Annotated in this window: 71 protein-coding genes, 1 tRNA gene and 1 rRNA gene (1 of these 73 running past the window's edge); 63 read left to right on the top strand and 10 right to left on the bottom strand. The window is 69.7% G+C overall.

What is annotated here, in order from left to right:
• Positions 1 to 82 (top strand): 5S ribosomal RNA (rrf, locus tag ACWGQ1_RS15855); the annotation flags it as partial.
• Positions 83 to 91: 9 nt separating this feature from the next.
• On the opposite strand, the gene ACWGQ1_RS15860 is transcribed toward rrf, so the two are convergent.
• Entirely contained in the window at positions 92 to 1219 is a 1128-nt protein-coding gene (locus ACWGQ1_RS15860) for a hypothetical protein (protein WP_452313287.1), read from the bottom strand.
• A gap of 69 nt (positions 1220 to 1288) precedes the next feature.
• Between ACWGQ1_RS15860 and ACWGQ1_RS15865 the strand changes: the two genes are divergently transcribed.
• The 17 genes from ACWGQ1_RS15865 to ACWGQ1_RS15945 all read left to right on the top strand — a co-directional run bounded on the left by ACWGQ1_RS15865 (position 1289) and on the right by ACWGQ1_RS15945 (position 17812).
• Positions 1289 to 2332: a tetratricopeptide repeat protein gene (locus tag ACWGQ1_RS15865; protein ID WP_452313288.1), complete on the top strand. Its 1044-nt coding sequence runs from the start codon at positions 1289 to 1291 to the stop codon at positions 2330 to 2332.
• Complete coding sequence (locus ACWGQ1_RS15870; protein WP_452313289.1) at positions 2332 to 3372, top strand: HAD-IIA family hydrolase; 1041 nt, start codon at positions 2332 to 2334, stop codon at positions 3370 to 3372. Before ACWGQ1_RS15865 ends, ACWGQ1_RS15870 begins: the two co-directional genes overlap by 1 nt.
• Positions 3373 to 3423: 51 nt before the next feature.
• Positions 3424 to 3600 carry a hypothetical protein gene (locus ACWGQ1_RS15875; RefSeq protein ID WP_168387201.1) on the top strand — a complete coding sequence of 59 codons (177 nt, stop codon included), beginning with the start codon at positions 3424 to 3426 and terminating at the stop codon, positions 3598 to 3600.
• Complete coding sequence (locus ACWGQ1_RS15880; RefSeq protein WP_452313290.1) at positions 3597 to 4394, top strand: TlyA family rRNA (cytidine-2'-O)-methyltransferase; 798 nt, start codon at positions 3597 to 3599, stop codon at positions 4392 to 4394. The genes ACWGQ1_RS15875 and ACWGQ1_RS15880 overlap by 4 nt, the downstream gene beginning before the upstream one ends.
• Positions 4391 to 5311 (top strand): NAD kinase, encoded by a 921-nt coding sequence (locus ACWGQ1_RS15885; RefSeq protein ID WP_136031201.1) that lies wholly within the window; start codon positions 4391 to 4393, stop codon positions 5309 to 5311. The genes ACWGQ1_RS15880 and ACWGQ1_RS15885 overlap by 4 nt, the downstream gene beginning before the upstream one ends.
• Positions 5308 to 6990, top strand: a complete 1683-nt coding sequence (gene recN / locus ACWGQ1_RS15890; protein WP_452313291.1) for a DNA repair protein RecN — start codon at positions 5308 to 5310, stop codon at positions 6988 to 6990. Before ACWGQ1_RS15885 ends, recN begins: the two co-directional genes overlap by 4 nt.
• 26 nt (positions 6991 to 7016) lie before the next feature.
• Entirely contained in the window at positions 7017 to 8711 is a 1695-nt protein-coding gene (locus ACWGQ1_RS15895) for a CTP synthase (protein ID WP_136035358.1), read from the top strand.
• Positions 8704 to 9300, top strand: coding sequence for an NUDIX domain-containing protein (locus tag ACWGQ1_RS15900; protein ID WP_452313292.1), 597 nt, complete (start codon positions 8704 to 8706; stop codon positions 9298 to 9300). Before ACWGQ1_RS15895 ends, ACWGQ1_RS15900 begins: the two co-directional genes overlap by 8 nt.
• A 1-nt stretch (position 9301) precedes the next feature.
• The gene (xerD, locus tag ACWGQ1_RS15905; RefSeq protein ID WP_136035356.1) at positions 9302 to 10204 is read left to right on the top strand and encodes a site-specific tyrosine recombinase XerD; all 903 of its coding nucleotides are present in this window, start codon (positions 9302 to 9304) and stop codon (positions 10202 to 10204) included.
• A gap of 153 nt (positions 10205 to 10357) precedes the next feature.
• Positions 10358 to 11191 (top strand): ParA family protein, encoded by an 834-nt coding sequence (locus tag ACWGQ1_RS15910; protein WP_136031369.1) that lies wholly within the window; start codon positions 10358 to 10360, stop codon positions 11189 to 11191.
• Positions 11175 to 12023, top strand: coding sequence for a segregation and condensation protein A (locus ACWGQ1_RS15915; RefSeq protein ID WP_136031211.1), 849 nt, complete (start codon positions 11175 to 11177; stop codon positions 12021 to 12023). Before ACWGQ1_RS15910 ends, ACWGQ1_RS15915 begins: the two co-directional genes overlap by 17 nt.
• Complete coding sequence (gene scpB, locus ACWGQ1_RS15920) at positions 12013 to 12687, top strand: SMC-Scp complex subunit ScpB (protein WP_240744560.1); 675 nt, start codon at positions 12013 to 12015, stop codon at positions 12685 to 12687. The genes ACWGQ1_RS15915 and scpB overlap by 11 nt, the downstream gene beginning before the upstream one ends.
• On the top strand, positions 12684 to 13481 hold the full coding sequence (locus ACWGQ1_RS15925) for a pseudouridine synthase (protein ID WP_136031213.1): 798 nt from the start codon (positions 12684 to 12686) through the stop codon (positions 13479 to 13481). Before scpB ends, ACWGQ1_RS15925 begins: the two co-directional genes overlap by 4 nt.
• Positions 13478 to 14614, top strand: coding sequence for a prephenate dehydrogenase (locus tag ACWGQ1_RS15930; RefSeq protein WP_452313293.1), 1137 nt, complete (start codon positions 13478 to 13480; stop codon positions 14612 to 14614). Before ACWGQ1_RS15925 ends, ACWGQ1_RS15930 begins: the two co-directional genes overlap by 4 nt.
• On the top strand, positions 14607 to 15305 hold the full coding sequence (gene cmk, locus ACWGQ1_RS15935) for a (d)CMP kinase (protein WP_136031217.1): 699 nt from the start codon (positions 14607 to 14609) through the stop codon (positions 15303 to 15305). The genes ACWGQ1_RS15930 and cmk overlap by 8 nt, the downstream gene beginning before the upstream one ends.
• Positions 15306 to 15345: 40 nt before the next feature.
• Positions 15346 to 16818, top strand: coding sequence for a ribosome biogenesis GTPase Der (gene der / locus ACWGQ1_RS15940; RefSeq protein WP_206253550.1), 1473 nt, complete (start codon positions 15346 to 15348; stop codon positions 16816 to 16818).
• Between the two features lie 61 nt (positions 16819 to 16879).
• Positions 16880 to 17812 carry an NUDIX domain-containing protein gene (locus tag ACWGQ1_RS15945; protein WP_452313294.1) on the top strand — a complete coding sequence of 311 codons (933 nt, stop codon included), beginning with the start codon at positions 16880 to 16882 and terminating at the stop codon, positions 17810 to 17812.
• A gap of 37 nt (positions 17813 to 17849) precedes the next feature.
• Here ACWGQ1_RS15945 and ACWGQ1_RS15950 read toward each other — a convergent pair whose 3' ends face one another.
• The 3 genes from ACWGQ1_RS15950 to ACWGQ1_RS15960 form a co-directional block, all read right to left on the bottom strand.
• Positions 17850 to 18221: a S4 domain-containing protein gene (locus ACWGQ1_RS15950; RefSeq protein WP_452313295.1), complete on the bottom strand. Its 372-nt coding sequence runs from the start codon at positions 18219 to 18221 to the stop codon at positions 17850 to 17852.
• Positions 18221 to 18889, bottom strand: a complete 669-nt coding sequence (locus tag ACWGQ1_RS15955; protein ID WP_452313296.1) for a lysoplasmalogenase family protein — start codon at positions 18887 to 18889, stop codon at positions 18221 to 18223. The genes ACWGQ1_RS15950 and ACWGQ1_RS15955 overlap by 1 nt, the downstream gene beginning before the upstream one ends.
• An 83-nt stretch (positions 18890 to 18972) precedes the next feature.
• A complete protein-coding gene (locus tag ACWGQ1_RS15960; protein ID WP_452313297.1) occupies positions 18973 to 19569 on the bottom strand; it encodes a GNAT family N-acetyltransferase in 597 nt (198 codons plus the stop codon).
• Between the two features lie 108 nt (positions 19570 to 19677).
• Here ACWGQ1_RS15960 and ACWGQ1_RS15965 point away from each other — a divergent pair.
• Positions 19678 to 19754, top strand: a tRNA-Pro gene (locus ACWGQ1_RS15965).
• Between the two features lie 114 nt (positions 19755 to 19868).
• Here the strand turns inward: ACWGQ1_RS15965 and ACWGQ1_RS15970 are convergent.
• The 3 genes from ACWGQ1_RS15970 to ACWGQ1_RS15980 form a co-directional block, all read right to left on the bottom strand.
• Positions 19869 to 21128, bottom strand: a complete 1260-nt coding sequence (locus ACWGQ1_RS15970) for a tyrosine-type recombinase/integrase (protein WP_452313358.1) — start codon at positions 21126 to 21128, stop codon at positions 19869 to 19871.
• A gap of 50 nt (positions 21129 to 21178) precedes the next feature.
• Positions 21179 to 21616: an ImmA/IrrE family metallo-endopeptidase gene (locus ACWGQ1_RS15975; protein ID WP_452313298.1), complete on the bottom strand. Its 438-nt coding sequence runs from the start codon at positions 21614 to 21616 to the stop codon at positions 21179 to 21181.
• Between the two features lie 67 nt (positions 21617 to 21683).
• Entirely contained in the window at positions 21684 to 22007 is a 324-nt protein-coding gene (locus ACWGQ1_RS15980) for a hypothetical protein (protein ID WP_452313299.1), read from the bottom strand.
• Positions 22008 to 22084: 77 nt separating this feature from the next.
• Here ACWGQ1_RS15980 and ACWGQ1_RS15985 point away from each other — a divergent pair, with 77 nt between their 5' ends.
• Both ACWGQ1_RS15985 and ACWGQ1_RS15990 read left to right on the top strand, forming a co-directional pair.
• Positions 22085 to 22357, top strand: coding sequence for a helix-turn-helix domain-containing protein (locus ACWGQ1_RS15985; RefSeq protein WP_452313300.1), 273 nt, complete (start codon positions 22085 to 22087; stop codon positions 22355 to 22357).
• Entirely contained in the window at positions 22354 to 22629 is a 276-nt protein-coding gene (locus ACWGQ1_RS15990; protein WP_452313301.1) for a hypothetical protein, read from the top strand. The genes ACWGQ1_RS15985 and ACWGQ1_RS15990 overlap by 4 nt, the downstream gene beginning before the upstream one ends.
• A gap of 77 nt (positions 22630 to 22706) precedes the next feature.
• Here ACWGQ1_RS15990 and ACWGQ1_RS15995 read toward each other — a convergent pair whose 3' ends face one another.
• Complete coding sequence (locus ACWGQ1_RS15995) at positions 22707 to 23057, bottom strand: hypothetical protein (protein ID WP_452313302.1); 351 nt, start codon at positions 23055 to 23057, stop codon at positions 22707 to 22709.
• 207 nt (positions 23058 to 23264) lie between these two features.
• Here ACWGQ1_RS15995 and ACWGQ1_RS16000 point away from each other — a divergent pair, with 207 nt between their 5' ends.
• The 6 genes from ACWGQ1_RS16000 to ACWGQ1_RS16025 all read left to right on the top strand — a co-directional run bounded on the left by ACWGQ1_RS16000 (position 23265) and on the right by ACWGQ1_RS16025 (position 26748).
• On the top strand, positions 23265 to 23489 hold the full coding sequence (locus ACWGQ1_RS16000; RefSeq protein WP_452313303.1) for a hypothetical protein: 225 nt from the start codon (positions 23265 to 23267) through the stop codon (positions 23487 to 23489).
• The gene (locus ACWGQ1_RS16005; RefSeq protein ID WP_452313304.1) at positions 23486 to 24232 is read left to right on the top strand and encodes a phage antirepressor KilAC domain-containing protein; all 747 of its coding nucleotides are present in this window, start codon (positions 23486 to 23488) and stop codon (positions 24230 to 24232) included. Before ACWGQ1_RS16000 ends, ACWGQ1_RS16005 begins: the two co-directional genes overlap by 4 nt.
• A gap of 66 nt (positions 24233 to 24298) precedes the next feature.
• Positions 24299 to 24625: a hypothetical protein gene (locus ACWGQ1_RS16010; RefSeq protein WP_452313305.1), complete on the top strand. Its 327-nt coding sequence runs from the start codon at positions 24299 to 24301 to the stop codon at positions 24623 to 24625.
• The gene (locus tag ACWGQ1_RS16015; protein ID WP_452313306.1) at positions 24622 to 25602 is read left to right on the top strand and encodes a hypothetical protein; all 981 of its coding nucleotides are present in this window, start codon (positions 24622 to 24624) and stop codon (positions 25600 to 25602) included. Before ACWGQ1_RS16010 ends, ACWGQ1_RS16015 begins: the two co-directional genes overlap by 4 nt.
• Positions 25589 to 26317 carry a hypothetical protein gene (locus ACWGQ1_RS16020; RefSeq protein WP_452313307.1) on the top strand — a complete coding sequence of 243 codons (729 nt, stop codon included), beginning with the start codon at positions 25589 to 25591 and terminating at the stop codon, positions 26315 to 26317. Before ACWGQ1_RS16015 ends, ACWGQ1_RS16020 begins: the two co-directional genes overlap by 14 nt.
• Positions 26314 to 26748, top strand: coding sequence for a hypothetical protein (locus ACWGQ1_RS16025; RefSeq protein WP_452313308.1), 435 nt, complete (start codon positions 26314 to 26316; stop codon positions 26746 to 26748). The genes ACWGQ1_RS16020 and ACWGQ1_RS16025 overlap by 4 nt, the downstream gene beginning before the upstream one ends.
• A gap of 11 nt (positions 26749 to 26759) precedes the next feature.
• On the opposite strand, the gene ACWGQ1_RS16030 is transcribed toward ACWGQ1_RS16025, so the two are convergent.
• The gene (locus tag ACWGQ1_RS16030) at positions 26760 to 27353 is read right to left on the bottom strand and encodes a hypothetical protein (protein ID WP_452313309.1); all 594 of its coding nucleotides are present in this window, start codon (positions 27351 to 27353) and stop codon (positions 26760 to 26762) included.
• A gap of 26 nt (positions 27354 to 27379) precedes the next feature.
• Between ACWGQ1_RS16030 and ACWGQ1_RS16035 the strand changes: the two genes are divergently transcribed.
• The 15 genes from ACWGQ1_RS16035 (at position 27380) to ACWGQ1_RS16105 (ending at position 34679) form a co-directional block, all read left to right on the top strand.
• A complete protein-coding gene (locus ACWGQ1_RS16035; protein WP_452313310.1) occupies positions 27380 to 27778 on the top strand; it encodes a hypothetical protein in 399 nt (132 codons plus the stop codon).
• Entirely contained in the window at positions 27775 to 28452 is a 678-nt protein-coding gene (locus tag ACWGQ1_RS16040; RefSeq protein WP_452313311.1) for a DNA cytosine methyltransferase, read from the top strand. The genes ACWGQ1_RS16035 and ACWGQ1_RS16040 overlap by 4 nt, the downstream gene beginning before the upstream one ends.
• On the top strand, positions 28449 to 28751 hold the full coding sequence (locus ACWGQ1_RS16045; RefSeq protein WP_452313312.1) for a hypothetical protein: 303 nt from the start codon (positions 28449 to 28451) through the stop codon (positions 28749 to 28751). Before ACWGQ1_RS16040 ends, ACWGQ1_RS16045 begins: the two co-directional genes overlap by 4 nt.
• The gene (locus ACWGQ1_RS16050) at positions 28748 to 29008 is read left to right on the top strand and encodes a hypothetical protein (RefSeq protein ID WP_452313313.1); all 261 of its coding nucleotides are present in this window, start codon (positions 28748 to 28750) and stop codon (positions 29006 to 29008) included. The genes ACWGQ1_RS16045 and ACWGQ1_RS16050 overlap by 4 nt, the downstream gene beginning before the upstream one ends.
• Positions 29005 to 29307, top strand: coding sequence for a hypothetical protein (locus ACWGQ1_RS16055; RefSeq protein ID WP_452313314.1), 303 nt, complete (start codon positions 29005 to 29007; stop codon positions 29305 to 29307). Before ACWGQ1_RS16050 ends, ACWGQ1_RS16055 begins: the two co-directional genes overlap by 4 nt.
• Positions 29308 to 29640: 333 nt before the next feature.
• The gene (locus ACWGQ1_RS16060; RefSeq protein WP_452313315.1) at positions 29641 to 30324 is read left to right on the top strand and encodes a hypothetical protein; all 684 of its coding nucleotides are present in this window, start codon (positions 29641 to 29643) and stop codon (positions 30322 to 30324) included.
• Entirely contained in the window at positions 30311 to 30541 is a 231-nt protein-coding gene (locus ACWGQ1_RS16065) for a hypothetical protein (protein WP_452313316.1), read from the top strand. Before ACWGQ1_RS16060 ends, ACWGQ1_RS16065 begins: the two co-directional genes overlap by 14 nt.
• Positions 30538 to 30810, top strand: a complete 273-nt coding sequence (locus ACWGQ1_RS16070) for a hypothetical protein (RefSeq protein WP_452313317.1) — start codon at positions 30538 to 30540, stop codon at positions 30808 to 30810. The genes ACWGQ1_RS16065 and ACWGQ1_RS16070 overlap by 4 nt, the downstream gene beginning before the upstream one ends.
• On the top strand, positions 30810 to 31289 hold the full coding sequence (locus tag ACWGQ1_RS16075) for a single-stranded DNA-binding protein (RefSeq protein WP_452313318.1): 480 nt from the start codon (positions 30810 to 30812) through the stop codon (positions 31287 to 31289). Before ACWGQ1_RS16070 ends, ACWGQ1_RS16075 begins: the two co-directional genes overlap by 1 nt.
• Complete coding sequence (locus ACWGQ1_RS16080) at positions 31267 to 31839, top strand: hypothetical protein (protein ID WP_452313319.1); 573 nt, start codon at positions 31267 to 31269, stop codon at positions 31837 to 31839. The genes ACWGQ1_RS16075 and ACWGQ1_RS16080 overlap by 23 nt, the downstream gene beginning before the upstream one ends.
• Positions 31832 to 32317, top strand: a complete 486-nt coding sequence (locus ACWGQ1_RS16085; protein WP_452313320.1) for an XF1762 family protein — start codon at positions 31832 to 31834, stop codon at positions 32315 to 32317. Before ACWGQ1_RS16080 ends, ACWGQ1_RS16085 begins: the two co-directional genes overlap by 8 nt.
• Complete coding sequence (locus tag ACWGQ1_RS16090; protein ID WP_452313321.1) at positions 32314 to 32508, top strand: hypothetical protein; 195 nt, start codon at positions 32314 to 32316, stop codon at positions 32506 to 32508. Before ACWGQ1_RS16085 ends, ACWGQ1_RS16090 begins: the two co-directional genes overlap by 4 nt.
• Positions 32501 to 33442 carry a helix-turn-helix domain-containing protein gene (locus tag ACWGQ1_RS16095; protein WP_452313322.1) on the top strand — a complete coding sequence of 314 codons (942 nt, stop codon included), beginning with the start codon at positions 32501 to 32503 and terminating at the stop codon, positions 33440 to 33442. The genes ACWGQ1_RS16090 and ACWGQ1_RS16095 overlap by 8 nt, the downstream gene beginning before the upstream one ends.
• Complete coding sequence (locus ACWGQ1_RS16100; RefSeq protein WP_452313323.1) at positions 33439 to 33636, top strand: helix-turn-helix domain-containing protein; 198 nt, start codon at positions 33439 to 33441, stop codon at positions 33634 to 33636. Before ACWGQ1_RS16095 ends, ACWGQ1_RS16100 begins: the two co-directional genes overlap by 4 nt.
• A 17-nt stretch (positions 33637 to 33653) precedes the next feature.
• Positions 33654 to 34679, top strand: coding sequence for a RelA/SpoT domain-containing protein (locus tag ACWGQ1_RS16105; RefSeq protein ID WP_452313324.1), 1026 nt, complete (start codon positions 33654 to 33656; stop codon positions 34677 to 34679).
• Between the two features lie 320 nt (positions 34680 to 34999).
• Here the strand turns inward: ACWGQ1_RS16105 and ACWGQ1_RS16110 are convergent, their stop codons facing one another.
• Positions 35000 to 35416, bottom strand: coding sequence for a hypothetical protein (locus tag ACWGQ1_RS16110; RefSeq protein WP_452313325.1), 417 nt, complete (start codon positions 35414 to 35416; stop codon positions 35000 to 35002).
• A 439-nt stretch (positions 35417 to 35855) separates the two neighbouring features.
• On the opposite strand from ACWGQ1_RS16110, the gene ACWGQ1_RS16115 reads away from it, so the two are divergent.
• The 21 genes from ACWGQ1_RS16115 to ACWGQ1_RS16215 all read left to right on the top strand — a co-directional run.
• Positions 35856 to 35993 carry a hypothetical protein gene (locus tag ACWGQ1_RS16115; protein WP_452313326.1) on the top strand — a complete coding sequence of 46 codons (138 nt, stop codon included), beginning with the start codon at positions 35856 to 35858 and terminating at the stop codon, positions 35991 to 35993.
• Complete coding sequence (locus ACWGQ1_RS16120) at positions 35990 to 36331, top strand: hypothetical protein (protein WP_452313327.1); 342 nt, start codon at positions 35990 to 35992, stop codon at positions 36329 to 36331. Before ACWGQ1_RS16115 ends, ACWGQ1_RS16120 begins: the two co-directional genes overlap by 4 nt.
• A gap of 93 nt (positions 36332 to 36424) precedes the next feature.
• Positions 36425 to 37168, top strand: a complete 744-nt coding sequence (locus tag ACWGQ1_RS16125; protein ID WP_452313328.1) for a DUF4145 domain-containing protein — start codon at positions 36425 to 36427, stop codon at positions 37166 to 37168.
• A gap of 141 nt (positions 37169 to 37309) precedes the next feature.
• A complete protein-coding gene (locus ACWGQ1_RS16130; RefSeq protein WP_452313329.1) occupies positions 37310 to 37747 on the top strand; it encodes a hypothetical protein in 438 nt (145 codons plus the stop codon).
• Complete coding sequence (locus ACWGQ1_RS16135; protein WP_452313330.1) at positions 37677 to 39269, top strand: hypothetical protein; 1593 nt, start codon at positions 37677 to 37679, stop codon at positions 39267 to 39269. The genes ACWGQ1_RS16130 and ACWGQ1_RS16135 overlap by 71 nt, the downstream gene beginning before the upstream one ends.
• 14 nt (positions 39270 to 39283) lie before the next feature.
• A complete protein-coding gene (locus ACWGQ1_RS16140) occupies positions 39284 to 40564 on the top strand; it encodes a phage portal protein family protein (protein ID WP_452313331.1) in 1281 nt (426 codons plus the stop codon).
• Entirely contained in the window at positions 40561 to 41826 is a 1266-nt protein-coding gene (locus ACWGQ1_RS16145; RefSeq protein ID WP_452313332.1) for a head maturation protease, ClpP-related, read from the top strand. The genes ACWGQ1_RS16140 and ACWGQ1_RS16145 overlap by 4 nt, the downstream gene beginning before the upstream one ends.
• A gap of 1 nt (position 41827) precedes the next feature.
• Entirely contained in the window at positions 41828 to 42193 is a 366-nt protein-coding gene (locus ACWGQ1_RS16150; RefSeq protein ID WP_452313333.1) for a capsid cement protein, read from the top strand.
• 11 nt (positions 42194 to 42204) lie between these two features.
• Positions 42205 to 43122, top strand: a complete 918-nt coding sequence (locus ACWGQ1_RS16155) for a phage major capsid protein (protein ID WP_452313334.1) — start codon at positions 42205 to 42207, stop codon at positions 43120 to 43122.
• On the top strand, positions 43122 to 43427 hold the full coding sequence (locus ACWGQ1_RS16160) for a hypothetical protein (RefSeq protein ID WP_452313335.1): 306 nt from the start codon (positions 43122 to 43124) through the stop codon (positions 43425 to 43427). Before ACWGQ1_RS16155 ends, ACWGQ1_RS16160 begins: the two co-directional genes overlap by 1 nt.
• 18 nt (positions 43428 to 43445) lie before the next feature.
• Entirely contained in the window at positions 43446 to 43808 is a 363-nt protein-coding gene (locus ACWGQ1_RS16165; RefSeq protein ID WP_452313336.1) for a hypothetical protein, read from the top strand.
• Positions 43805 to 44176: a hypothetical protein gene (locus tag ACWGQ1_RS16170; RefSeq protein ID WP_452313337.1), complete on the top strand. Its 372-nt coding sequence runs from the start codon at positions 43805 to 43807 to the stop codon at positions 44174 to 44176. The genes ACWGQ1_RS16165 and ACWGQ1_RS16170 overlap by 4 nt, the downstream gene beginning before the upstream one ends.
• A gap of 15 nt (positions 44177 to 44191) precedes the next feature.
• Positions 44192 to 44482 (top strand): HK97 gp10 family phage protein, encoded by a 291-nt coding sequence (locus ACWGQ1_RS16175; protein WP_452313338.1) that lies wholly within the window; start codon positions 44192 to 44194, stop codon positions 44480 to 44482.
• Entirely contained in the window at positions 44479 to 44898 is a 420-nt protein-coding gene (locus ACWGQ1_RS16180) for a hypothetical protein (protein ID WP_452313339.1), read from the top strand. The genes ACWGQ1_RS16175 and ACWGQ1_RS16180 overlap by 4 nt, the downstream gene beginning before the upstream one ends.
• Before the next feature lie 102 nt (positions 44899 to 45000).
• Positions 45001 to 45771 (top strand): hypothetical protein, encoded by a 771-nt coding sequence (locus ACWGQ1_RS16185; protein WP_452313340.1) that lies wholly within the window; start codon positions 45001 to 45003, stop codon positions 45769 to 45771.
• 91 nt (positions 45772 to 45862) lie between these two features.
• A complete protein-coding gene (locus ACWGQ1_RS16190; RefSeq protein ID WP_452313341.1) occupies positions 45863 to 46237 on the top strand; it encodes a hypothetical protein in 375 nt (124 codons plus the stop codon).
• Positions 46234 to 46596, top strand: a complete 363-nt coding sequence (locus ACWGQ1_RS16195; protein WP_452313342.1) for a hypothetical protein — start codon at positions 46234 to 46236, stop codon at positions 46594 to 46596. Before ACWGQ1_RS16190 ends, ACWGQ1_RS16195 begins: the two co-directional genes overlap by 4 nt.
• 16 nt (positions 46597 to 46612) lie before the next feature.
• Entirely contained in the window at positions 46613 to 49936 is a 3324-nt protein-coding gene (locus ACWGQ1_RS16200) for a tape measure protein (protein ID WP_452313343.1), read from the top strand.
• On the top strand, positions 49933 to 50706 hold the full coding sequence (locus tag ACWGQ1_RS16205; RefSeq protein ID WP_452313344.1) for a hypothetical protein: 774 nt from the start codon (positions 49933 to 49935) through the stop codon (positions 50704 to 50706). The genes ACWGQ1_RS16200 and ACWGQ1_RS16205 overlap by 4 nt, the downstream gene beginning before the upstream one ends.
• A 13-nt stretch (positions 50707 to 50719) precedes the next feature.
• Positions 50720 to 51787, top strand: a complete 1068-nt coding sequence (locus tag ACWGQ1_RS16210; protein WP_452313345.1) for a hypothetical protein — start codon at positions 50720 to 50722, stop codon at positions 51785 to 51787.
• A protein-coding gene (locus tag ACWGQ1_RS16215; RefSeq protein WP_452313346.1) for a hypothetical protein crosses the window boundary here: on the top strand, positions 51787 to 51791 show its start. 970 nt of this gene lie beyond the right edge of the window; the window shows 5 of its 975 coding nt (coding positions 1-5); the start codon lies at positions 51787 to 51789; its stop codon lies beyond the right edge, outside the window. The genes ACWGQ1_RS16210 and ACWGQ1_RS16215 overlap by 1 nt, the downstream gene beginning before the upstream one ends.

Below are 51791 nucleotides of genomic sequence, written 5' to 3' on the forward strand. Positions count from 1 at the left end.
CATTCCGAACCCGGAAGCTAAGCCTCACAGCGCCGATGGTACTGCAGGGGGGACCCTGTGGGAGAGTAGGACACCGCCGGACTCCTTTTAGTCAAAATGGCCACCCATCGTTGGGTGGCCATTTTGCGTTTGACGAACAACGAGAATAGGGAGCACCATGCCGGAAGAGGAAGAGCGCCGTCCGCGTCGCAGTGACGATGGAGGACCGCGCGGCAACCGTTCCGGTGGGCGCCCTGTGTATCGCGATGGTGCCTCGCGCCCACGATCTGGCTCTGATGCCCGCGGTTCGCGAGGTGAGGCCCGCCCTGACCGTGATGGTGATCAGCGTCGTGAGGGCGGGTACAGCCGTGATGGCGGCGGTCAGCGTCGTGAGGGTGGCTACAGCCGTGATGGCGGCGGTCAGCGTCGTGAGGGCGGGTACAGACGTGATGGTGGGCAGCGTCGTGAGGGCGGCTTCAACCGTGATGGTGGTCAGCGTCGCGAGGGTGGCTTCAGCCGTGATGGCGGTCAGCGTCGCGAGGGCGGATACAGCCGTGATGGTGGTCCGCGTCGTGAGGGCGGGTACAGCCGTGACTCCGCACCGCGTCATGAAGGCGGGTTCAACCGTGATGGTGCTCCGCGTCGCGAAGGGGGCTTCAACCGTGATGGCGGTCAGCGTCGCGAGGGCGGGTACAGCCGTGATGGTGGTCCGCGTCGTGAGGGCGGGTACAGCCGTGATGGTGGTCAGCGTCGTGAGGGCGGCTTCAACCGTGATGGCGGCGGTCAGCGTCGTGAGGGTGGCTACAGCCGTGACGGTGGGCAGCGTCGTGAGGGCGGCTTCAACCGTGATGGCGGCGGTCAGCGTCGTGAGGGTGGCTACAGCCGTGATGGTGGTCAGCGTCGTGAGGGTGGGTACAGCCGTGACGGTGGTCAGCGTCGCGAGGGCGGCTACAGCCGTGACGGTGGCCAGCGTCGTGAGGGTGGGTTCAACCGTGACGCGGCTCCCCGTCGCGAGGGTGGGTACAGCCGTGATGGCGGTCAGCGTCGTGAGGGTGGCTTCAGCCGTGATGGTGGGCAGCGTCGCGAAGGGCGGACGGAGCGTGAGCGGGGGAGTGACCGGTCCCGGTCGTTCCCGCAGCGCGGCGGTGCCGGGCGTGAGCGTCCGGCCAACGCGTCGAACGAGCGTGCCCGGTTCGACGAGCCGACCGTTCCGGACGAGGTCACGGCCCGGGATCTGCACTCTTCCGCGCGCAACGAGCTGAAGACGCTCAGCAAGGAGAACGCGGAGCACGTCGCCCGACACCTGGCGATGGCCTCGCGTCTGATCGACGAAGACCCCGCGCTGGCACACGAGCATGCGCTGGCGGCGTCGCGCCGGGCCGGTCGCATTGCGATCGTCCGCGAGACGCTCGGCATCACGGCCTATGCGACAGGTGACTTCGCCCTGGCTCTGCGCGAGCTGCGCACCTATCGCAGGATCTCCGGGAAGGACGACCAGATCGCGCTCATGGTCGACAGCGAGCGCGGAATCGGCCGTCCTGACCGAGCACTCGAGACCGGTCGTGCCGTGGACCGCTCCACCCTCGACACCGCGGTGCGCGTGGCTCTTGCGATCGCGATGTCGGGCGCGAGGCTCGACCAGGGCGACCTGGAGCTGGCTCTCGGTGAGCTCGAGATTCCCGAGCTCGATCCCGATCGTGCGTTCGAGTGGAGCCCAGCACTGTTCTCCGCGCGGGCAGCGGTCCTGGAAGACCTCGGACGCACCGACGAGGCAGAATTCTGGGCCCACCGCGCCGACGTCGCGGCGGAGGCGCTCGGCGTCGACGAAGCCGGCGACGAGGAGATCTACGTCGAAGACGGCCTCATCGACGACGAGTTCCTCGACGATCACGGTGACGGCACTGCTACGCCTGACGGTGACGCCGTTGGCGGCGGTGATGGTGGCGCGGATGCTGACGGTGGCGTGGATGCTGACGGTGGCGCGGATGCTGACGGTGGCGCGGATGCTGACGGTGGCGCGGATGCTGACGGTGGCGCGGATGCTGACGGTGGCGCGGATGCTGACGGTGGCGCGGATGCTGACGGTGACGTGGATCGTGATGGTGTCGTGGATCGCGACGCGGACCTCGACGTCGACGCGGGCCGAGACCTGGACAGCGACGACGATGCTGCCTCTGGACGCGACGGCGACAGCGATGGTGCCGGGACCGACCTCTTCAGTGAGGACGGCGAGGCCGAGCCCACGATCGAGGACGAGCCCACGATCGAGGATGAGGTTCGCGAGCTCCTCGGCGAAGACGTCGACGAGGTCGGCGAAGACGACGAGCCCGGTTCCTCGAAGCCGGAGGCGTGATGGCGCTCTTCACGCGCAGGCGTCAGACGCCCCGCACTCCGCTGGACGGCGTCGACACGATCCTCGCCGACCTCGACGGAGTCGTGTATGCCGGGCCCGGGGCCCTGCCGCACGCCGTGGAGAGCCTCAACGCCGCAGCCGCCACGGCGCGTCTGGGGTACATCACCAACAACGCGGCGCGGACCGACGCATCCGTCGCGGCGCACCTCACGAGCCTGGGCCTCACGGTCGCGCCGGACGACGTGGTCACGAGCCCGCAGGCGGCCATGCGACTGCTCTCGGGGATCGTTCCCCCTCCCGCGACGATCCTCGTCGTCGGAGGCGACGGTCTCGTGGATGAGGTGCAGAAGGCCGGGTACACGGTGACCCGCAGCGCTGACGCCGACCCACAAGCGGTCGTGCAGGGCTTCGCCCCCGAGGTCGCGTGGACCGACCTCGCCGAAGCGGCCTTCGCGCTCAAGGTCCCCGAGGAGGAGGGCGGCATCCCCTGGATCGCCACCAACACCGACTGGACGATCCCGCGCGAACGCGGCGTCGCCCCCGGCAACGGCACCCTCGTGTCCGCGGTGCACACCGCCGTCGGGCGGCTGGCCACGGTGGCGGGAAAGCCGGAGACCCCCATCTTCCAGGAGGCCCTGGACCGCTTCGGCGCGTCCACGGCGCTGTTCATCGGCGACCGCCTCGACACCGACATCATGGGAGCGAGCCGAGCCGGCATCGACTCCGCCCTCGTGCTGACCGGGATCGACCGCCCCAAGCACGTGCTCGCGGCGCCCGAGGGGTCGCGCCCGACCTACATCCTCGGCGACCTCCGCGGGCTGCACGAGCCGTACCCGGTCCCGACGGTGGCGGACGGCGTGTACGACGTCGGCGGCGCGGCGGTGCGGGTGCACGGCGCGGACGTGGAGATCGTCGCGGAGTCCGGGAACCAGCTCGACCTGCTGCGGGCCGGAGCTGCCGCGATCTGGGCCTCGGGCACTCCGGTGTTCGTGCTGCGCGTGCCCGAGCGGCTGTACGACGACCCGTTCCACCGCCCCTGACCACACGCGTGGCTCCGTCGGCTGTCCGAGGAGCCGCGTACAGTGGAACCCGTGAGCGATGAGACGACCGGTGCGCCGACGGACGGCCTGTGGAGCCGCCTGCGCCTGATCGAAGGGCAGCCGCTTCCGGCTCGTGCCGACGCTTACTCCGCGCTGCACGACGAGCTCTCGCGGCGGCTGGAGAGCGGATCACGGCTCGACCAGCGGGAGACCCCGGGAACACGATGACGCGACTCGACGCCGCCCTCGCCTCGCGGGGACTCGCCCGGTCGCGCAGCCATGCCGCCGCCCTCATCGCGGAGGGCCTCGTGAGCGTCGACGGTCGCCCCGTCGTCAAGGCGTCTACGCCGGTCCAGGACGACAGCGAGCTCACCGTGGCCGGCGCCGACCACTACGTCGGGCGCGCCGCGCACAAGCTCGTCGCCGCCCTCGACGGCTTCGGCGTCGCGGTCGCCGACCGGCTCGCGCTCGACATGGGCGCCTCGACCGGCGGATTCACCCAGGTGCTGCGCGAGCGCGGTGCGCGGCGGGTGCTCGCGGTCGACGTCGGACACGGACAGCTGGCTCCCGTCATCGCCGCGGACGACGGGGTCGTGTCGGTCGAGGGCTTCAACGTGCGGCACATGACACCGCAGAGCCTCGCGGACGCGACGGGCGAGCCCGCGCCGCCCGACCTGATCGTCGGCGACCTGTCGTTCATCTCACTCGAACTCGTCCTCCCGGCGATCGCCGCCGTCGCCGCGCCGGGCGCCGACGTGCTGCTGCTCGTGAAGCCGCAGTTCGAGGTCGGGCGCACCGCGGTGCGCGGGGGACTGGTCACCGATCCGGCCACCCGCGCCGACGCCGTGGCCCGCGTCGTCTGGAGCGCGTGGGACGCGGGGTTCGGGATGCTCGGCATCCTTCCCTCCCCGATCCTCGGCACGCACGGAAACGCGGAGTACCTCGTGCACCTCGCGCCGGGACGCGGCAGCAATCCGACAGAATGGATGGACACCATCAACCGGCTGGCAGGGGGACGATGAACGAGCGCTGGATCCTGGTGGTCGCGCACGCCGGCCGCGTCGAGACGGTGGAAGCGGCCCGTCGCGTGACCGATGCCCTGCGGGGAGCGGGTGCCCGCCCGGTCCTCGCGCCCGACGACCACGATGCGCTCTCCGCCGTCGACCCGTTCTTCGCCGACGTCGACGTCCTGGGCGTCTCCGCCGACCCGACCGCGCTCGAGCTGGCCATCGTCCTCGGCGGTGACGGCACGATCCTGCGCGCCGCGGAGCTCGTGCGCGACAGCGGTGCCCCCGTGCTCGGCATCAACATGGGCCACGTCGGCTTCCTCGCCGAGATCGACCCCGACGACATGGACGACGCGGTGCGCCGTGTCATCGCCCGCGACTACGACGTGGAGGAGCGCCTGGCGCTCTCGGTGCGGGTGAAGGACGCCGCCGGCGACGTCGTCTACGAGACCTGGGCCCTGAACGAGGCGACGGTCGAGAAGGCCAGCAGGGAGCGCATGATCGAGGTCGTGCTGGAGATCGACGGCCGCCCGCTGTCGAGCTTCGGCTGCGACGGCATGGTCGTGTCCACCCCGACGGGATCCACCGCCTACAACTTCTCCGCCGGCGGGCCCGTGATCTGGCCGACCGTGGAGGCCATCGCCGTGGTGCCGCTCTCCGCCCACGCGCTGTTCGCGAAGCCGCTCGTGGTGAGCCCCGACGCGGCGGTCGCGATCGAGATGCTCGAGCGCACGGACGGCTCCGGCATCCTCTGGTGCGACGGCCGACGCTCGCACGAGCTCCCGCCCGGAGCGCGTGTGGTGGTGCGACGCTCCTCGCGGCCGGTGCGCCTCGCGCGCCTGCACCCGACCGCGTTCACGAACCGGCTGGTGCGCAAGTTCCAGCTGCCGGTCGAAGGGTGGCGCGGACAGGACCGGAGGAACCAGCCGTGATCGAGGAGATGCGCCTGCGGGGCCTCGGTGTGATCGCCGACGCCGTGCTCCCGCTCGGACCGGGGTTCACCGCCATCACCGGCGAGACCGGTGCGGGCAAGACGATGGTCGTCACGGGGCTCGGGCTGCTGCTCGGACAGCGCGCCGACTCGGGCGCCGTGCGCGCCGGAGCCGGCCAGGCCTCGGTGGCGGGAGTCTGGGTCGTGCCCGAGACAGGGGACGTGGCAGACATCGTCGCCGACGCCGGGGGCGAGCTCGAACCGGTCGGTGGCGGCAGCGCCGAACTGTACGTGTCGCGCACCCTCAACGCCGAGGGCCGTAGCAGGGCGAGCGTGGGGGGTCGCGCCGCTCCGGCCGGCGTGCTGTCCGCCCTCGCAGACGAGCTGGTGGTCGTGCACGGCCAGTCCGAGCAGTTGCGGCTGCGGTCCGCCGCTGCGCAGCGCGACGCCCTCGACCGCTTCGGCGGTGACGCGATCGCCCGGGCGCTGGAGCACTACGGCACGGCCTTCGAGCGCTGGCGCGGCCTCGACGCGGAGATCGCCGAGATCACGGGCAACCGCGACCGCCGGGCGGAGGAGGCCGCGCGACTGCGGGAAGATCTCGCGCTGATCGAGGCGACCGCACCAGAGGCGGGTGAAGACGCCGAACTCGCGGCCCGCGCCGAGCGGCTCGCGAACGCCGAGGAGCTGCGACTGGCCGCCTCGCTCGCGCACGGGGCGCTCTCGAACGAGGAGGGCGAGCCGGATGCGTCGGCACTGGTCGCGGAGGCGCGGCGGGCGCTCGAACGGGTCTCGGATGCGACGCTCGCGGAGGTCGCCGAGACGCTCGCCGACATCGGCTACCGTATCGCCGACGCCGCCGGGCAGCTGTCCGGCTTCCTCGCCGACCTCGACGAGTCGGGCCCGCACGAACTCGCCGCGGTCGAGGAGCGGCGGGCGGCGCTGGGCGTGCTCATCCGCGCGCACGGGTCCCTCGACGACGCCATCCGCCTGTGGCAGACGGGCTCGACGCGCCTCGCGGAGCTCGACGACGACGGCGAGCGACTGCAGCGTCTCACCGCCGAGCGGGAGGAGGCGCGTACCGCGGTCGACGCCGCGGCGGACGCCCTGACTGCGGTCCGCACGGAGGCCGCCGTCCGCCTCGGCGACGCCGTCACCGCGGAGCTCCACGCGCTCGCGATGCCCGATGCCCGCCTGGAGGTCTCGGTCACCCCCGGCGCCGAGAGCACGCACGGGCGCGACGACGTGGCGATCCTGCTGGCCCCGCACCCCGGCGCCGAACCGCGGTCGGTGGCCAAGGGCGCCTCGGGCGGCGAGCTGTCGCGCGTGATGCTCGCGATCGAGGTCGTCATCGCGGCGACCGACCCGGTGCCCACGTTCGTGTTCGACGAGGTCGACGCCGGCATCGGCGGGGCCGCGGCCATCGAGGTCGGCCGGCGACTCGCCCGGCTGGCGGAGAAGTCGCAGGTGATCGCGGTGACGCATCTGGCGCAGGTCGCCGCGTTCGCGAACAACCACCTCACGGTCGTCAAGTCCAACGACGGGGCCGTCACCGCCTCGAGCGTGCGGCGTCTGGAGGGGGAGGAGCGGGAGGCCGAGATGGCGCGGCTGCTGTCCGGCCTCGCCGATTCCGACGCCGCGCTCACCCATGCCCGCGAACTTCTCAGCCTCGGCGTCTGAGGGAACTGTTAGGATAGAAGCCCGTGATGAACTCTTCTTCTGCGGGGCCCAAGAACGACACGACCAAGCACATCTTCGTGACTGGTGGTGTCGTTTCGTCTTTGGGCAAGGGCCTCACCGCGGCCAGCCTGGGCAACCTGCTCACCGCCCGCGGACTCCGCGTGGTCATGCAGAAGCTCGACCCGTATCTGAACGTGGATCCGGGCACCATGAACCCGTTCCAGCACGGCGAGGTGTTCGTCACCGACGACGGCGCGGAGACCGATCTCGACATCGGCCACTACGAGCGCTTCCTCGACATCAACCTGTCGCAGGCGGCCAACGTGACCACCGGCCAGATCTACTCGCAGGTCATCGCGCGCGAGCGTCGCGGTGAGTACCTCGGCGACACCGTGCAGGTCATCCCGCACATCACCGACGAGATCAAGCGCCGCATGCGCCTGCAGGCGACCGAGGACCCGCGCCCCGACGTCATCATCACCGAGGTCGGCGGCACGGTGGGCGACATCGAGTCGCAGCCGTTCCTGGAGGCCGCGCGTCAGCTGCGTCATGAGCTCGGCCGCGACAACGTGTTCTTCGTGCACGTGTCGCTCGTGCCGTTCATGGGCGCCTCCGGTGAGCAGAAGACCAAGCCCACGCAGCACTCCGTCGCAGCTCTCCGTCAGGTGGGCATCCAGCCCGACGCGCTGGTGCTGCGCAGCGACCGTCCCGTGAGCGCGAGCAACCGCAACAAGATCGCCCTGATGTGCGACGTGGACGTCGAGGGCGTCATCAACACGGTCGACCTCCCGAGCATCTACGACATCCCCTCCACGCTGAACGAGCAGGAGCTCGACTCGTACATCGTGCGGCGCCTCGGTCTGGACCAGAAGGCGGACGACGTCGACTGGACGCGGTGGAACAAGGTGCTGCACGCGGTGCACAACCCGAAGCACGAGGTCACGATCGGCCTCGTCGGCAAGTACATCGACCTCCCCGACGCGTACCTCTCGGTGACCGAGGCCCTCAAGGCCGGCGGTTTCGCGCAGGAGACCAAGGTGCACATCCGCTGGATCCCCTCCGACCTGTGCGAGACCCCGGAGGGCGCCCAGGAGCAGCTCGCCGAGCTCGACGGCATCTGCGTGCCGGGCGGCTTCGGCATCCGCGGCATCGAGGGCAAGCTCGGCGCGCTGAAGTTCGCGCGCGAGCAGGGCATCCCCACGCTCGGACTGTGCCTCGGCCTGCAGTGCATGGTGATCGAGTTCGCCCGCGATGTGGCCGGCATCGAGGGCGCATCGTCGAGCGAGTTCGACCCGGAGACGAAGGAGCCCGTGATCGCGACCATGGCCGAGCAGGTCGAGATCCTCGACGGCGGCGACCTGGGCGGCACCATGCGGCTGGGGCTCTACCAGGCCGCCCTCGCGGAGGGCTCGCTGGCGCGGGAGCTGTACGGCACCCCGGAGGCGTCGGAGCGGCACCGCCACCGCTACGAGGTCAACAACGCGTACCGCGACCGGCTGTCCGAGGCCGGGCTGGTGTTCTCCGGCCTGAACCCCGAGCTGGACCTGGTCGAGTACGTGGAGCTGCCGCGCGACGTGCACCCGTACTACATCGCCACGCAGGCCCACCCCGAGCTGCGGTCGCGCCCGACCGACCCGCACCCCCTGTTCCGCGGACTGGTGGGTGCGGCGATCGAGCGGCACCGCGCGAGCGAGCTGTTCGACGTCAGCGCCGATGAGTGACATCGGCGCCCTGCCCGACGGCGGTCCGCTGCGCGACGAGCCGCTAGACCCCGAGGTCCTGTCCTCCGAGCTCGTGTACGAGGGACGGGTGTGGGACGTGCGCTCCGACCGTGTGCGCTACGGCGACGGTGAGATCGTGCGCCAGTACGTCGCCCATCCCGGCGCGGTGGCGATCGTCGCGCTGGACGACGAGGGCCGGGTGCTGCTGATCCAGCAGTACCGGCACCCGATCCGGCACCGCGATTGGGAGCTGCCTGCCGGTCTGCTCGACGTGCCGGGGGAGGACCCTGCCGCGGCCGCGCAGCGCGAGCTCGCGGAGGAGGCCGACCTGGTCGCGGCGCACTGGGTGCCCCTGGTGTCGTCGTGGACCACGCCGGGCGGGAACGACGAGCTGATCCAGCTGTTCCTCGCCACGGGCATCACGGCCGCCGACGCCGCACACTCCCGGGAGGACGAGGAGGCCGACATCCGGCTCGCCTGGGTGACCCTCGACGACGCGGTGGCCGCGGTGCTTGACGGTCGCATGCGTAACGGCATCCTCGCGATCGGTGTGCTCGCGGCCGCGCAGAGGCTCCGCGACCGGGGCTGACATGCTGCTCGATCGCGCCCTCGACGCGTATCTGCGTCACGTCACGATCGAGCGCGGACTGAGCGCGCACACGATCGCGGCGTACCGACGCGACCTCGACGGGTACCGGGGGTGGCTCGCCGCCGAGGGCATCACCGACACGACCGAGGTGACCCCCGCGGTGATCGACCGCTTCATCGCCGAGCGTGCGTCCGCCGAGCCCGCCCCCGCGGCCACGAGCCTCGCCCGGTTGCAGTCGTCCGTGCGCGGGTGGCACCGCTTCCTGGCGCGCGAGGGGATCGAGGCCGACGACCCGAGCGGCCGGCTGCGTCCGCCCAAGGCCCCGCGGAGGCTGCCAAAGGCGCTGACGATCGAGCAGGTCGAGCGCCTGCTCGCGGCGCCGTCGCCGGAGGAGCCGCTCGGCATCCGCGACCGCGCGCTGCTGGAGCTGCTGTACGCCACGGGCGCCCGCGTGTCGGAGGCGGTCGGGCTCGACGTCGACGACCTCGCACACGGGGAGGTGCTGCGGCTGCGCGGCAAGGGGTCGAAGGAGCGCATCGTGCCGGTGGGCTCGTACGCGCGTGACGCGGTCGACGCGTACCTGACGCGGGTGCGTCCCGGGCTCGCCGCGAAGGGCAGAGCCTCGGCGCGCCTGTTCCTCGGCGCCCGCGGTGCGCCGCTGTCCCGGCAGAGCGCGTGGCTGGTGATCCGGGCGGCGGCGGAGCGGGCGCAGATCACGGCCGAGGTGTCGCCGCACACCCTGCGGCACTCGTTCGCGACGCATCTGCTGCAGGGCGGCGCGGACGTGCGCGTGGTGCAGGAGCTGCTCGGGCACTCGTCCGTCGCCACGACCCAGATCTACACGCACGTGTCGGTCGACGCGCTGCGCGACGTGTACGCCACGTCGCACCCGCGGGCCCGCTGACTCGCGCGGTCGCCTGGGTCCGCCGCCGCGCGCCGGGACGGCCCGTGACCGGCCCGGCCGCTACAATCGAGCAAGCACGAAGGAGCAGGAGAACCGGTGGCTGAGAACGCGGCGAAGTCCAGGGCGAAGGCGAAGAAGGCCGACGACACCCCCATGGGACCCACCGGCCGCCCCTACCGCGGCTTCCCGATCCCGGCGCCGCTGAAGTCGCACGGTCCCGCGCGCATCATCGCCCTCTGCAACCAGAAGGGCGGCGTCGGCAAGACGACCACCTCGATCAACCTCGCCGCGTCCCTCGCGGAGTACGGCCGCAAGGTGCTCGCCGTCGACTTCGACCCGCAGGGTGCGCTGTCCGCGGGCCTGGGCATCCAGACCCACGACGTCCCCACCGTGTACGACCTGCTGCTGGACACGAAGCGCGACGCGCACGAGGCGATCGTCCACTCCAACGTCGAGGGCCTCGACGTGCTGCCCGCGAACATCGACCTGTCGGCCGCCGAGGTGCACCTGGTCAACGAGGTGGCCCGCGAGACCATCCTCGCGCGGGTGCTCCGCCAGGTCGCGGGCGAGTACGACGTCATCCTGATCGACTGCCAGCCCTCGCTCGGCCTGCTCACGGTCAACGCTCTCACCGCCGCGCACGGCGTGATCATCCCGCTCGAGTGCGAGTTCTTCGCCCTGCGCGGGGTGGCGCTGCTGATCGAGACCATCGACAAGGTGCGCGACCGCCTGAATCCGTCGATCACGATGGACGGGCTGCTGGCGACCATGTACGACCCGCGCACGCTGCACTCGCGCGAGGTGCTGGAGCGGGTGGTGGAGGCCTTCGGCGACGACGTGCTGGAGACCGTGATCGGCCGCACGGTGAAGTTCCCCGACGCCTCGGTCTCCGGCGTGCCCATCACCGAGTTCGCGCCGGAGCACGCCGCCGCGCAGGCGTATCTGCGGCTGGCGCGGGAGCTGGTCGCCCGTGGCGCCGTCGCCTGAGCACGCCGAGACCGATCCGACCGCCGAGGCCGTCGCCCCCGCGGAGGGCGACACGGGCTTCCGCGTCTCGCTATCGAACTTCGACGGACCGTTCGACCTGCTGCTGAATCTCATCTCGAAGCACGAGATGGACATCACCGAGGTGTCGCTGAGCGCGGTCACGAACGAGTTCATCGCCTACCTCGCCGAGCTGGAGGACGAGGAGGAGCTCGACCAGGCCTCGGAGTTCCTCGTGGTGGCCGCGACGCTGCTCGACATGAAGGTCGCCGGCCTCCTGCCGCAGGGCGAGCTCGTCGACGCCGAGGCCGTGGCGCTGCTGGAGGCGCGCGACCTGCTGTTCGCGCGCCTGCTGCAGTACCGGGCGTTCAAGGAGGTGTCGGCGTGGTTCGCGCGGTGCCTGCAGCGGGAGGACCGCCGTCACGTGCGGGCGGTGCCGCTGGAGGAGAAGCACCGCCGCAAGACGCCGGAGCTGGTGTGGTCGCTGAGCGCGGACGACTTCGCGGCGCTGGCACTGCTGGCTTTCGCGCCCAAGGAGATGCCGCACGTCGGGCTCGATCACCTGCACGCACCGCTGGTGAGCATCCGCGAGCAGGCGGCGATCGTCGTGACGCTGCTGCGCGGCACCGAGTCGATCAGCTTCCGCGAGCTGGTCGCCGGGGTCACCGAGCCGGGGATCGTGGTGGCGCGCTTCATCTCCGTCCTGGAGCTGTACCGCCACGCGGCGCTCTCCTTCGAACAACTGGAACCGCTCGGCGAGCTGACGCTCCGCTGGGCCGCCGACACCTGGTCGGACGAGACACTCGCGACCCTGGGGGCCGACTATGACCGATGACGTGACCGAGACCGAGACCGCGCCGGAGGTCGAGCCCGTGCCGGAGGTCGCACCCGGGCCGGAGGTCGAGCCCGGGGGTGACGACGCCGCGACGGTCGTGGGCTCCGAGCTGCCGCTGAGCGAGCGCGTCGAGGCGATCCTCTTCATCGTGGACGAGCCGATCGGCCTGGTCGCCCTCGCGGCCGCGGTCGGCGCGCCGGTGCCGGCCGTGCGGCAGACGCTCGAGGCGCTCGGGGACGACTACGACGGACGGGGCCGAGGACCGCGGCGCGGCTTCGAGCTGCGCGAGGTCGGTGGCGGGTGGCGGCTGTACGTGCGCGAAGACCTCGACCCCGTGGTGGCGGAGTTCGTGGGCGGGCAGGCGCCCGCGCGGCTGTCGCAGGCCGCCCTGGAGACGCTCGCGGTGATCGCCTACAAGCAGCCCGTCACCCGCAGCCAGGTCGCGTCGATCCGCGCCGTGAACGTGGACTCGGTCGTGCGCACGCTGCTCGCCCGCGGCCTCATCACCGAGCTCTTCGCCGACTCCGAGACCGGGGCGATCAACTACGGCACCACCGACGCGCTGCTGCAGCACCTCGGCATCAACTCGCTGGACGAGCTGCCGCCGATCTCGCCGTTGCTGGACGACGGCGCCGACGGATTCGACGAAGGGACCCTCCGATGAACGCTGCCCACGACGACGCCACCGCGCCCGAGGGCGTGCGGCTGCAGAAGGTCCTCGCGGCGGCGGGCGTCGCCTCGCGCCGTGTCGTCGAGCAGTACATCGTCGAGGGGCGCATCCGGGTGAACGGGCAGACCGTGACCGAGCTCGGCCGTCGGATCGACCCCGAGCGCGACCTGGTCGACGTGGACGGCACCGCGGTGCAGCTCGACGTCACCAAGCGCTACGTGATGCTGAACAAGCCCACCGGGGTGGTCAGCAGCATGCGTGACGAGAGCGGGCGGCCCGACCTGCGTCGCTTCACGAAGGACTACGAGGAGCGGCTCTACAACGTGGGGCGCCTCGACGCCGAGACCAGCGGGCTGCTGCTGCTCACGAACGACGGCGAGCTCGCGCACGTGCTGGCGCATCCGTCGTTCGGTGTGACCAAGGTGTACATCGCCAAGGTGGACGGCACGGTGACCCCGCAGACGATCTCCACGCTCACGAAGGGCATCGAGCTGGAGGACGGCCCCATCGCGGCGGACAAGGCGCGGCTGCTGGACACGTCGCGCGGCTCGAGCCTGGTGGAGCTCACGCTGCACTCGGGGCGCAACCGCATCGTGCGTCGGATGATGGCCGCGGTCGGCCACCCCGTGACCGAGCTCGTGCGCCGGCAGTTCGGCCCGCTGCACCTGGGAACCCTCCCGGCGGGGAAGACGCGTGACCTGAGTAAAATCGAACTCGGTGCGCTGTTGACCCTCGCGCGCCGTGAATCCGGTGTCGCCGCGGCGCCAGGCGAGCAGGAGACCGAATGACCGACACGACGAGTGCGCCCACGGCGCGGAAGACCGGTGCCGTCGCGCCGCGTCTGTCCGGCACCGTCCGCATCGTCGGTGCCGGCCTGCTCGGCGCGAGCGTCGGTCATGCGCTGCGGGCCAAGGGTGTCGATGTGGCGCTCACGGATGCCTCCCCGGCGCAGCTGCGACTGGCGGTGGACTACGGCGCCGGTCGACTCGCGTCGGACGACGACACTCCCGCGCTGATCGTGGTGGCCGTGCCGCCCGACGTCACGGCCGACGTGGTGCAGGCCGAGCTGGAGCGGTACCCGGACGCGGTCGTGACCGACGTCGCGAGCGTCAAGCTCGAACCGTTCCGGACGCTGCGCGACCGCGGCGTCGACCTCGCGCGCTACATCGGCTCGCACCCGCTCGCGGGGCGTGAGCGCGGCGGCGCCATCTCCGCCCGCGCCGACCTCTTCATCGGGCGGCCCTGGGTGGTGTGCCGCGACGAGGACACGAAGGCCACGGATCTCGCGCTGGTCGAGGCGCTCGCGCTCGACGTGGGCGCGATGCCGCTGGAGATGACGCCGGAGGAGCACGACCGTTCGGTCGCGCTCACCTCGCACGTGCCCCAGGTCGTCGCGAGTCTGCTGGCCGCGCGGCTCGCGGGAGCCGAGGAGGGCGCGCTGCGCCTGGCGGGTCAGGGCGTGCGCGACACGACGCGCATCGCCGCCTCCGCGCCCGAGCTGTGGGTGCAGATCCTCGGCGCGAACGCGGGGCCCGTCGTGGAGATCCTCGACGCGCTGGCGGCCGACCTGGGCGATGTCGCGGAGGCGCTGCGGGCGCCGGCGGCCCCCGGCGCACGCCGTGTGATCGCGGAGACCATCCGGCAGGGCAACGACGGCGTGGAGCGCCTGCCGGGCAAGCACGGCCAGAACCGGCGCTTCGAGACGCTCGTGGTGATGGTCGACGACACCGCCGGACAGCTCGGCCGCCTGTTCGGCGAGCTCGGCGAACTCGGCGTCAACGTCGAGGACCTGCGTCTGGAGCACTCGCCCGGCGCACAGTTCGGTCTGGCCGAGATCAGTGTCGACCCCGCGGCGCTGCACGGCGCGATCACCGGGCTCCAGGAACGCGGCTGGCGCATTGCAGGGAACACGAATGACTGACACCTCCACCGTCTCCGCCACGAAGTTCATCGCCATCGACGGGCCGGCCGGTTCCGGCAAGTCCAGCGTCTCCAAGGCGGTCGCGCGCCAGCTCGGCTACGGCTACCTCGACACCGGCTCGGCGTACCGGGCGCTCGCCTGGCATGTGCTGGAGCAAGGCGCCGACACCGATGACGCGGCCGCCGTGCGCGCCGCCGCGGCCGACTTCCCGGTCCGTCTCGGCCTCGACCCCGACGACCGCACGGTCCGGGTGGGCGACACCGACGTGACCGACGCCATCCGCGAACCGCGGGTCTCCGGCGCAGTGAGTGGCGTCGCCCGCGTGCCCGAGGTGCGCGCGCAGGTGAACGAGCTGTTCCGCGCGCTGGTCGCCGACGCGCCCTACCCGGCCGTCGTGGTCGAGGGCCGCGACATCACGACGGTGGTCGCGCCGGATGCCCCCGTGCGCATCCTCCTGACCGCCGCCCCCGAGGTGCGCGCCGCACGCCGTGCCGGCGAGCTCGCGGGGGAGAACGCCGCCGCCGTCGCCGCGGCCCTGCACCGGCGCGACGCCTCCGACAGCGCCGTCGTCGACTTCCTCAACGCCGCCGAGGGCGTCGAGGTCGTCGATTCGACCGAACTCGACTACCCCCAGACCATCGACGCCGTGCTCACGGTGATCGAACGACTCCGAGGAGCACACCGTGGCTGACGACGAATACGAAGGCGGCCCCGACCAGCTCGCCGAGAAGATGGAGAACCTCGACGAGCACCTCGCCGAGCAGCGCGCCGAGACCCTGCGCGCCGGTCTCGCCGACTACGAGCTGGACGACGAGGATGCCGCGCTCCTCGCGGGCGTCTCGCTGGGCGAGGACGGCATCGAGTTCCTGCCCGCGCTGCCGGTCGTCGCGATCGTCGGACGGCCGAACGTCGGCAAGTCGGCGCTCGTGAACCGCATCCTCGGTCGGCGTGAGGCCGTGGTGGAGGACACCCCCGGCGTCACGCGCGACCGCGTCACCTACAAGGCCGAATGGAACGACCGGCGCTTCACGCTCGTCGACACCGGCGGCTGGGAGCCCGACGCCCGCGGCATCGACCGCTCGGTCGCCGCGCAGGCGGAGGTCGCGATCGACCTGTCCGACGTGGTGCTGTTCGTGGTCGACGCGATGGTCGGCGCCACCTCGACCGACGAGCACGTGGTCAAGCTGCTGCGCAAGAGCGGCAAGCCCGTGTTCCTGGTCGCGAACAAGATCGACGACGCCCGGCAGGAGCCGGAGGCCGCCGCCCTGTGGAACCTCGGTCTCGGTGAGCCCCACCCGGTCTCGGCCATCCACGGCCGCGGCGTGGCGGATCTCCTGGATGCCGTGCTGAAGAAGCTTCCCGAGATCTCGGCGGTCGCCAAGCAGGAGATCGGCGGGCCGCGACGTGTCGCGATCCTCGGTCGCCCCAACGTGGGCAAGTCCTCGCTGCTGAACAAGGCCGCGGGGGAGGAGCGCGTCGTCGTGAACGACCTGGCGGGCACCACGCGCGACCCGGTCGACGAGGTCGTGGAGCTCGGCGGCAAGATGTGGCGTCTGGTCGACACGGCCGGTATCCGTCGCCGCGTGCACATGGCGCAGGGCGCGGACTTCTACGCCTCGCTGCGCACGTCGGCCGCGCTGGAGAAGGCCGAGGTCGCCGTCGTGGTCCTCGACGTGTCGGAGACGATCAGCGAGCAGGACGTGCGGATCATCGACCTCGTCCTGGAGTCGGGCCGTGCGCTCGTCCTCGCGTTCAACAAGTGGGACCGCCTGAACGACGACGACCTGGAGAACGCCGATCGCCGCCGGTACCTCGAGCGCGAGATCGAGCAGGACCTCGCGCACGTGGCGTGGGCTCCGCGGGTGAACATCTCCGCGAAGACCGGGCGGCACCTCGACAAGCTGGTGCCCGCGCTGGAGACGGCGCTCGAGAACTGGGACCGCCGCATCCCGACCGGCAAGTTCAACGCCTTCCTCGCCGAGCTCGTGGCGGAGCACCCGCACCCGCTGCGCGGGGGCAAGCAGCCGCGCATCCTGTTCGGCACGCAGGCCTCGACGCGTCCGCCGACGTTCGTGCTGTTCACGACCGGGTTCCTCGACCCGGGCTACCGCCGGTTCATCCAGCGGCGCCTGCGCGAGCTCTACCCGTTCGAGGGGACGCCGATCGTCATCAACATGCGCGTGCGGGAGCGCCGCCAGCGCTGACGCGTTCCGGCGTGTGTCGCCGGGTGGCGCCGCCACCCCGATGCTGTGAAAAGCTGAGGGGGTGACAGTCGTACCCCCCGCTCCCGGCGAACCGCGTCGCCCCGAAGGACCGCGCAACCCCGGCGACGCCTGGGTGGTCGCAGACACGGGGGAGCGCTACTGGGGGCGGTTCGGCGCGGCCGGTCTGCTCGCGGTCGACGCGACGCGCGGGATCCTGCTGCAGCACCGCGTGTCGTGGAGCCACTTCGGCGGCACGTGGGGGTTGCCCGGCGGTGCGCTGCACGAGGGCGAGTCGGCGATCGTCGGAGCGATCCGGGAGGCGCAGGAGGAGGCGGGCGTGCCGGACGGCGCCGTGCGTCCGCGCTTCACGAGCGTGCTCGACCTCGGCATCTGGTCGTACACGACGGTGGTCGCCGATGTGCGCAGCCCGTTCGACCCGGTGATCAGCGATCCGGAGAGCGTGGCGCTGGAGTGGGTCCCGGTCGGCCGCGTGGACGAGCTGCCGCTGCACCCGGGGTTCGGGGCGGCGTGGCCGATGCTGCGTGCTCAGCTCGATGTGTTCCCGGCCGTGGTGGTCGACGGGGCGAACGTGGTCGGGTCGGTGCCCGACGGCTGGTGGAAGGACCGAGCCGGTGCGGCCGCGCGCTTGCGTGACCGGCTGGCCGGGCTGGCGGTGCCCGCGGACGACCTGGGGCTCGCCGGAGACGACTGGTACCCGGAGGTGGCGCTCGTAGTCGAGGGTCGTGCCCGCGACATCGGGACCGAGGCCGCGGAGACCGGTGCTGCCGAGGCCGGAGTCGCGGAGCCGGCGCTGGCGGTCGTACGGGCCGAGGCCGCGGGCGATGACGCGATCGTGGCCGAGGTCGAGCGTCGGGTCGCGGGGGCGCAGCGGGTGCTGGCGGTCACGAGCGACCGGGAGCTGCAGGCGCGGGTCGAGGCCGCGGGCGCGCAGGTGCGGTCGAGCGGGTGGCTGCGGAGGCTGCTGGACGCCTGACGCGAGCGGACGGGTCCGTCGGGCGGATGCCGCGGGGTCAGTCGAGCGGGGTGTCCCGGCCGCGGAGGCGGTCGATCTCGCGGCGCTCGCGTTTGGTCGGGCGACCGGCACCGCGGTCGCGCAGGCCGAGCGCGGCCTGCGGTTCGCGTTCGGGTGTGCGGTCTTCGTAGGCGAGGGCGGCGAGTGGGGCCCCGACGCGTTTGACGAGCAGCTGCCGGACGATGAGGATGCGGTCGAACCCCGAGATGCGGATGCGCAGCTCGTCGCCGATGCGGACCGTCTGGGCGGCCTTGGCCTTGTCGCCGTTCACGCGCACATGCCCCGCACGGCATGCGGTGGTCGCGGCCGACCGGGTCTTGTACACGCGGACGGCCCACAGCCAGCTGTCGACGCGGACGCTGTCAGCCATCACGAGGCCTTCCGTGCGAGGACGACTAGGGTGCCCGCGATGAGGAGCCCCTGTCCGAGCGTGTAGGTCGCCATCACGGCGGGGCTGCTCCAGGCCGGGAGAGCATCGGGGAGGAAGAGCCGGAACGCGAGGATCGTGTCGCTGGCGAGGAAGAACGCGCCGCCCACCGCGACGAGGGGGTGGCAGCGGGCGGCCATCGCGGCCGTGCCGCCCAGCAGCAGCCCGTAGGCGGCGACGGCGATCAGCAGGGGGCCGGTGTGCGGGCCGAGCGTGAGGATCATCGCGACCCACCACGCCGCGTACACCAGCGTCCACCAGGGCAGCCGACGCCGGGCGAGGTGCCGCGCGAACAGCACGATGTACGCCACGTGCGCGAGGCCGAAGAACCCGAGCATGAGCGGAAGCTCGGGGGCGGCGGGGAACAGCGCCCCCGCGCCGTCGCCCAGCCAGGAGAACAGCAGCGCCGCGAGCACGAGCACGAGGGCGGAGCGCGGCCGGAGGCGTGGGGCGGCCACGAGCACCGGTACCGCGAGCAGCGGCATGAGCAGCAGCTTGGTCGCAGCGGCCAGGTCGTGGTCGAGCGCGAGCAGCACGACGTGCAGCAGCGACACCGCGACGTACGGCGCGAATGCCCACACGATCGGGCGGGGGAGGGTGCGGCGGCGCATCCCCTCATCGTATGGCCGCGGCGGTATATCCGGGGGAGCGGGGGTGCGCCGTGGGGTGGCGGATGCGGCTCCCGGGGCGGGGGTCATGCGTCGGCGCGGGAGGACAGGTCGAGCGTCACGAGCACCCGTCCGGGCTTCATGACCGTCTGCTCTGTGAAGCCTGCGCCGAGGAAGGTGTTCAGCGTGCCGTGGAACAGGTCGTTCGAGCGCTGCTTCTCGCCGCGCGTGTCGACCGGGTAGCCCTCGACCAGCCGCGCTCCGGATGCCGCGGCGTAGTCGACCGCCGCGCGCAGCAGTGCCGCGTTGAGTCCGGTGCCCCGGTGCTCGCGGCGCACCACGAAGCACGTCACCGCCCACACGGACGGGTCGTCGAACGGCTCGGCGGACGACGCGGCGATGATGCGCGTGCGGGGGATGCGGGCCTGCGCGGTGCGCGGCCCGACGCGGATCCAGCCCGCGGCCTCGCCGTCGACGTAGGCCACGAGGCCGGGCGGCGGACCCTCGTCGATCTCGGCCCGGAATATCTCGGTGCGCTGCGGCGTGGTCGTCGTGTTCCAGTCCTTGTTGCTCAGCATCGGCCAGATGCACTGGCAGCTCGCCCCGTCGCCCCCGCCCGTGAGAGCGTGCTGCACGTCGTCCCAGCGGTCGGACGTGGCGAGTTCGGTGGTGATCGTCGGCATGACCGCGACGGTACGCGGTGGGTCCGACACCCCGCAACGCCCCGGTTCGCGAGAGGGCCTCGGGTACGGCTAAGATAGGGGAGTTGCCTGCGCGAGAGTGCAGAACAACGGGCTGTGGCGCAGCTTGGTAGCGCACTTGACTGGGGGTCAAGGGGTCGCAGGTTCAAATCCTGTCAGCCCGACCACAAAGCCCCGGAGAACCGCAGAATCATGCGGATCTCCGGGGCTTTTTCCTTGCCCGGAATCGGCGCTCGAGGTCGCCGTCTCACATGCGTCTCACATGGGAACACACGGTGCGGTCAGAGCGCGCGCAGTTGGCCGAGCCCGAGCGCCTCTGCGCGGCGTCGTTCGACAGCGTCGATGACCTCGTCGACTCGGTTCGGCCAGAGGTGCGAGTACGTGTTCAGGGTCTCGGTCGCGTCCTTGTGGCCGAGCATCAGCTGCACGAGCTTGACGTCTGCGCCAGCGGCGATGGCGTTCGTCGCTGCGACGTGGCGAAGGTCGTGCACCGAGTAGTCCGCGGCCGCTCGCACCGTGCGACGTGCCTTCAGCCAGACGCGGTTGTACCAGTTCTTGCCGTCGACCGCCGCGCCGCGCACGGTGACGAACACGAAGTCCTCCGAGTCGCGGCCCGCCGTGATCTCGCTCAGCCCGTCGATGACGAAGTCGGCGAGCGGAAGCCATCGCTTTTCCCACGTCTTCACCGGACCGAGCTTGCGGAGTCCGGCGCGGTCGATCGTCCACGTGCGGTGGATGCGTGCGCGCTTCTGCTCGAGGTCGAGGTCTTTGATCTTCAGCGCCGTCGCCTCGCCGATGCGCGGGCCGCTATGGGCGAGCATGCTGAACAGGACGCCGTCGACTGGTCGTCCCGAGATCGCGGATGCCGCGGAGGCAAGCATGTCGAGTTGCACGTACGAGAGTGACGGCAGGTCGTTCTCGATGTCGCCTTCGTCGCGGGGGAACTCGACCTTCGCCAGCGGGTTGCGACCGATCCACTGCTCCGCGACGGCGTAACGGAGCGCGCCGCCGAACGTGGAGCCGACGACGTGACGGAGGTAGGCGGCGCTCATCTTCACCGGCTTGCGTCCGACCTCGTTGAGGTGGCCGTTCTTGTCGAAGACGAAGACCGCGGTGCCGGCGCGGAGCTGTGAGATCCACTCGTCGATCTGTGGCCGAGTGATGCTGCCGACTGCTCGTGATCCCCACCTCGGCAGTACGTAGTTGTCGAGCTCGCGGCGGTAGCGTCGCCAGCTGGAATCCTTGATCCGGTTCTTCGACGCGAGCCACGCCTCGGCGGCGGCCTCGAAGGTGCGTTCTCGAGCGGACGGATCGATGTAGCGGTCTGATCGAATGTCGTCCTCGATGCCGGCGACGAACGCCTCCGCGTCTGAGCGCCGGGCGAACAGGCGCTTCTTCTGGATGCCGTCGGGGTCGTACCAGCCGGCTTCCCACCGCGAGCCCCGCCCGAACTTGGAGGTACGGAAGTGCTCGGGCATCGTCTTGAGTGACTTCATCTGCGCACTCGTCGGACTGATCTTCGTGACGGTGCCGTCGGGCATCGCCACCTTCGCATCCTTCACCCAGCGATCAGTGATCCACGCCTTCGCCACTAGCCGACCTCGATGCGGTGGGCGAACTGACCGGCGCCCATTCGGGGGTCGACGTACACCGCACCCTCGGTTCGGAGAAGCAGGCTGCGAAAAACGACGACGAGCTCGTCGGGAACGTTGAGCGCGATCGCCATCGAGGTGACATGCCCGCCGTGGTGATGCTCGGCTTCGGCGTACGCGATGGGAGTGATCAAGGTCTGCGCTGCCCACGCGTTCGCGGCGGCCTCCTGGCGCTTGCGGATGAGTCCGAAGTCGGTCGGACGATGTCCGAGGACGTGGTGCCCGATCTCATGGCACATCACGCCGCGAAGGACGCGCCCGCGCATGCCGGGCGTCAGGTCGATGTAGTTCGAGCCCGGCGCGTAGCCGCTGCGGTGAGTGCCGCGGCGTTCGCGAACGGTCAGCCCCATGTCGGCGGCAAGATTCCAGACGTCCATGCATAACCCCCTCGATTGGGCATGGTTGTTCTTCGGTAGATAGCGGAGCGTCGGGTGTGGCGATACGTCACGCGTGGTCGTAGTCGGCGTCGTTGCCTTCGGGGAACTCGTTGATCGAGTCGTTTGCGACCAGGTCGTAATCCTGTCGGCTACGTAGGACATTCTCGGCTCGCTCGACGAGTTCAGACGCAGTCAGCCCGACAGCTGAACCGATCATGCCGATCTCCCCCAGTGTCGCGGGCGGCGACTCCTGACGAAGGATGATGCCGATCCGGTTGATGGACATTCCCGTGGTTGCCGCGAGCTTGCGGTAGGTGATCCCCGCGTCCTGGACGGCCTCGTGAAGGTATCCGGCGATGAGGGCATCCATTGGGAGCAGGTTCTTGGCCACGTGCCGAGTGTACCCATTTCGGTTCACTCGGTGCAAGCAACTTGACTTTGAACCGAGTTCGGTTCACAGTGGACGACATGGAGATGAACCGAATTGGGTTCACCGGATTGGATGCCGGTGTCGCAGCAGAGGTGCGGTCGGAGATCGCGCGGAGCCGGACGGCTTCTGTGAAGGGGATCGCCGAGAAGCTCGGTATTCGCCGGGCCACACTCTCGTCTCGTGTCAATGGGCACGCGGCGTTCACCCCTTCGCTCCTGGCGGCGGTAGCTGCGGAGCTCGGCACGTCCGCATCGGCCATCATCGCTCGGGCTGAGAGAGCAATCGAGTCCGCCGAGGCGGAGGCGTCGTGAGCATGATCCCTTTCCCCGCTACAACGATCGACGCCCCGGGTGAAGCTCCCGAAGGGTTCGAGCAGATGCCGATGATCATGTCCCCGAAGGTGCTCGCGGAGGTGCTCGACATCACGACGAAGACCCTCGAGCGCTGGCGTGATGCCCGACTGCGCGACGGGAAGACGGGACCGGTCTGGCACAAGCTGCCCGGATCGAAGCTGATCCGCTATTCGCGCGCCGACGTGCTTTCGTGGTTCGCCGCCTGCCGAGAAGACGAGGTGGCCTCGTGAGCGAGCATCTCCTCGACGGCGTCCCGCATGATGATCGCCGCTCCCATGATTCGTTCTTCGCGCGTCAGATCCATCGGCTAGGCAGAGCCCTCGTCGGGGTGGCCGGTTCCGTACATCCGCACAAAACGGCTGTGAGCCTCGCGAATGGTGTCGTAGAAGCCGTCGAACCATCCCGCCCCGGTCGAATCGTCGACGATCACTACGGAGACGGTGCTCTCTGCGCGCAGGCGAATGAGCTGGACATTCCGAGCCACTCCCGCTTCAAGGGCCATTTCGCTACCAGTGAGCGGGAACCAGAGGAACTCATCGCTCTTCTCGAGGCTCAACTTCGCAATGGCATTCGCGATCGTCGCGTGCGCGGTGAGGATGTCATGCGCGGTGCCGGTGATCGTGTGCCCATCGATTGTGATGCTGCTGTTGGCTCCCATGGTTCCCCTTCGGACGACGCGCGCGGGCCAGAATCCCGTGTCGCTTCTGAGTCGATCGTAGGGGTCGCGTCCGGCGCGACCGCGTCCCCCTCGCGGGACGCGTCGGACGCATCTTCGGTTCGCATGATCTCCCGGTCTGGGGGCCGGGTGCCCGCTGGGGTATCGGGCCAGGCGGGTCGGGGCACCGTGGGGACGGCTGCCCCGACCATGCCAGACGGTCCGGTCGACCTGGCGGTGTCGCTGCTCAGCCCCGTGCTCTGGTGCGTCGCCGCGGGATACCTCGTTCTCGGGCTCGCGCTCGTGTGGGTGTCGCTGCTGCTGGCCCCGTGGGGGTTGCTGATGCTGGTGCTCGCCTTCGGTGCGCTGTTCGCTGCTGCGCTGTGCGGGTTCCTCGCGACCGGGATCGCCGAGCTTGAAAGGGATCCCGCATGAGCGCGCTCGAGGTGTTCCAGTACGCCGATCGGCAGGTGCGCACGGGCACGGTGAACGGCGAGGTGTGGTTCGTGCTCGCCGACATCTGCGGCGTGCTCGGCGTCGCGAACGTCGGCAACGTCACCGCCCGCCTCGAAGAGGCTGATATCCGCCAGACGGACATCAGCTCCGGCGGTCAGCGCCGCGCGGTCACGATCGTCTCCGAGGCCGGCATGTACGACGTCGTCATCCGGTCCGACAAGCCCGAGGCCCGCCGCTTCCGCTGGTGGGTGACGCACGAGGTTATCCCGGCCATCCGCCGCACCGGGACCTACGCCGTCGAGACGCCGGAGCAGCTGATGGCGCGCGCCGTCGTGCAGGCGCAGGAGATCATCGCCCGCAAGGACGAGCAGATCGCCGCGCTCGCGCCGATGGCCGAGGCGTGGGAGGAGATCGCCGACGCGGGAACCGACTACGCGGTCCGCGACGTCGCCCCGATGCTCTCCCGCGCCGGGATCGAGACCGGACCGCAGCGCCTGTTCGAAAAGCTCCACGAGCTCGGCTGGATCTACCGCGGCGAGAAGAACCGCTGGACCCCGTACGCCCGCGCGGTCGACGCCGGTCTGGTCAAGGTGCGCGCGATGTCCCCGTACCGGGACCGCGACACCGGCGAATTCGTCCCGTCTGCCCCGCAGGTGCGCATCACCCCGAAGGGCATCGAACGCCTCCGCGTCCGCCTCGGCGCCGGCGCCCTCACCCCCTGACCCCGCGAACGAAAAGCGGGGCGCCCGCGGCAACGGACGCCCCACCAGAGAACGAAAGGCAAGCACATGCCTCAGACACAGGATACCGACGACAACGTCGCACCGGTGGGCGAGTTCGCACCGCTCACCGCTGACAGGCACCTCAGCGTCGTCGAGCGCACCGCCCCCGTCATCGACGGACCGATCGCGACCGATCGCCCCGGCCTTTGGCCGCTGTCTCCCGGACGCATGAGCGCGGTCGTCGCCGCGCTCCTCGGTGCGGCCCTCTGCGGGCCCGCCGCGGCCGACCCGACAACCGGAGTCAACGGCGCGGACCTGGGCGTCCTCATCAGCCTCGCGACGTTCGTCGCCGCGTTCCTCATCCCGCTCCCGAAGAAGGGCGACCAGTCATGACCCCGCAGATCACCGCAGCCCGCGTCGTCGTCCCCGGTGACGCACCCCGTACCGTGTGGATGCTCGAGCGCGGCGAGGGCGTCACCGCCTCCGACGCCTGGCGCATCGCACGCGCCGGCATCAAGGCACGCCGCACCATCGTCGAGCAGAAGATGAACGGCTCGACCTTCCGCGGCAACAAGGCCACGAAGGCCGGGCATGCCCGCGAGGCCGCCCTGCTCGACGAGGCCGCCGAGCGTCTCGCATCGCTCACCCCCAACGCCGCGCTGTGGGCCGCGCTCGACAACGACCTGCACCGAGCGACCCCGGACGCCATCGGCATCGACCAGGACGGCGCGCTCGTCGTCATCGAGGTGAAGTCCCACGAGTTCGGCTGGGACTCCTGGTCGATCCCCGTCGAGCACATGGCACAGATGCAGTGGCAGATCCACGTGCTCGGAGCCGACTACGCCCTGTATGGGTTCGAGGTCCGCGACGAGGACGACATGCCGCCCGTCGACGGCGCGACGTGGATTCCGGTCCCGCGCGACGAGGAGATGATCGCCTACCTCGTCGACCGCGCCGATAACTTCATCGCCTGGCGCGACGCCGGATGCCCCGACGTCGACGACCTCCCCGACGAGGTCGCGGACGCCGTCGCCGCATGGGCACCGCTGAAGCGCGACCTCGACGCCGCGGTGAAGGCAGAGAAGGCCGCGAACGAGAAGGTCAAGGCGGCGACCGCGAAGCTCCCCGGCGCGCAGCGCTTCGGCACCGTCGGCATGACCGAGCACGGCGGGTTCCAGACCACGGTCGCCGAGACGGTGTCGATCGATGAGGCCGCATGGAAGACCGCCGCCCCGGAGGTCCACGCGCACGTCGAGGCGTTGCGCATCGAGCTCGCCGTGCTCGAGGCGTCGGCGCTGAAGCACTTCCCCCGCACCACCCGAAGGGCGCCCGCTCTGAAGTTCCAGGAGGTCGAGCATGTCAACGACTGAGCTCATCGAGAAGAAGACCATCGGCGAGGTCGAGCACATCGTGCACGCGTCGGGGGAGTGGGACGGCACCGGCCCGGTCGAGTTCTCCGACGATGGCGTCGTCTGGCTGCAGGCCTGGGCGCCGACCGCTGACGTCGCGCACCCCGAGTTCGCCCGCGTAGAGGTCTTCCGCAAGGGCGTCCGCGTCCCCACCACGGTCACGATCCGCTGGTCAGAGCAGTACCCCGCGGCCTCTGAGGAGTGGTCCGGCAAGTGGGACCGCTCGCCGATGCGTCACTTCGGCCGCACCGTGCGCATGGTCGCGTTCCGGCAGACGTTCCGCGACCTCCTCGGCGATATCCGCATCGAGGAGGAGGCCGACGAGCGCGACCTGCCCGCGCCCGGTACCGACGCCGCCCCACCGGCCGTACGCGACTGGGCGGCCGAGTTCCTCGCGGCCGAAACGATCGAGCAGATCGACGCGCTCGAGGCGGAGGCGCGCGCCGTGCGCGCGTTCACGCCCGACAAGGCCGGCACGGACCTTCACCGCACTGCCCGCAACCAGCGGAAGGCGCTCGTCGAGTCCGCCTGGGCGATCTCTACCGCCGAGCCCGCGCCCGTCATCGCCGCGACGGAGGCGCCCGTCGTCGAGAGGCCCGCCGCGCGCGATCATCTGCCGCCGCAGAACCGTGCCGCCCGTCGCAAGGCCGCCCGCAAGAAGGGTGCACGCCGATGATCGTCGACGACACCGACGGGACCGTCACGGAGCAGGGCGTCGAGCTCGTCCCGCTGAACCTCACCGCGCTCGACGAGGGCGAACTGCTGCAGCTGTTCCCGTCACCGGTGCAGTGCGCGGGGGCGCTGCTCAAGGCACGCGCGATGATCGCGCAGGCGCCCGCCGTTCTCGCCGACCGCTCGAAGGCCGTGAAGGACGCGAAGCGCGAGCTCATCATCGCCCGCAGCTACGCCCGGCAGCGCGCCGTCGGACGGGACGCCGAGACGCGCCGCCTCGTCGCCGAGTCGGACGCCGACGTGCTCACCGCATGGGAGCGCATCGACGTCGCCGAGCTCGCGCTCGAATACGCCCGCGAGATGCGCAAGACCCTGACCGAGGACATCGAGATCCTCCGGTCCCTCAACGCCAACTTCCGGGGAGAGCACCGATGAATGTCCGAGTGTCAGCCATTCGTCAGCTGATCGATGAACCACTGGTCGGAAACGTCGCCTCGCTGCCACGCAAAGAGCTTCTTTGTCGTCTCCGTTGCGATGTTCATGACGAGGTGACGAGCGGGGCCGGACACTACTCCGGGATCTCCAGTTTCGGCCAGCACTTTGATGCCCTCGGCGTAGATTCGCTCACTCTGCTCAAGAACCCAGTTGGCGACTGCCGGGGTGTTCGCAGCGAGAAGCGCCTGAGCGCGCACGTAGTAACTATTGTTGCGGAACCGATCGAGTTGAGTGATGCGTGCTGCCGCCGGAGCGGGCTTTCCAGCCTTCAATGCGCGAAGATTCTCGATCGATTGATCGATCACGCGAACCATCGTGTCTGCGTCAGCGATCATCATTTGCGAGAGTTCAACGATCGCCTCCGCTTGGCGATCGGCGAGTCTTTCGTCGCGCTGTTCCTTGCGGTGCTTCTCTGTCTGCGCCAGTTGTTGCACCACGTAGCGTGCCGCTACGTACGCAACCGCTATCGGAACTCCGGCGGTAACTGCGATATCCCACACCAGAGACAGCAGCACCTGGCCGTTCTCCATCAACCATTCGGACACCTCCGCACTCTATCGGGGGTGACCCGATGAGCGCCCCGACTACGGCCACGCGCGAAGCGGTCTACCGTCGCGACGACCGACGCTGCGCTGCCTGCGGCGTCATGGTGCTCACGTTCCAGCACCGGCGCGCGGTCGGCATGGGCGGGTCCAAGAACGTTCCCTCGCCCGTCGATGGTCTCTCACTCTGCGGAACCTGCAACGAGGGCTGCGAGGGTGCGATGCAGGCCGCGGCGCTCCGCTTCGGGTGGAAGGTCCGCCGCTGGGTGACCCACCCCGAGCGCGTCCCGGTGTTCTACCCGCTCGAGATGTCCTGGTTCCGCCTCGAGGGCATCACCCGGGTGCGGATCTCGCGCGCGGTCGCGATGGAGATGGGCTGCAGCGTCTATGGCGCCGAGTGGCTGCTCTGGCACGAGGCGATCGCATGAGCCGCCCCGTTCTCCTCGACCTGTTCTCGTGCGCGGGCGGCGCCGGCATGGGCTACCACCGAGCGGGGTTCGAGGTCATCGGCGTCGATAAGGACTCGCAGCCTCGATACCCGTTCGAACACCATGTCGCCGACGCGATCGAGGTACTCGACACGCTGGTGCGAACCGGGCAGGTGTTCGGTCGGACGATCGACGCCGTGCACACCTCGCCTCCGTGCCAGAGCTTCACGGCCTATCGACGCCGCGGGGCCGGTGTCGGCGAGGGGTACCTCAACCTGATCCCCGATGTTCGCGAGCGTCTTGGACGCCTCGACGTGCCGTGGATCATCGAAAACGTCGAAACCGCCCGCGCGGAACTCGTCGACCCCGTGAAGCTGTGCGGGTCGTCGTTCGGTCTCGACGTCCGCCGGCATCGGCTGTTCGAGTCGAACATCGCCCTCGGGGCGCCGCCCTGCGACCACTCGTGGCAGACGCCGCGGTTCCCGCCGGCCACGAACCGCACGAACCTGCGTAGCACGGTCGAGGTCGGCGTCTGGCGCATCCCGCTCGAGGTCCAGCGCAAAGCGATGGGCATCGACTGGATGGAGCTGCGTGAACTCAGCGAGGCGCTCCCGCCCGCGTTCACGGAGCACCTCGGCCGGCAACTCGCGAGCGAAGTGACGGCGATCGTATGAGCATCATCAGCGAGGCGTTCTCCGCGTGGCGTGAGTGCCGCGCCGACTACGACGACACCCTGTACGCGCAGTTCGTTGCCGCCGAGGAGGCCACCAACGGTGCCATGCTGAATGCCCGCGGCCGCGAGAAGGGCATCGACCCGTTCTCGCTGTTCATGGGCAACGAGACCCGCGCGCTCGCGTACGCCTCCGAGGAGCTCGTCGAGCACTGGCAGTCGCACCCGCGGGTCACGTTCGCGAAGTTCGAGCGGCAGTGGCAGGCACAGCGTGAGGCCGAGCTGATCGAGGACGCGGCATGAGCGCCGTGCTCGAGGCGAACATCGCCCGATCCCTCACGGCCGCACAGGAGGCAGAGCCGAAGACGTGGGAACCGAACCGCGAGGTCACCCTCGAGCAGCTCCGCATCGTCGACATGATCCACGAGGGCAAGCCGACCTGCCGCCTTTGCGGGCAGATCGTGAACCACCTCGACAAGTTCGGTCTGTGCTCGAAGACGTCCGACGCCCACCAGGAGTGGCGTGGCGTGACGGTGAGGAAGAAGGCAGGGAAGCGATGAACGTGCAGAGAGAGATCGACGCGGCGAACCGCCGCATCCGGAAGCAGATCGACGCATCCGCCCGCACGGCGCTGATCCGCATCGGCGTCGATGTCGAAGCGATGGACCGCGAGGAGGCCGAGCGACGTCAGCAGGTCGCGCAGCTCGAGGCGGACCGGATACGCGCTGAGGCGGAGCGCCAGAGACGCGCCACCGCGCAGGCATTCGAGGAGCTCGGCGCGAGCTTCCGGGCCATCCACGACCACTTCGCCGCGATCGGTGCCGCGTTCGCCCGCGGATTCAGCGGCGGTGCGCGATGAGCATGCCGGAGTTCGCGATGACGTACGTCGTCTACTGGCCGCACGCCGGCGTGCTGAAGGTGGGCCGGGCGTGGAAGTGGCACCGGGTGGAGATGATGATCCGCTCCGGCGCCCAGGTGATCGTGTGTGCTCGCGGCACGGATGCGTCGTGGGAGGCGGAGGCGCTGCGCGTGCTGCGCCGGTGGTTCCCGCAGGCGTTCCGCCGGGAGACCGACGCGCTCGGCCTGCTGCCCATGGGCCGCGGGTGGACGGAGTGCTTCGCCGTCGACGAGCACGATCTGCAGTTCGCCCTCGACAGGTGCATCGAGGGCTTCGCGAGAGGGAACGACCAAGGTGTCAACGAAGCAACGATTCATCAGCCCGAGCGACCTGCAGTCGCCGGAGTACCTGCGGGTGCCGGACGCGGCGAAACCGACCGCGATGGGGCTGTGGCTACACACGGACGTGATGGGGCGCCGGGAGCTCATCCCGGAGCTGATCGCGGGCGACCTGTACCCGGGCCGAGCAGCGACGGCGATGGTCGAGGAGCACCTGCTGGTGCTGGACGACGTCGGGTTCCTGACGATCTTCCCCGCCCGCGGCACGCACTGGATCGCCCTCGCACGACCGCTGCGGGTCGACGCCCGCGGCGCGCGGGTCGACACTCCGGAGCCGCCTTCGGGCCGTCCATGGACGTCCGTGGCTGTGGGGGGAGCGCGGGCGCGCGAGCAGGCGCGGGAGCGCGCGAGGGCGCAGGTGCGCGCGGAGGACGCGGCGAGGGCGGACGCCTGGGCCGCGGTGGCGGGGGAGCGCGAAGCGGTGCCCGCACCGCCGGCCCGCCCGCTGCTGCTCGATGCACCGCCGATCGGCTGCTCCGAGCACCCGAACGGGATCCAGAACGTCTCGTGTGGGCCCTGCCGGACTGCCCGCCTGCAGCGCGACGAGTGGCTCGCACGCCGCATCTACGAGGAGAAGCTCGCGACCTACCACGAGCAGCTCGAACAGCACGGAGAGGGGTGGGGCGGTGAACCGTTCTGAGGCCGATTGGCGGCTCTGCGACGAGTGGTTCGCGGAGTTCATCGCCGAGTTGGAGCAGTCGCCGGCACGGCGTCGTCGTCTTCGCCGGGAGCGCCTCGTCGCTCTGCCGGTGAAGGACGCGCTGGCGCAGGCATTCCAGGAGAAGACCGAACAGCTCCGGCGGTATCTCGCCGGAGAACGCGAGCGGTGGCTCGCAGAACAGGGGAAGACAGCATGAGCAAGCAGACCGAGATCGCGGCATCCGACTGGCTCGCCGTGCGCGAGCGCGTCGTCGAGAAGCTGAAGGACGCATCGCCCCGATCGGAGAAGGACACCCGCGTACGGATGGCCGAGGGTCTCATCCTCGCTGGGTACGTCGACGTCGAGTTCATCGCCGCCGAGATCGCAGAGGAGCAGCGTGTCCGTGAGGAGCGCGTGGAAGCGGCGCGACTCGAGCGAGAAGCCCGCGAGGCGAGCAACTCCCAGAAGCAGGAGGACCAGATCTGATGGCTGGCGAGACAATCATCACTGTCGTGGGGAACCTGACCGCCGACCCCGAGCTCCGCTTCACGCAGGGCAGCGTCCCGGTCGTGAACCTCACGATCGCGTCGACCGCCCGGGTTGCTGATCGCGAGGCTGGCGGTTACAAGGACGGCGACAGCCTGTTCCTCCGCGCGGTCGCATGGCGCGACACGGCCGAGCACATCGCCGCGACGTTCACGAAGGGCATGCGTGCGATCGTCCAAGGTCGTCTCCGTCAGCGGAACTACCAGGACCGCGAGGGCAACCAGCGCACGACGTTCGAGCTCGAGATCGATGAGATCGGGCCGTCGCTCCGCTTCGCGACGGCGCAGGTCAGCCGCGCCGCGCGCGCCGACGGCCAGCAGCGCCCGGAAGCATCCGCCCCGGCGCAGGAACAGCAGTGGGTGACTGCCGAGCCGCCCGCAGGAGGGGAGTGGAACCATGGCGACGACACACCGTTCTGACCTGATCGACGAGCTCGAGAAGGCGCTTCGCGACGAGGCGTATGACGGCGGGATGGGCGCGCTGGGCCCGGAGACGTTCACGGACTATGTGCGGGGGCTGGCGGTGACCGCGGCGAAGGTCGTGGAGGAGGCGCACACCCCGACCGAGGACGAGCGCGTGATGAGCACGGACGAACCAGTGTTCACGCTTGACGCTGACAGCCTCCTCAGCAAGTGGGGATTCGGAGACGGCGACGCCCTCAGTGACTGGTGGTGGGAGCACTTCGAGGAAGACCCACCCTTCGACGACCGGCGCGCACTCCACGCGCTCGTTCTCAGCTACCTCGTCCCCGCGATCACTGACGCCGGCCGAGAGGTCAACGTCTACTGGATCGAGACCATACACAACCCCGTTCGCTCCGACACGCTCGACGGCGCCCCGGTCGACCACTACTCGGCCCGGCTTTGGACTATCGACCCGCCGATCGTGGTGCAGGTGACGCGAGCACAGATCGAGGCACTCGCCTCGACCGCTGTTGTCGTCGGCCAGAAAGGAGAGAGCCATGGCTGAGCTGCGCGTGGAACCCATCGGCCTGCGGGCAGCGAACGCCTACGTGACGCAGCACCACCGGCACCACAAGGCGTCGCGCGGGCACAAGTTCAGCGTGTCGATCCGGGACGCTGCCGGAGTGCTCCACGGCGTCGGCATCGCCAGTCGTCCGCGCTCGCGGATGCTCGACCGCGACGGGTACCTCGAGGTCGTGAGGGTCTGCACGGACGGAACCCGTAACGGCTGCTCGATGATCTACGGATCGCTTCGCCGTGCCGGTGTCGCGCTCGGCTACCCGCCTCACAAGATCATCACGTACACCCTCGCCAGCGAGAGCGGGGCGTCACTCCGCGCGGCCGGTTGGGTCGACGACGGCCTCGCAGGTGGCGGGTCATGGGACCGCGAGGATCGCCCGCGGGGCGACGAGGCGCCGACCGAGACGAAGCGCCGGTGGAGAGCTGGCCGGGTGCCGGTGAAGCAGGAAGGAACCGAGACGTGAGCGTACTCATCGAGAAGGCCACCGGCGCCCAGGCGCTTCCTGACATGCAGGACGCCCGGCTGAAGTTCGTGAACGGGTGGACGGCGCACCTCGCATGCGACGCCGACCTCCGCCGCCGATCACCTGAGTACACGGCACTCGCACAGATGCTCATCGCGAGCGCGAAGCAGGAAGGAACCGACGATGTCTGATCAATACTGCATCCGTGGCTGCACCGTCCGTGGTGAGCACTTCGCAACCTGCACCCGCAGCGGCGAGACGTACAAGGGCGACAACCCGTGCCCCGGATGCGCGCAGGTCTACGCCCGCGACGGCGTGCTGATCTGTGACCGCTGCTACCGCACCCTGCGCCGCCACCTCGAAGACGCCGCCGACGTCGTTGGGCACCTCCGCTCGATCGCCGACCCGACCAAGGCCGCAGTCTTCGACCGGATCCGCGTGCAGTCGTCGTCGATCGAGATCCCGGCGCCCGTCGCCGCCGACCTCATCGACGCATCGAACGACATCACCACGACGCTGAACATCTGGGCGAACTTCGTGGCAGGGGAAGACCGACCCGGCGCCGGCCTCGCCGCCGGTGCGATGGCGGATGCCGCGCACGACGTCGTCCGCATGGCCGCCGATGTCATCCTCGACGACCTCGACAATCTCGCGAACGACTCGCACCAGGTCGAGGCGCTCTGCGAGGGCGTGATGGTCGTGCACGGCGGGGCTCCGGACGTGTGGACAGTCGCCGACGCCTCGGTGCGCTGGCCGCTCGAAGACTCGCCCCGATGGGCGCAGGCCGCCTGCCCGGAGTGCGACCTCATGGCAGTGCGCGTGCAGCCCGGCCGCAACGGCCGCCCCTCCCGCTACCGCTGCACAACCGCCGAATGCGACTGGGAGGCGAACTCGAACGACGACGGCGGCCTCTGGGCATCCGTCTTCGCCGAGCCTGCCCCGCCGGAGGTCCGACCACACGACCCGAGCCTGCTCACCCTCGTCGACGCCGCCCGCCTCGTGCACCGCGAGCCCGGCACCGTCCGCGGCTGGGTGAAGGCCGGAGACCTCGAGCCGCACCTCGGCCGATACCGCACAGACGACGTGCTCGCCGTGGCAGCACGCAAGAGGGGAGACGCCGCATGAAGACTTGGCTCACGCTCACCGAGGCCGCCGAGATCGCAGGGCGCACCGAGCGCACCATCCGCAACTGGGTCGACGCGAACGAGCTCACGCCTCGACACGGACGCTTCAAGCGCGACGAGGTTCTCGCCGCCGAGCGGAGGATGCGCCGGAGGGTCGGTCGTCCGCGCAAGAGTACGAAGCGAGAGACCCGGTGACCGATATGCTGACCCGCATGGCATGGGTCGAGTTGCAGTACTCGAAGAAGCGTGTGCGCCGTGCTGGCGAACTCATCGGGCGTGGCGATGGCACACCCCAGGAGGTGAAGGAAGCGCGAGACATCATCTCGAACTTCCGCAGCTCGCACAGTTACCCCCTCCTCTCTGTGACAGTCCATGTGCGCATGAACGCGCTCGCGGTGAACCCCGAGGCCGTCGTCGCCCGTCGGACCAAGCGCCTGCCGACCATCATCGACAAGCTCGAACGTCATCCGACGATGGCCGTTGACTCGATGCAGGATATGGGCGGTTGCCGAGTCGTGCTGAGTTCAGTCGCCGAGGTTGATGAGCTCGTCGCGCGCCTTGAGAACGTGAAGCGCGCGAAGAACACGATCCAGCGAAAGTACGACTACATCCGGGGGCCGCAGGCGACGGGTTACCGTGGCCAACACCTCGTGTACTCGTACCAGGCGGCGAAGGTGCCATACCAGGGGCACAAGATCGAGGTGCAAATCCGCAGTGAGCTGATGCACTCGTGGGCTACCGCGATCGAGACGATGGACCTGTTTTCGGGCACCAGATTGAAGTACGGGGAGGGCCCAGAGAAGCTCAAGCGGTTCTTCGCAGTGACGAGTGGACTGATGGCCTTCGGGGAGGGCACTGCGCCGGTGCCGGGTGTCGAAGGTGATGTAGACGAGTTGCGAGCCGAGTTGTACAACCTGGACGAGGAACTTCGCGTGGTCGAACGGCTGATCAGCTACTCGTCTGTGGTGTCTCGCTTCCCGCGAAGCGGTCGATCGACCATCCTTCTGGGACTTGATCGCCGGTCGGGCCAGCTGAGTGTGAGAGTGTTCGAGACTCATCCGGAGGCTGAGGAAGCGCTCGCGCAGGTCGAGGCGGTGAACGACGACGATGTGGACGCGGTCCTGGTAGTCATCTCGAAGATCGAACAGCTCCAATCCGCGTACCCGAACTACTTCGCGAACACTGAGGCATTCGTGGACTTCGTCGATTCCCAGCACTTGGCGCTCGGTGTCCACTGAAACTCTTCAAACTCTTCCATCAGTTGTGTTAAGCTGTGCTTGCACCTGAACTATGACCGAAGCCTCGCCGATCTGGCGGGGCTTTCGTCGTTCTCGGGTGCGCGCCCCGCCACCACACGTTCACATCCCTCAGCAGAGCGACCGCCCCTCCTGCCAGGATCTCACGTCGAGCACCCCGTACCCTCGGGACCGCGTGAGCGAGCAGCCTCGTCCCCAGGTCGCAAGATGCGCACACTCGAGCGGTGATGGGCGGCGGGGCACAGTCTTCTGCCGCCCTCGAGGAAGCTGGTGGCAGTTCTCGCTCGCTGAAGCATCGAGTGCTACAGCGAGACCCGCGTGCCTTCGGCTTTCCAGGCGATATCGGAAGCGCCGTCGAGAGCATCGACCCAGCCGTCACGATCCCGTCGAATAGCGCGTCTGAATGAGCCACCTGGACCTACTGGGGACGACGACCGTCGAGCGCGCCGACGAGCACTGCGTCCGGATCCATGTGCGTCTCTCTGACGATTGTGCTCATCGACCAAAGGCCCCTGGCCGCCGGCGGGAATCCAAAGCACATGGGCGAATCGACGGTCGTCCGTGTCGCTGTACGCGAACCAGATCCAGGTGTTGTCGAGATTCGATGGTTTGATGCGGATCTCGTGGAACGCACCTGCGACGAATCCCGCGGGGAGGAGTGGGTTGTCTTCGTTGTCGACCTCCGCACCGACGATCATCGCGCCCAGCAACGTGCCCATACGCCACCTGTGTTCGAAAGTCGTAGCACCGTCGCCACGTGGGTGTTCTCAGGATCTCGCGCATGCACGGTATGGGACTCCCGAAAATCCCACGCGGCCCGGCGAAACTGACGTCCGCGCTCGATTCGATCCAGCAGAACGAGCCACAACGTGGCCGCGGTCAGAGCCAAGCTGAGAGCAGCGATGGCTAGGTTCCAGTCCATAAGCACACTGTAGGGAACGGTGGCAGAAGTGTGCCGGGCCCGACTCCTGTATGTCGAAGGCGGCCACCATGGGAAGCAGATCAGTGCGCGATGGGAAGGGGCACCGTGCCTATCGCCGTGAGCAGGCCGCTCTAAAGCGCCGCACGAAGGTGGAGGACCTGCCCTGTGGCCACGGCTCACCGTCCGGCTGGGGGTGCGGCGAACCGATCGACACCGACCTGCCATCCACTGACCGGATGAGCTTCACCGCAGACCACGACACCGCGATCGCCAACGGCGGCCGCCTCGTGGGCCAGGTACTCGTCCCCATGCACCGCCGCTGCAACTCGCTCAAGAGTGACCACGCCGCTACCGAGATCTGGGAGGCATCATGAACACTAGCAACCACGTCGACGTCGTCGTCGGTGAGGGTGAGCCGGTGGTCAGATGCCGGGACCTGGCTGACGTGCTGGGTGATCCGGTCGAGTCGGTCGACGTCGCACCTGACCCGACCCGCCGTATCATCGTCCTCGCTCCCACGAAGCAGGCGGGGCAGGAGCACGCCGACGCGCTGCACCTCGACCCGGTCGCGATCATCACGCCTCGCAGCCCGTACGGCGCACGCGGCCTGGTCGCTGACGAGATCGTCGAGGCTGACGGGCTGAGCACCGACGAGCTCCATGCTCTGATGATCGAGGCCGCCCCGGCACTCGCGACGAGCGGGGGAGACTGATGGCAGTCCTGCCGGTGAGCTGAGGATACGCCGTCGGCGGCCTCGGCATCCCGCGCGCCAATGGGTACCCATCGAATAGGAGGCGAGTACACCATGGCGACGCTTGACCTCGCCGACTTCTACCGCGGTGTGCACCGCATGTACGGTCGTGTCATGACCGCCCAGGCTGACCACACCTGCCCTCACTGCAAGAAGATCACGCACATGGTCTACGTGGAAGACAGCGTGCGCTGGATCGACGAGCGCTCGCGTCGGGTTGAGGCAGCCTTTCAGTGCACCGCGTGCCATCGATTCGTCATCGGCGGCACAACGCAAATCGGTGTGCTCGACGCCGTTGACGGAGTGCAAACGTCCGTGTCGCACGCGCACCCTCAGATGCGTCGCACCGAGCTGGCAATGCTCTTGCAACAAGGGGTGCAGTACTGGGAACCGATTGCGCCCGTCGGCATGGAGTATCACGACATTTTGCCGGAGATCGCGGCGCCGGCCGACGAAGCACATCGATGCCTGAGCATAGGTGCTCACCGCGCAGCCGTGCTGATGGCTCGAGCTGTGATTGAGGCGACAGCCAAGAGCAAGGGCGTCACTGAAAGAGGTCTATTCGCGAAGATCGAGGCGATGGGCACGAGCCAGCTGATCCGACCACAGATCGTGCAAGCTGCGCACGCCATTCGACTGCTCGGCAATGACATGGCCCACGGCGACTTCGCTACTACCGCCGTCACCGAACAAGACGCAGCTGACGTGCTGCTGCTTATGGACGAAGTGCTCAACGACGTGTTCGCCGTCACCGATCGTCTGAAGCGGCTCCTCGCTCGCCACGAAACGGACAAGTAGCAACCTGCACGCGCTGAGCCCTGCGCCGGATCGTCAGAAAATCTAGGGTCGCCCGGTCGCTGCCCACCTCCCGCGCGGTCCTGGCGGCTCTCTCCGCAGGTAAAAACACCGCGTGGGGGAATTGGGGAGTCAGGGGGAGTTATGGGACGTCCGAAGGCGCCCTGTGGCACCGACGCGGCCTACCGTCGACACCTCCGCGAGGGCGTCGAGGTCGACGAGGCGTGCCGCCGCGCGCATACCGAAGCCGGGCGGAAGTCGTCCAGTCGCAAGTCGCCCAGATTCAATGCGGCCACCGAGGCCGGGCACGCCGACGGTGACGCCGACGCCGACGCCACTGACCAGTCGGGTGGCGAGACCGACGACATGAAGCTCATTGTCGACACACTCCGCACGGTGTTCAAGACCGTGGCGGAGAAGGACCCGACCCGCATCGCTCCGATCGCCACCGTGTTCCAGAAGGCGGTTGAAGCGACACGCGGGCCAGCGGAGCCGCCGAAGGAGCTGAGCCTTGCCGACCAACTCGCCCAAGCTCGAGCTGCTCGGGCTGCAAGAGCCGCGGGTCAGGGCGCTACCGGCTAGCCGCGTCGACACCCTCCTGGACGATGTCCTCGACATCTGTGACCTCGCCAACGTCCAGTGCGACCCCTGGCAGGAGGGCGCACTCGAAGCGGTCGCGTCCATTGACGCCGAGGGCCAGTGGGCCGCCACCGAGTTCGGGATCCTCGTCTCCCGCCAGCAGGGCAAGGGCAACATCCTGCTCCCGTACGAGCTCGCCCACCTGTACCTCTGGCCGCGGGAAGACGGCGCACCGAAGCTCATCGGCCACACCGCACACGAGGGCGCGACGGCCCGCGAGGCGTTCCGCCGCGCCCGCCGCATCATCCTGGCGTCACCGATCCTGCGCGCCGAGCTCGTCGGCGGTGGCAAGCAGACCGCGCAGGGTGTGACGGGCATCTCGACTGGAAACGGCAACTGGGCGATCGAGCTGAAGAACGGCAACCGACTGGTGTTCTTCACCCGCACCGGAGCGGCCGGCGTCGGCGTCTCCTTCGACGTGCTGATCGTCGATGAGGCTCAGCACACCCCGTTGACGATCCTCGAGGCGCTGCTACCCGCGACCGACGCCAGCCCGAACAAGCAGGTGCTGTTCACTGGCACGGTCCCGAAAGAGGACCAAGACGGTGAGTACTTCGAGGGCCTCCGCGACCGCGGACGCAAGGGCGGTCTCGAGCGCACCGGATGGATCGAGCACACCCCGGTCGGATCCGACGACCCTGACACCGCGGCGAAGATCGACCTCGGCGACCCTCAGACGTGGCGCGAAGGAAACCCGGGCCTCGGCATCCGCCTCGCATGGAAGACCGTCGAGGACGACTGGAACCGCATGGGCCAGACCAACCCGGATGCGTTCGCACGTCAGCGCTGCTCGATCTGGCCGAGTCGCCGCCCCGAGGTCGCCGCGAAGCTGTCCGACCTCGACCTCGAGGTGTGGAAGCGGCACGCCGACGAGGCAGCCGCGGTAGGCGGCGACGGCGTCGTGCTCTCGCTCGCCCTCGGCCGCGGTGGCGGGTACGGCACGATCGGCGCCGCCGTCCGCGTCGACTCCGAATCGATCGCCGTCGAGCACCTCCACACCGCCGCCGGGACCCGCTGGATCGCCCCGAAGCTCAAGGAGCTCAAGGCGCAGTACGGCAACGCGCTCGTCGTGCTCGACGCGAAGAACGCGGCCGCCGTGATCGGCGCGCTCGACGCCGCCGGCATCAAGTACCTCGCGATGAACCTCGACGAGATCGCTGCCGCTCACACCCTGTTCATCGAGCACGTGAACGCCGGGCTCGTCCCGCACCGTCCCCAGGACGAGGTCACGCGCTCGCTCGAGCTGGCGACCATCCGCAACATCGGCCGCGCCGGTGTGACCTGGGAGCAGTCCGACCCGACCAAGCCCGTGTCCATGGCTCAGGCCATCACGTGGGCGCTGTGGGGCGTCCTGAAGTCTGAGGCGTCCCCGAAAAAGCGCAAGCCGCGGCCGCCGGCAGCGGTCGTCATCCGCCGAGACGACATCGAACGCGACGAGGTCAACCTCGCAACGTTCCAGTTCTGAGAAGGAGGTCCGCCTTGACCGAGATCGGATACCAGGCGGACCCGGGCGTCGTGACGTGGGCGTCGCTGCTGGCGTGGGTGGGGGAGCGGAACCCGGACCTGCAGTGGCCGCAGTCGAACAACGTGTTCGACCGCATGCGCCGCGAAGACCCGCAGGTGAAGTCCGTGCTCCGCGCCGTCACGCTCCCCCTGATGCGTACCGACTGGGTGATCGACGGCAGCGGATGCCGCGACGAGGTCACCGAGCATGTCGCGCGCGACCTCGGTCTGGCGGTCAAGGGGAAGCCGTTCGTCGCGCCGCGCCGACGCAAGGGGCGGTTCTCGTTCCACGAGTTCCTCCGCCTCGCGCTGCTCGAGCTCGTCTACGGTCACAGCTTCTTCGAGCAGGTCTACTCGATCGACGACAGCGGCCTCGCCCACATCGCGAAGCTCGCTTGGCGTCCGCCGCGTACGATCTCCGACATCGAGGTTGCCTCGGACGGCGGCCTCGTCGCGATCAAGCAGCACGGTGTCGCCGGCCGCAACGACGTCCGCATCCCGGTCGACCGCGTCGTCGCGTTCGTCAACGAGCGCGAGGGTGCCAACTGGATCGGCGAGTCGCTGCTGCGAGCTGCATACAAGATGTTCGTGCTGAAGGATCGCGTGCTGCGCATCCAGGCGCTGACCGCCGAGCGGAACGGCCTCGGGCTGCCGGTCGTGATTTCCGCGGAGCCTCCCGAGGGCGACGACTTCGACGCCGCGGTGAACTGGCTCGACGAGCAGATCAAGAACAACGAGAAGATCGCGAAGGAAGCACGGTCGGGCGACGCGGCGGGCGTCAGCCTCCCGCACGGCTCTGACATGAAGTTCGTCGGCGTCACCGGCAAACTGCCCGACACGGACCAGGCCATCCGCTACTACGACGAGCAGATCGCCCGCGCCGTGCTGGCGAACTTCCTCAACCTCGGCGGCAATAACTCCAAGGGCTCGTACGCACTCAGTGACGTGCTCGGCAGCTTCTTCACCGACTCGCTGAACACGATCGCCGAGCATGTCGCGGATGTTGTCGATCAGCACGTCATCGAGGATCTCGTCGACGCGAACTGGGGGCCGGAGGAGCCGGCACCGCGCCTGGTTCCGGCTCCCATCGGCGAACGCCAGCCCGTCACCGCGGAGGTCATCAAGGCACTCATCGAGTGCGGCGCGCTCGTCGTCGACGAACCGCTGCGCGCGTACGTGCGCGACCGGTGGGGCCTCCCCGTGGAGGACCTTCTCACCGCAACACCGACCAAGAAGAGCGCCGAGGAGGCCGCATGAGCACGACATCGAACATCGGAGACCTGCTCGCTGGCCGCGACTGGTTCCGGCTGCAGCACGACGAGGAGCGCCGCTCCGCGCTCCTGCACGTCTACGGCACGATCGGCAGCAACGAGTGGTGGGACGACGTCGCGTCTCCCAGCCTCGTGCGCGAGCTCGACACGCTCGACGTCGACGAGATCACGATGTACGTCAACTCGCCCGGCGGAATCGCCGACGACGGCGTGGCGATCATGAACGCGCTCGCGCGGAATAAGGCGAAGGTGACGGCGTTCGTGGACGGCCTCGCCGCCTCCGCGGCCACGATCGTCATCCTCGGCGCTGACGAGATCGTCATGGGCGCGGGCTCCCGGCTGATGATCCACGACGCATGGTCGATCGCATGGGGCCAGGCATCCGTGCTGCAGAAGGCCGCCGAACGTCTCGACAAGCTGTCCCAGACCCTTGCCGGGCTGTATGCGCAGCGAGCCGGCGGAGACGCCGAGCAGTGGCGCGCCGCGATGGAGGCCGAGACCTGGTACACGGCCGAGGAGGCCGTCGAAGCAGGGCTCGCGGATCGCGTCGCTGCGCTGCACACGGAGGACGAGGACGACGTCGACGCAGAAGCGGCTCGCAACGTCATCCCCATCCGGGACGCCGCCCGCGTCTTCGGGTGGCAGCACCCCGGCCGCGAGGCCGCATCCGCCCCGTTCATCCCCGCGCGCGCACAGTCCGCCGCGCGCCCCAAGCTCCCGAGCTCGCCCGAGCCGGGTGACCCCAACCGAAAGGAAGAAGCTGTGGCTTACAGCGATCTGACGGCTGGCCTCCGTGAGCGGCTCGGCGTGACCGATGCCAACGCCACCGATGACGAGCTGCTCGCAGCCGTCGACGAGGCGCTCGCGGAGCATGCCGACGACCCGGAGACGCCCGCTGCCGCCTCCACCGCCCTGCCCGAAGGCACCATCGCCGTCGACGCGACGGTCTGGGAAGAGACCCAGGCCAACGCGCGACTCGGCGCCGAAGCCCGCGCCGAGCAGGACCGCACCCGCCGCGACGGGATCGTCGCCGACGCCCTGCGCACCGGCCGCATCACCCCGAAGTCCAAGGACGAGTGGCGTGCACGGCTCGATAAGGACGAGAAGGAGTACGCCAGCGTGCTCGCCTCGCTCCCCACGAACACCGCCGTCGCGGTCAACGAGGTCGGACACTCCGACACGCTGACCAGCAGCGACGACGCCCTGTACGCCGCGTTCACCGGCGACACGACCGAGACGGAGGCCTGAGATGGCTGACTACCTGCCCAAGTTCAAGCCGGGCCAGGCGGTGACCTTCACCGCGTCCGCTGACGTGACCGGAGGCCGCCTCGTGGCCGTCACCGGCAACCGCACCGTCGGCCCCGCCGGAGCCGACTCCGCCGCCGTCGTCGGCGTCGCGGGCTTCGACGCCAAGGCCGGAGAGCGCGTCACCGTGTTCACACGCGCCGGCGGCGTCCAGCAGCTCACCGCGAGCGGCGCGATCGCGGCCGGTGTCAAGGTCTCCTCGGCTGCGGCCGGGAAGATCCAGACCATCGGCGCGACAACCAACCCCATCGGCCTCGCCCTCGAGGCGGCGGCCGCCGACAACGACGTCATCGACGTCCTGTTCATCTGAGAGGAGATGACGTGTCTTACACCTACCCGGTGAAGCACCCCACGGGGACGCTCACCACGGAGCAGCTGCATCTGTTCCTGTCCAACAAGGGCCTCATCGCCCGCCGCGTGGCGGACATCACGAAGATGAAGTTCATCGCCGACTGGCTGCTCCCCGCGCGTTACGACGCGACCGGCGGCGGCATCTTCTACGAGACCGGCGAGCCGGTCTTCGCAGACGGCGATCCCGAAGCGGTCGGCCCGCTGGGCGAGTACCCGCTCGTCGTGCTCGAGGACGGCACGGTCGTGTCCGCCAAGACCGACAAGTGGGGCCTCGACACGATCGTGTCCGACGAGAAGATCGCCCGCCAGGGCCGCGTCCCCGTCGACCGCGGCATCCAGCGTGTGTCGAACTCGATCATCCGCTTCGTCGACTCCGTCGCCATGGCCGTGATCGCGTCGCGCGTGTCCAGCACGTTCAACTCGGTCGCGACGTGGGACACCGCCGGCGCCGCCGTCGAGGCCATCCTCACCATCCAGGCCGAGCGCGCCGAGCTGGGCCTCGGCTTCGAGCTCGACACCGTCGTGCTGCGTCCCGCGCAGTACGCGAAGGTCATCGCGATGCTCATCGACGACAAGGCGCTCCCGCGGGAGTCCGGCGCGACGGCGATCCAGGGCAACCTGCCCGTCGACGCGCTCGGCCTCACATGGGCCACCACGCCGCATTTCCAGGGCGCCAACCCGCTCCTGGTGGACCGCGACAACCTCGGTGGCATGGCCGACGAGAAGCTCGGCGGCCCCGGCTACGCCTCCGCGGGCGACTTCGGAGTCGAGGTCAAGTCCATCCGCGACGACGACGCCGAGGGCTACAAGCTCCGCGGTCGCCGCGTCACGGTCCCCGTCGTCACCGAGCCTCTCGCCGGTGTCCAGCTGACGGGCACGGGCCTCTGATGGCCGGCCAGAACGCGCAGCAGAGCGCGGAGCAGAAGGCCGCAGCCGACAAGGCGGCAGCTGAGAAGGCGGCAGCTGACAAGGCCGAGGCAGAGAAGGCGGCGGCCGAGGCCGAAGCCGAGCGCGTCGCCGCGGCGGAGGCGGCGGCGGACACGCTGCAGGTCATCGGACCGGTGGCTGTCCTGCCGCTGAAGACGGGCGGCGAGCGGTACGTGTACCGCGGCACCCCGGTGGGCGACGAGTTTACCGCCGAGGGTATCAAGCACGCCAAGGCCGTCGGCCTGGTTGGCAAGCCCAAGAAGTAACGAGAAGGGGGCGATGACGTGATCACGCACGACGAGATCGGCAACGACGAGGACCTTGCACGCGAAGTGCTCGTCGTCGCGAACGACATCGCCCCCTGCCTCTCCTCGCTCGCAGGCGAGAGCGAGGAGCGCAAGAACGTCGTATCCATCCTGAAGCGCGTCTACCGGGACTCGGAGATGCGCGGATCTCGGATGATCAAGGGCCAGCGCATTGGTTCCGCAGGCGTCGACTACTCCGACGTGTCCTCCGCGTTCGAGGGGCAGCCGACCCGCGCGCTCCGCGCCATCTGCGCTGCCGCGCGGGGGACAGGGCTCGCGCGCGGCAGCTTTCCCGCCGAGCGCCCTATCAGCCGTCTCTGGCCCGAAAGCTACAGATCGTGAGCGGCATGAACTTCCCGCACGGCCGCACCGTCTACCGGCTCCGTGCCCGCATGATCCCAGACCCGTACAACCCCTCGTCCCAGATCCCCGGCGACTGGGACGATCCCGACGTGCTCCCGATCACGGGCGCGTTCATCGCACAGACGTCGACGTCGATGCTGTCGAACGCGTCGCGCGATCAGGCGCTCGAGGCCAAGTCCCTGTTCTGCGACGGCGAGTTCGACATCGCCAAGGGCGACCGGATCCGAGACGGCGCCGAGGGCGCGCCGGTCTACAGCATCGACGGCATCCCGCCGGCGGCGGACACGAACCCGTTCACCGGCTGGACGCCGTCGCGAGAGATCCCGCTGACCCGCGCGGTCGGCTGACCCGAGGAGGTCCCAATGGCTCGCAGCGGCGACACCGATGTCGAGTTCAACGAGAGCTTCTTCGAGACCATCCTTCGGCAGCCGAAGGTGGAGGCCCTCGTCGACAGCATCGGCAACCGTGCTCTCGGGATCGCGCAGGCCAACGCACCCGTCGATACCGAGGAGTACCGGAACGGCTTGCGCATCGAGCACCACGACTCCCGCTATCGCCGAACGACCCGCGTCGTCGGCTCCGACGACAAGACCCTGATCATCGAGTCGAAGACCGGCAACCTCGCCCGAGCGTTGAAGCAGGCCAAGCAATGAGGGTCACGCCCCCGGATCTCGAGCGGTGGCTGACCGGATACGTGCGCGAGCTCGCCGCCGCTGAGGCCGTCGAGGTCGTGGTGAGCAACAAGGAGCCCGCGACGCTGGCGGTCCCGTTGCGGAAGCCGCTGATCGTCATCCGCGACGACTCCGGATCCCGTATGGACTGGACCACCTTCGACCGGTCGATCGGCGCATCCGTGCTCGCCGGGTCCAAGCAGTACGACACACCCGCGAACGACCTCGCGCGATGGCTGGCCGGTGTCCTGTTCGATGACGCGCTCCCGCTCGTCGAGGGGACTCCGATCGCCTCGGTCGAGTTCGACGGGTGCAACGGGCCCTATGCGGTCCCCGAAGAACTCGACGTCGCACGGCGGTACATGACCGCGCAGTACGTCGTCGCCGGCTCCTGGTGAGCCACCACCCGACCCACCCGCGGACGCGTCGGCAGTCGACGTGACCGTTCCCACCCACCAGCCCCGCACCGGCGGGGCTTCTTCATGTGAAGGAGAACACCCATGACTGCCGATTCCCAGGGCAACGACCTCGCCGCCGTTGGCGTCCCGATCACCGGCATGGGCGCATTCGCGCCGGTCGCACTCGCCAACGTCATCGACAAGGCCGCCCTCGGTGCGAGCCCGCTCGTGCTGCCCGCCGCCGCCCGCCGTCTCGGCCTCTACAAGGTCGACGGCGGTCCGGCGCCGTCGCGCGAGACCGGCGACGCGATCGAGTTCTTCCAGAAGGGCTACACGCTCGCTGGTGAGGGCACCCGCGCCGTCGTCATCAACCTCGCCGAGCAGAACGCCGCCGTGATGGCGCTCACCGAGGGCGCCGAGCCGGACGAGAACGGCGTGATCGAGGTCTCGTCCTCGCTACCCGGCAACCGTTTCATCCTCTACGTCGTCACCCGCTACCGCGGCGGCCTCGAGAAGCGGCAGGTCGGCGTCGCGTCGGTCACCGCGGTCGAGCCTGACCAGCAGACGCGCGGCGAAGTCGAGGGCAACGCGGTGACGTTCACCTGGCAGGAGGACGAGCTGTTCAACGGTGCGCCGTTCTGGCAGTGGGGCCCCGCAATCCCCGGCTCCGTCCCCGCGACCGGCGTCACGGCCGGCACACCCGGCACGTTCACCCCCGCCGGGGCCTCCGCGCCCGCGACGCTCGCGGCGCTGCAGGCGCTCGGCGCGCTGGGCGAGACCACCGCCTGGACCACGGGCCAGTACGTCGTGCTCGGCGACGCCTCCCAGGCGCACTGGGACGGCGACAGCTGGGCCACCGGCGCCGCGGCCTGACAGACCGGCTGGTCGGGATGTCGTCGGGTCATCCCGACCAGCCACTCATACCCCACCCGACACCACCCGATGACCCGACAAGGAGACCATCATGGCAACATCCAAGAGCGCCCCGGCGGCGGTGCCCGAGTACGACTTCGACAACTGGTCGGAGGAAGCCGAGGAGAAGGCGATCGTCGCGGCCGTCCCCGAGGTGAAGTACATCATCGTCGAGAAGCGCTTCATCGGCCGCCTCGGCGACGGGACGATCGTCGAAGTGCCGCTCACCCTCACGCTCGACGAGGTCGACGAGATGCAGGCCAGCGGGACCACGCCCGTCGACCAGTTCAAGAGCATCATCAAGAAGGTGGGCGGCGAGCAGCTCGCGGCCGACTTCTCGAAGCGGGACATGGTCGAGGGCGCGATCCTCGCCGAGAAGTACTTCCGGGTGCTGCAGCGCGTCCAGCAGGCGGCCTTCCCGGAATGATCGCCGTCGCCCGGGTCATCCGAGAGCACCGAGGGAGCGTCGCGCGCACGCTGCGCGAGACGTTCGGTGTAGGAATCTCCGACCTGGGCGACGGTCTCATCTGGGGAGAGGCGCGAGACCTCCTCGAAGAAGCCGCTGCCGACCCCGGAACGCACCTGGGCGCGAAGCTCGCCGGGTGGTCGTATCCTGCGACCACCCAAGAGCTTCTGTCGCTGGTGGCCGCACTCGGCCCGAAGGCGTCCAAGAAGCTCGTGCCGTGGGTTCTCCCTGACCCGCGGCGCACCACGACCACCGCGGACGCCGCGGAGGTTGCCGAAGCGCAGGCCGACATGGAAGCGGGCCTCGTGTTCTCGTCCTGACCCGAAGGGGGTGCTGATGTCCTCCGAGGTCGGTTCCGGTCACGTGTCGATCTTCCCGGTGATGACCGGGTTCAAGTCGCGCGTGTCGAAGGAGACTCGGGCGGCGGGCGCCGCCGGTGCGAAGACCTTCGAAGGCGGCTTCAAGGGCGCGGGAACCTCGGCCGGGCGTGCGCTCGGGCGCGACCTGAAGTCCGCGCTGAACACCTCGGCGGCGGGGCTGGGCGCTGACGCCATGCGCAAGCTGAACGGCGAGGTCGCGGCCGCGTCCGCCGCCCTGTCGCGGGCGCGGCTGAAGCAGCAGGACGAGGCCGGGCGCGTGCGCGTCGCCGAGGTGCGACTGCAGGAAGCGATCGCGAAGTCCGGCGCGGGTTCCGCCGTTGCCGTGGCCGCCGAGGAGCGCCTCGCCGCGGTGCGCCGCACCCACGCAGTCGCGGCCGACGCGGTCACCGCTGCCTCCGCGCGGCTCACCGCAGCGCAGGCCGCCGCGCGCGCCGCGACCGCCGAGCTCGCCGACACGGCGGGACGCTCGTCGACCTCGCTGCGCGCGATGACACAGAACCTCCGCGCCGGATGGACCGACGCCCGTGCGGCACAGTCCGCGTTCACCGGCGTCGCTGGCTCCATCGGGGGCGTGCTGCGCGCAGCGTCCGACATGTCGGGCCTGACCCGGCTGGGCACCATCGCCCGCACCGCCGCCGCGCAGGCGTCGCGCGCGTTCACGTCGCTGGCCACGCAGGTCGGCGGCCGCCTCGCCGCTGGCCTGTCGAAGTCGCTACGGTCGGTCGGATCGACCGTGCGCGGGGCGCTGAGCCCGCTCACCGGGTACGTCTCCGCTCAGGCGACGCTCCTGGCGTCGCCGTTCGTGAAGCTCGGCTCCCGTGTGGCGTCGTGGATGAGCCCGGTCACCACTCAGGTGCGGGGCGCGTTCGCGAAGATCGCCTCCGTCGGCGGCCCTGCCGCTCAGCGCCTGGTCAGCGGCTTCATTTCCGGCCTGCCTCGGCTGGGATCGGCCGCGGCCTCCGCGTTCCAGGGGGTCGTCTCCGCCGCCGGTCGCGCCGCGTCCGCCGCGGGCGGTGCCCTCGGCCGCGGCATCCAGACAGCCGCGACCGGCGCGGTCTCCGCCGCCGCGATCGGCATCGGTGTCGCGTTCGGGAAGGGCTTCAGCCGCCTCACCGCGATCGACACGGCCCGCGCGAAGCTCACCGGCCTCGGGAACGACGCCGAGTCGGTGAAGACCATCATGGGCGACGCGATGTCGTCCGTGCGCGGCACGAGCTTCGGGCTCGGCGAGGCGGCCACCGTCGCGGCGGCCGCGGTCGCGGCGAACATCAAGCCTGGCGAGCAGCTGCAGTCCCACCTGAAGAACATCGCGAACAACGCCTCCGCGGCGGGGCTCTCGATGGAAGAGATGGGGTCGATCTTCAACCGTGCCGCCACCCAGGCGAACGGTGTCCAGAACGACGTCATCAGCCAGCTCGCTGACCGTGGCATCCCGATCTATCAGGCCCTCGCGGACCAGCTCGGCGTCACCGCCGGCGAAGTGTTCGACATGGCCTCCCGGGGCAAGATCGACTTCGAGACGTTCTCGCGTGCGGCCGAAGCCGCTGCGGGCACCGTGGCCGCGGAGATGGGTAAGACCGTCCCGGGCGCGGCGAAGAACTTCCTCGCCGCGATGGGCCGCATCGGCGCGAACGCGCTCGAGCCCGTCTACTCCAAGATCGGGCCGCTGATCGCGGCCGCGACCTCCGCCCTCGGCCCCATCGAGGAGCGGGCCAAGGCGTTCGGCGCCGTGCTGGTGCGCGTCGTCGGCCCCGCGATGGACTGGCTCACCGGCCTGTTCACCAAGATCGGGGAGGGCGCATCCCTCGCCGACGTCGGGCTGGGCGGCTTGACCGGTGTGCTCGCGCCGCTGGGTGCCGCGTTCGCGGCGCTCGGTGCCGGAGGGCTGGCCGGTGTCCTGTCCCGGCTGCCGCTGGTCGGGTCGATGCTCGGCGGGCTCACCGGCCCCCTGGCAGCGCTCGGCGGTCCCCTCGGGATCGTCGCGGCCGCGTTCGCCGGGCTCGCACTGTCCGGCGGGGACTTCGCCGGGCTCGCCACCGGGATCACCGGCATCGTCGACCAGATCGTCGCGGCCCTTCCCGGGCTGATCGACCAGGTCGTCTCCGTCGTGCCGTCGATCATCGGCGGGCTGGTCGCGGCGATCCCGCAGCTGCTCGCGGCTGCCGGGTCGATCGTGCAGAGCCTCATCGCCGGGATCGTCCAGGCGGTGCCGCTGCTGGTGCAGGGCGCGGTCGCGCTCGTGTCCGGGCTGATCGATGCGATCGTGTCGAATCTCCCGGCGATCATCGACGGCGCGATCACCGTGGTCGGTGCTCTCGTCGACGGCCTCATCAGCGCATTGCCGGTCCTGGTCACTGGCGCGCTGCAGTTGGTCGGTGGTCTGCTCACCGCGATCGTGGCCGCGCTGCCGCAGATCATCCAGGGCGGCGTGCAGTTGCTCCTCGCGCTCGTGCAGGGGCTCGTGGAGGCGCTGCCACAGATCGCGCTCGCGACGCTGGAGGTCGTGCTCGGCCTGATCACCGCGATCGTGGAGAACTTGCCACTGATCATCGAGGCAGGCATCCAGCTGCTGATGTCGCTGATCACGGGGCTGGTCGACGCGCTGCCGATGCTGATCGAGGCGGCGATCACCCTCGTGCTGCAGCTCATCGTCGGGCTGCTGACGATGCTGCCGCAGCTGATCGAGGCTGGCATCCAGCTGCTCGTCTCGATCATCACGGGACTGATCGAAGCGATCCCGCAGCTCGTGGCGATGATCCCGCAGATCATCGAAGCGATCTGGAACGGGCTCGCCGAGGTCGACTGGCTCAGCCTCGGAGCGCAGATCCTCCAGGGCATCATCGACGGCCTGTTCAGCATGGTCGGATCTCTCGGTGACGCCGTCGGCGACATCGTCGAGTCGATCACCGACTTCTTCCCCCATTCACCCGCCAAGCGCGGCCCGCTGTCGGGGTCGGGGTGGCGGCGGCTGAAGGAGTCCGGCCGGGCAACCCTCGACCAGTTCAACGCGGGAGCGAAGGACGGGGCGGGGGACTTCGGGGCGACGCTGGTCGACGTCGCGAAGGACGCCTCGGCCAAGGCGCAACTGGCGATGACGACCGTCACCGCCACCATCGCCGCAGCACCGCCCACCGGCGGCCGCAGCGACGGTGCGCCGGGGCGCGGAACGTCTGACGCACCGGTGGTGCAGCAGACGAACAACTTCGCTCACCTGGACCCGGAGGTCGCTTCGAAGATGACGAAGAACGACCTGATGGCGACGCTGAGGGGGCTGCTGTGATGCACGATCTGCGGATCCGCGCCGGCGGCCTCCTCATCGAAAGCGCACCCCTGCAGGGCATCCCGCCCGCCGGTGGCTTCTACGTCACCAAGGACGGCTTCGAGGGGTGGGAGGACTCGACCGAGCCACGCTCGGAATCGATCCCCCGCCCCTCGGAGCACGGCGACTTCGACTTCGAGGTGCTGCAGTCGGCCCGCGTCGTCTCCGTCGAGGGCGTCATCCTCGCCCCCACCGGCGCCGACCGGGTGCGCCGGGGAAACCAGCTGCGGTGGCTCGGCGCGACCGGGGCCGCCTTCCAGGTCGAGGTCGACCTCTACGGAGAAACCACCTGGGCGAACGCGCGCCGCGGCATGACCCGGGTCAAGCCCGCCGGCATCCGGGAAGGGTTCCACTGCGCGACGTTCACCTGGCAGTTCGTGTGCCGGGACCCGCGACGCTTCGGCGCGGTGAACCCGTACCCCGCCGGAGTGCCCGTCACCCACTTCGGCAACTTCCCCGCATGGCCGACGTTCACGGTCACCGGCACCGCTCCCGGCGGGTACACGATCAACGGGCCCGGCGGGCGCCGAATCGTCGTCACCCGGGCGCTCGTGGCCGGGCAACCGCACGTCATCGACACGGCGACCGGCGGGCTGCTCATCAACGGGGTGCGCGTCGAGGGCGGCATCTCCGTGTGGGAGCCGTGGACGATCGCGCCCGGGGTGGCGGAGTTCGTCCACACGATCACTGCCGGAGCGCTGCGTATCGACGTCGCCGACACGTTCGTCTGACCAGGAGGTGCCCATGCAGCACGCCGTCCTCGCCTGCCACGGCATCACCGGTGACGTGCTGGACCGGCTGCCGGTCACCGCGTTCACCTACGACCGGCTGCTGTCGGCTCGCGGCGACGGATCTGCGACGATCCCGCTCGCCTCACCCTGGCGGGACCTCGACTTCCGCGGCCTGACCCGCCCGTGGGAGCGGATGCTCGCGCTCGTGCGCGGGAACCGTGTCGCGTACGCCGGGTACATCATCGGCCGCGAGTACGACTTCGGGTCGCCGTTGCTGCACGTGCAGCTCGGCGACCTGTGGGCGCTGCTGGAAAAGCGGCTCGCCGTTGACCACTCCATCAACGGCGTCGAGAAGTGGCAGGTCACGATCACCGCGTCGCTCGCGACTCACGCGAACGTCGCCTTGATCTGGGCGCGAGACAGCTACACCGGCTCGCCCAACGCGATGTTCCCCGTCACCATCCCCGGCCACGCTGACGCACCCGCCGTCACCCGCACCTACTACGGCTACCACCTGCAGACGGTGGCGGACATGTTCGCCGAGCTCGTCGCGGAAGGCCTGGAGATCTACCTCGAGCCGCGACTGTCGGAGCAGGGGAAGGTTTACTGGTACGTGCGCGCCGGCATCGGCTGGACTAGCGGCCTGAGCCGAGACATCTATGTCTCCACCCCGACGTCACCCGTGACCGCGCTGAAGTGGCGCGAGGACGCCGCCCGGGTCACCAACAACGCGATCCGTGTGGGCGAGGGGTCCGAGCAGGACATGCTCACCCGATCCAACGTCAACCCGTCCTCACCGCTCCCGCTGCTCGAGCGGGTCACCGCATCGAAAACCGTGGCGGACAGTGTCCAGCTGCAAGCGCTCACGATCCAGGACCTCAAGACCTTCGGTTCGCCGACCGAGCAGTGGGACGTCACCGTGACCGCCGACACCCAGATCGACATCGGCGACACCGCGCGCATGCACGTCGACCGCGACTGGTGGATCCCCAGCGGATGGCACTCGCGCCAGGCCGTCCGGATCTCCGGTGACCTGTCCGAGCAGATGCGCGTCGCGTTCCAGCCGACCGGAGGTGCCTGATGGT

This window comes from Microbacterium sp. NPDC055599, assembly GCF_053618975.1.

Bases quoted from the DNA above. Each gene is read 5' to 3' on its own strand.
- ACWGQ1_RS16050 (WP_452313313.1), top strand. From the start codon at position 28,748: ATGAGCGCCGTGCTCGAGGCGAACATCGCCCGATCCCTCACGGCCGCA.
- ACWGQ1_RS16125 (WP_452313328.1), top strand. From the start codon at position 36,425: ATGGCGACGCTTGACCTCGCCGACTTCTACCGCGGTGTGCACCGCATG.
- ACWGQ1_RS16180 (WP_452313339.1), top strand. From the start codon at position 44,479: ATGAGGGTCACGCCCCCGGATCTCGAGCGGTGGCTGACCGGATACGTG.
- ACWGQ1_RS16195 (WP_452313342.1), top strand. From the start codon at position 46,234: ATGATCGCCGTCGCCCGGGTCATCCGAGAGCACCGAGGGAGCGTCGCG.
- ACWGQ1_RS15895 (WP_136035358.1), top strand. From the start codon at position 7,017: ATGAACTCTTCTTCTGCGGGGCCCAAGAACGACACGACCAAGCACATC.
- ACWGQ1_RS16010 (WP_452313305.1), top strand. From the start codon at position 24,299: ATGCCTCAGACACAGGATACCGACGACAACGTCGCACCGGTGGGCGAG.
- ACWGQ1_RS15960 (WP_452313297.1), bottom strand. From the start codon at position 19,569: ATGCCGACGATCACCACCGAACTCGCCACGTCCGACCGCTGGGACGAC.
- ACWGQ1_RS16075 (WP_452313318.1), top strand. From the start codon at position 30,810: ATGGCTGGCGAGACAATCATCACTGTCGTGGGGAACCTGACCGCCGAC.
- ACWGQ1_RS16080 (WP_452313319.1), top strand. From the start codon at position 31,267: ATGGCGACGACACACCGTTCTGACCTGATCGACGAGCTCGAGAAGGCG.
- ACWGQ1_RS15900 (WP_452313292.1), top strand. From the start codon at position 8,704: ATGAGTGACATCGGCGCCCTGCCCGACGGCGGTCCGCTGCGCGACGAG.
- ACWGQ1_RS16020 (WP_452313307.1), top strand. From the start codon at position 25,589: ATGTCAACGACTGAGCTCATCGAGAAGAAGACCATCGGCGAGGTCGAG.
- ACWGQ1_RS16175 (WP_452313338.1), top strand. From the start codon at position 44,192: ATGGCTCGCAGCGGCGACACCGATGTCGAGTTCAACGAGAGCTTCTTC.
- scpB (WP_240744560.1), top strand. From the start codon at position 12,013: ATGACCGATGACGTGACCGAGACCGAGACCGCGCCGGAGGTCGAGCCC.
- ACWGQ1_RS16055 (WP_452313314.1), top strand. From the start codon at position 29,005: ATGAACGTGCAGAGAGAGATCGACGCGGCGAACCGCCGCATCCGGAAG.
- ACWGQ1_RS15955 (WP_452313296.1), bottom strand. From the start codon at position 18,889: ATGCGCCGCCGCACCCTCCCCCGCCCGATCGTGTGGGCATTCGCGCCG.
- ACWGQ1_RS16045 (WP_452313312.1), top strand. From the start codon at position 28,449: ATGAGCATCATCAGCGAGGCGTTCTCCGCGTGGCGTGAGTGCCGCGCC.
- ACWGQ1_RS16040 (WP_452313311.1), top strand. From the start codon at position 27,775: ATGAGCCGCCCCGTTCTCCTCGACCTGTTCTCGTGCGCGGGCGGCGCC.
- ACWGQ1_RS16145 (WP_452313332.1), top strand. From the start codon at position 40,561: ATGAGCACGACATCGAACATCGGAGACCTGCTCGCTGGCCGCGACTGG.
- xerD (WP_136035356.1), top strand. From the start codon at position 9,302: ATGCTGCTCGATCGCGCCCTCGACGCGTATCTGCGTCACGTCACGATC.
- ACWGQ1_RS16015 (WP_452313306.1), top strand. From the start codon at position 24,622: ATGACCCCGCAGATCACCGCAGCCCGCGTCGTCGTCCCCGGTGACGCA.
- der (WP_206253550.1), top strand. From the start codon at position 15,346: ATGGAGAACCTCGACGAGCACCTCGCCGAGCAGCGCGCCGAGACCCTG.
- ACWGQ1_RS15985 (WP_452313300.1), top strand. From the start codon at position 22,085: ATGGAGATGAACCGAATTGGGTTCACCGGATTGGATGCCGGTGTCGCA.
- ACWGQ1_RS16025 (WP_452313308.1), top strand. From the start codon at position 26,314: ATGATCGTCGACGACACCGACGGGACCGTCACGGAGCAGGGCGTCGAG.
- ACWGQ1_RS15970 (WP_452313358.1), bottom strand. From the start codon at position 21,128: ATGCCCGACGGCACCGTCACGAAGATCAGTCCGACGAGTGCGCAGATG.
- cmk (WP_136031217.1), top strand. From the start codon at position 14,607: ATGACTGACACCTCCACCGTCTCCGCCACGAAGTTCATCGCCATCGAC.
- ACWGQ1_RS16085 (WP_452313320.1), top strand. From the start codon at position 31,832: ATGGCTGAGCTGCGCGTGGAACCCATCGGCCTGCGGGCAGCGAACGCC.
- ACWGQ1_RS15925 (WP_136031213.1), top strand. From the start codon at position 12,684: ATGAACGCTGCCCACGACGACGCCACCGCGCCCGAGGGCGTGCGGCTG.
- ACWGQ1_RS15930 (WP_452313293.1), top strand. From the start codon at position 13,478: ATGACCGACACGACGAGTGCGCCCACGGCGCGGAAGACCGGTGCCGTC.
- ACWGQ1_RS16035 (WP_452313310.1), top strand. From the start codon at position 27,380: ATGAGCGCCCCGACTACGGCCACGCGCGAAGCGGTCTACCGTCGCGAC.
- ACWGQ1_RS16110 (WP_452313325.1), bottom strand. From the start codon at position 35,416: ATGGGCACGTTGCTGGGCGCGATGATCGTCGGTGCGGAGGTCGACAAC.
- ACWGQ1_RS16190 (WP_452313341.1), top strand. From the start codon at position 45,863: ATGGCAACATCCAAGAGCGCCCCGGCGGCGGTGCCCGAGTACGACTTC.
- ACWGQ1_RS16000 (WP_452313303.1), top strand. From the start codon at position 23,265: ATGCCAGACGGTCCGGTCGACCTGGCGGTGTCGCTGCTCAGCCCCGTG.
- ACWGQ1_RS16210 (WP_452313345.1), top strand. From the start codon at position 50,720: ATGCAGCACGCCGTCCTCGCCTGCCACGGCATCACCGGTGACGTGCTG.
- ACWGQ1_RS16200 (WP_452313343.1), top strand. From the start codon at position 46,613: ATGTCCTCCGAGGTCGGTTCCGGTCACGTGTCGATCTTCCCGGTGATG.
- ACWGQ1_RS16100 (WP_452313323.1), top strand. From the start codon at position 33,439: ATGAAGACTTGGCTCACGCTCACCGAGGCCGCCGAGATCGCAGGGCGC.
- ACWGQ1_RS16130 (WP_452313329.1), top strand. From the start codon at position 37,310: ATGGGACGTCCGAAGGCGCCCTGTGGCACCGACGCGGCCTACCGTCGA.
- ACWGQ1_RS16105 (WP_452313324.1), top strand. From the start codon at position 33,654: ATGGCATGGGTCGAGTTGCAGTACTCGAAGAAGCGTGTGCGCCGTGCT.
- ACWGQ1_RS16095 (WP_452313322.1), top strand. From the start codon at position 32,501: ATGTCTGATCAATACTGCATCCGTGGCTGCACCGTCCGTGGTGAGCAC.
- ACWGQ1_RS16005 (WP_452313304.1), top strand. From the start codon at position 23,486: ATGAGCGCGCTCGAGGTGTTCCAGTACGCCGATCGGCAGGTGCGCACG.
- ACWGQ1_RS16115 (WP_452313326.1), top strand. From the start codon at position 35,856: ATGAGCTTCACCGCAGACCACGACACCGCGATCGCCAACGGCGGCCGC.
- ACWGQ1_RS16150 (WP_452313333.1), top strand. From the start codon at position 41,828: ATGGCTGACTACCTGCCCAAGTTCAAGCCGGGCCAGGCGGTGACCTTC.
- ACWGQ1_RS15910 (WP_136031369.1), top strand. From the start codon at position 10,358: ATGGGACCCACCGGCCGCCCCTACCGCGGCTTCCCGATCCCGGCGCCG.
- ACWGQ1_RS15975 (WP_452313298.1), bottom strand. From the start codon at position 21,616: ATGGACGTCTGGAATCTTGCCGCCGACATGGGGCTGACCGTTCGCGAA.
- ACWGQ1_RS15885 (WP_136031201.1), top strand. From the start codon at position 4,391: ATGAACGAGCGCTGGATCCTGGTGGTCGCGCACGCCGGCCGCGTCGAG.
- ACWGQ1_RS16120 (WP_452313327.1), top strand. From the start codon at position 35,990: ATGAACACTAGCAACCACGTCGACGTCGTCGTCGGTGAGGGTGAGCCG.
- ACWGQ1_RS15870 (WP_452313289.1), top strand. From the start codon at position 2,332: ATGGCGCTCTTCACGCGCAGGCGTCAGACGCCCCGCACTCCGCTGGAC.
- ACWGQ1_RS15865 (WP_452313288.1), top strand. From the start codon at position 1,289: ATGGCCTCGCGTCTGATCGACGAAGACCCCGCGCTGGCACACGAGCAT.
- ACWGQ1_RS16185 (WP_452313340.1), top strand. From the start codon at position 45,001: ATGACTGCCGATTCCCAGGGCAACGACCTCGCCGCCGTTGGCGTCCCG.
- ACWGQ1_RS15880 (WP_452313290.1), top strand. From the start codon at position 3,597: ATGACGCGACTCGACGCCGCCCTCGCCTCGCGGGGACTCGCCCGGTCG.
- ACWGQ1_RS16160 (WP_452313335.1), top strand. From the start codon at position 43,122: ATGGCCGGCCAGAACGCGCAGCAGAGCGCGGAGCAGAAGGCCGCAGCC.
- ACWGQ1_RS16070 (WP_452313317.1), top strand. From the start codon at position 30,538: ATGAGCAAGCAGACCGAGATCGCGGCATCCGACTGGCTCGCCGTGCGC.
- ACWGQ1_RS15995 (WP_452313302.1), bottom strand. From the start codon at position 23,057: ATGGGAGCCAACAGCAGCATCACAATCGATGGGCACACGATCACCGGC.
- ACWGQ1_RS15950 (WP_452313295.1), bottom strand. From the start codon at position 18,221: ATGGCTGACAGCGTCCGCGTCGACAGCTGGCTGTGGGCCGTCCGCGTG.